The sequence below is a fragment of the Psychroserpens burtonensis DSM 12212 genome, assembly GCF_000425305.1.
GTDB lineage: Bacteria > Bacteroidota > Bacteroidia > Flavobacteriales > Flavobacteriaceae > Psychroserpens > Psychroserpens burtonensis.
The window spans coordinates 57,672-107,125 of sequence record NZ_AUDE01000021.1; the positions used below are offsets into that span (position 1 = coordinate 57,672).

Here is a 49,454-nt window from a genome sequence, read left to right on the forward strand (position 1 = left end):
GCACTCGTATAAATTTTATTTCCGCGTTTTACAACGTTAGAAATATTACTTGCACTTTCAACGATAACACCTTGGGTAGAACTGCTTTCTGCTTTTTGAAGTGTATCCACTTCTTTTTGTTCTTTAGAACTTTTACGATGACTTAAGTAATTCTTTATTAATAATACAGCAGCTAACACTAAAAGACCAGTAAGTGCGTAGCCTCTTCCGTAGAATAAAACGAGAGCCATAATCGCAGCTGCTACAAAAGCACTAAATGCTGTAAAAAACCATCCTCCAATCACATTCAAAACGCCAGCGACTCTATATACCGCACTTTCACTTCCCCATGCTCTATCTGCCAAAGAGGTTCCCATTGCCACCATAAATGTCACATAAGTGGTAGATAATGGTAGTTTCATAGACGTTGCTATAGATATCAACACACTTGCAACCATCAAATTAACAGCCGCTCGAACTAAATCAAACGCAGGTAAATCTTCATTTTTAGACCCAACTACAATCGGTTTCTCAAACTGGCTTTCTATGTAATCTTTAGACTTTTTTGGTAGTAATTGATTAAAGCCTTCCGAAGCAAGCATACTTACACGCACAATACCTCTTGATAAAAAATTAGGTTCAAAACGCTCTTTTACGTTGTCTTGTCTTGATAAATCAACAGATGTTTTAACGACCGCTTTAGCTTTACTTGAAAACCATAAAGTCATTACCATTATAAGACCTGCAATGAGTAATAAATAAGGTTGTGTTTGTACCGCTTCTGCTAAACTTGTCATACGAAATTCTGTGGCTAATTGCCCACTAGCAACCCAATCTGTAAATGCATTATAAGCTGCAATTGGCACACCAATAAAATTAACCAAATCATTGCCAGCAAAGGCCACAGCCAAAGCAAAGGTCCCTATAACAATGATAATCGTATAAATATTATTTTTGGTGAACCTTATGATCACGAACGAAAGCAGTGTAAATATTACAAAACTAACTCCTATAAGCTCCAAAGGACTAGTAGCAACAAACTCCTTAATCTCCGCACTCATAAATGATGCGTTTTTTACACCTTTTATTAAAATAAAATATAAAATTGAAGTCACAGCGAACCCGCTAAAGAGTGCGCCATACCAGGAAGGCTTCTCCTGAAATTTGAAACTTAGAAGTAATCGCGACACAAATTGAATTAGCGCTCCAACTGTAAATGCTACGACTACAGATAATAATATTCCTAAAATAATTTCTATGGCTTTTTCGTTATTTATGTATTGACCTAAATCTAAAAGACTTTGATTATCGTCAGCATATATTTTTAAAATAGCAATACAAACTGAAGCTCCAAGAAGTTCAAATACAATTGAAACTGTCGTTGATGTTGGTAATCCTAAGGTATTAAAAAAGTCCAGCAGTAAGATATCTGTAATCATAACAGCCATGAAAATAATCATGATCTCATCAAACATAAATTCACCTGGATTAAATATACCTTTCCTGGCGACTTCCATCATACCACTTGAGGACATGGCTCCAAGAGCAACACCTAAACTAGCAACTATAATAATGGTTTTGAAAGAGACTGCTTTAGAACCTATTGCAGAATTTAGAAAATTAACAGCGTCATTACTAACACCAACTACAAGATCTGCGACTGCTAAAAACGCAAGTGCAATAAGCATGTAGATATATAGGTTATCCATAGAGGAATTTAAAACAATTAGTGGCTACAAATTTGATATTTTAATTCGAACTCAATGTTATCTAAATGTTATGTTCTTTTTAATTATTGTGATAAAACAACCATTTAAACCATGTAAAGCACTTGTTCACCTGCACCAATTCTAAAAAAATCAATTAACTATATGTTTTTTAAAATTCTATAAATCAAATACTTACGCTTACAATGTTAATTTAATGTTACCTAAATGTTTGTTCTTTGTAAATTATACTGTATATTTGTTATGTAATCATTAACCCAAATTAAAAGATGAAAAAAATATTCGCAGTTATAGTAATGTTAAGTGTAGCGCTAACATTTGCTCAAGAAAAGTCAAAAGTAGATTTAAATAAAGATGGTGACTTGACAGTTGCGACTTATTATCACGATAATGGTGCTGTAGCACAACAAGGTGCTTTTAATAAAGAAGGTGAACTTCATGGTGTTTGGACAAGTTATACTGCTGAAGGTAATAAAGTGACCGTTGGCAACTATGTAAACGGGAATAAAGCTGGTAAGTGGTTATTTTGGTCCAATAATAAACTAAAGGAAGTAGATTACATAGATTCTAGAATAGCTAGCGTTAGCGAATGGACAGATAAAGTTCAATTAGCAATTAGTAATTAGTAATTAAAAAAACGATCATATATCAAAAAATCCCAACCTTAAGGCTGGGATTTTTTTTTGACTAATTCAAAACTATGTTTAGAATTTATAAGAGTACCCTAAAGAAAATGTTGTTCCAGGGTCTCTCAATGTGAAAATTTGGTTTTGAGCTCTAAAAGATTCGTACTCGCTTAGTCTAGAGCTATCCAAAATATTTGTGATTTTTAAATTAATTGAAGAATTTTCGTCCTCCCCGAAAGTCTTATTAAACGTGAAGTTCAAACTGTTAAATGGTATGGTGTAGACATCTGGAACCTCTCTAATACCGACTACTTCTAAAGTTTTTCCTTGTACATTATAGAATAAGCCTGTTTGCAACCCTAAGTCATCATTATTATAATCTAGACCAAAATTAACTAAGAAAGGGGCTTGACCTTGTAATTGTCTTTTTCTATCAATAGTTTCACCATCTCTTGCACTCGCCTGTCTTCCTTCAAACTCATCGTCAGACATGGTTAATTGAGACTGGATAATAGAAAAATTAAGATTAAATTTAAGGTCATTTAAGCTTTCTGCGATAAATCCTAAACGATGACGTAATTCAAACTCTGCTCCAATTACATTGGCATCTCCTAAATTACCTACTGTAAGTTGAGTTGGTGCGTTAATGAAGAATTGTTGCTCTATGGCGTCTCTAAACCCTTTATAAAATCCACTGATTGCAAACATTTGACCATTGTCTCCAAAATATTCATATCTCAAATCAAAATTATTAATATATGTTGGCACCAAGTCAATGTTACCAATAAATAACCTGTTCGTAATAGGGTCAAAAATTTGTGAAACAGAGGCCTCTTTAAATGACGGTCTTGCAGTAGTTCTTGAATAAGAAGCTCTTAAATTAGTGTCATCATTTACAGAATATATCACGTTAGCAGACGGAAAAAAATCAAATTCATCTAAGATTAAATCTCTGTCAAAAAAGATGTTATTATTATCTCTAGTGCCTGTGTAGTATGATTTAAAAAACTCTGTTCTTAGTCCCAAGACAGTTTTTATTTTTTCACCAACATTAAATTCTAGTGAGAAATAATTTGCTCCAATGTGTTGCTCACCTTCATAAGCATCAATAGGATTGAACGTATCGATATTTATTAAATACGTTCCACTGTCGCTTATTGGATTCCAAACGTTTTCTGTTGCTAATAAGTCGTCAACATTACCATCTGCAATAAATGATTGGTTTCCTCTAATATTAAAGGTGTAATCATCAATACTAAAATCTCTAAATTTATAAGTATAAGCACCACCAAATTTAATTTTTGCTGGTCTATTAAATAGATTGATAGTTTTATCAAAGTCTACTTTCCCTGCCCAAGATTCTTCTAGAAGGTTTCTCCATAATTGTATTGGAAACGTTGATGCCGAAGGTGACAAGAAAGAATTACCACTATCAGATTGTTGTAAGGGCGTAATTCTATGACCTTTATCCATTACTTTTGAAAAGGTTGGTGACAACTTCCATTCAAAATTAAACGCATTATCCTCTGAACTATTCAACCTATGTTTTCCTGTTAGAAGTAAATTAGTTATGGATCTCTCGGTATAAGTGATAGCGTTTTTAGTCAATGGCTCTAAAGCGCCACCAGTCCCATCTTGAGAGATGATTTGATCAAAAAAACCAGCTCCAGATTCTCCATTTTGAATGTGAAGTAAGTTGACCTTAAACTTAGACTTATTCGTTTTATAAGTAAGACCAGCCATTCCATTAAGAATAACGTTGTTTATACCTTCAGAACCTCTCGAATCTAATGCTGCAAGTAATTCATTTTTTGAAGTATCCTGCGGATCTTTAATATAGGCACCATCCACACGATTCTCATAAAAAATCGTTGTATTCTTGTATGAAAAGGATGTTTGATATCCTATTTTGTCATCTCCAATATCATATTGGTTACCTAATGTAAATCCCAAATCAAAATCCATACCGCTCATTTGTTGTTTTGCAGCAAGTTCTTTTTGAAATCGGTTTGTAAGTGTTGATAACAAGAGTCTATTTTCACTAGTAGAAGGAATTGGTTGATATCTATTGATTGGTAAGTTTCTTGTCCCATCATCATATCCTAAAAAATCAGTATCACTCCCTTGTGAGGTTAAATAACTATCATTTAAGTGCATGTCTGGATTATAACTCGTACCCATTGATAGTGAATATTCTGCTCTTGTAGGAAAGTCTTTAGTCACAATATCAACAATACCACCTGTGAAATCTGCTGGATACTCTGCTGCTGCTGACTTTATAATAATTACATTGTCTAAGATGCTCGTTGGAAATAAATCCATTTGAATTGTATTTCTATCAGGATCCAATCCAGGAATATCAATACCATTAAGAATTGACTTTGTGTAACGATCACCTAAACCACGAACATAAACATATTTTCCACCTTGAATAGAGACACCAGGAACACTTTTTATCGCTGATGCTACATTACCTGCTCCACTACTTTTAATTGCTTCAGCAGACAAACCATCAAGTAAAGTCACCGACTTTCTTTGTAAATTCAAAACTGAATTTTCTGTGTTTCGTTTTACACTTGTCGTAAGAATAATTGTGTCAAGAGAATTAGTTTCTAAAGTCACATCCAAATTAGTCACATTACCAGCCGAAATAACAATTCCGCTAATTTCTTGGGTATTATATCCAACAAATGAAAATATTATTGTGTAAGTACCTGGCTCTAATTCTAATTCGTACTTACCGTCAAAATCAGACGTTGTACCAGTAGTAGTACCCTTTACTAAAATATTACCAAAAGCAAGTGGTTCTACGAACTCACCATCAATAAGGTTACCTGCTACTGTTCCCGTTTGTGCATTGGCAAAGCCTAGGCAAATAAAGAAAAACATGAAGAGCGAGTATATTTTATTTTTCATAATTTAATAATTATATAAACTACTACCCAACTTTGTATTAATGAGTAGTAGCTTTTTTATTTTAGAGTTTTGTTGACTTCAAATACGATACTAATGATTTAGAGTTTTCTAATTAAAAACCTAATCCACCTGCAGTATTAGAATACGTCCAAGCGAACTCAGAAGTTGTAGCGCCAACTGTATTTTCTCCTTGTACTACTGCAGATGCAGTAGAACCAAATCCAGTAACTGTAACCGTCTCTGCTTTATTAACAAAAATATTGGTGACATCTGTAACACCTGTTGGTAATACAATTTCCCATGTCCCAAATGTCAAATCACCACTGTTGTAATTTGAAGCCACTCCATCATTGTCTAATTCCACATCAGAAGATGCTTTAAATCCATAAGCATAGATGTTATTTGTTGTACCAGCAGCATTACTTCTATAATCTGCATATTCCCCATTTTCAGTATCAGCGTTACCAATAATTGTAACGTTTTGTATTGTAAATAGCCCAGAACCTGTACCTTCTGGTCCATCAACTTCAAATGCGTGATCAGAGATATTTCCTAGAACCACAACTGCATTACTGATTGTACCAGAGTAAGCCTGGTCTATATCTAGAGCATCATCACCTTGTGACCAAACCAATAGATTGGAAGCGTTAACTGTCCCACCAAAAAATTCAAATCCGTCATCAACGTTTGCGACAATCTCAATATTACTAATGATTGTGCCTGAACCAACACCTCCAAGAGTTAAACCATTTATTTCGTTCCCTTCTCCAATCAACGCGCCACCATGACGTATAGATATATAGGACATCACTCCTGAGTTATCAGCAACATCTGTTCCTCCATATAAACCAAAAGTATCATCTGCGGGAATTCCTTCTATTTGGTTTTCAACAATATCACCAGAAAAAGAACATGGTGCATTACCCAACACAATTAATCCTCCCCAAAGCCCTCTATCATTTTCATCTAAATTAGAACCAGCAGTTTGTCCACAAGTAATATTATCTGTAATAGATGTAAATATAATTGGAGCAGTAGATGTACCAACAGCATTTATTTTTGAACCTTTAGCAATGATTAATGCAGACGCTAAAGAACCCGTTCCCGGAGACCCTTTAATTATAGTTCCCGCTTCAATTGTTAACGTAGCTCCATTATCAACAACAACCTTTTGGTTTAATTGATACACATTATCGTTTGTCCAAGTCGTATTTTCTAAAATAGCACCAGTTACAGCTACTATAGGACAAGCTTCACCTTGTTCACCACCATTATTATTGATGATAGTAATCTCCTCTAAAATAATAGGAGTATCGTCATCCTTAAAACATCCAGTGAATACTAGAGAAGAAGCGATTAAAGCAGATAGTACTAATTTTTTCATGATATTTTTTTTTAATAGTTTTTGTTTGGTTTTAATAATGATGCAAAGAAAAGTACATTGTGTAAAGTCAAGGTTAATTAGGTATTAAACCTAAATCATAAAACTGTTAATTGAATGTTATGTGATTTCAATATTTTTATAATATCGAACCATTAAATTAACATTGAAAAACTATATCTTGCCATAGCTAAACATCAGTTATGAATTGGGAACAATTACTATCCTTAAAGCGGGTTGGAGATACTCATAAGCGCTTACGAAAAGAACAAGACGAAACGCGGTTAGGTTTTGAAGTAGATTATGACCGCATTATTTTTTCTTCGGAATTTAGAAGTCTTCAAGATAAAACTCAGGTCGTACCATTATCTAAAACCGATTTTGTCCATACACGCTTAACACACAGTCTAGAAGTGAGTGTCGTTGGTCGTTCATTAGGTAGAAAAGTAGGTCAAAAACTATTAGAAAAACATCCACATTTGAGGGATGTTCACGGCTATCAAATGAACGATTTTGGAGCTATTGTCGCTGCTGCCGCTTTAGCACACGATATAGGAAACCCACCTTTTGGACATTCTGGAGAAAAAGCTATAGGAGAATTCTTTAAATCTGGCAGTGGCCGTTTTTTTGAAGATCAACTCACAAAAAAACAATATCAAGATTTATGTGATTTCGAAGGCAATGCTAACGGACTAAAAATCCTAACCGAAAGTCGCAAAGGGCGTTTAGGCGGTTTAAGACTAAGTTACGCAACTCTTGGAGCATTCACTAAATATCCTAAAGAATCGCTTCCGAAGAAACCTACAACACATATCGCAGATAAAAAGTATGGCTTTTTTCAGAACGAAAAAGAAACCTTTAAAGACATCGCACAAGAATTAGGGTTAGTGAAGAGAGGTGGTGAAGAGGATGTAAGTTATTGCAGGCATCCTCTCGTTTATCTTGTAGAGGCAGCAGATGATATTTGTTATACTATAATTGACTTTGAAGACGGAATTAACTTAGGGCTTATACAGGAAGAATATGCTTTAGAATATCTCATAAACTTAGTTCGAGATTCCATTCAAACAAAAACATATAATGCTTTGCAAAGCACACAAGATAGGCTTAGCTATTTACGCTCTTTAGCAATAAACACTTTAATAAGTGAAGCTGTAGAGATCTTTATGAATAATGAAGAGGCTATTCTTAAAGGTGAATTTTCAAAATCTATAATAGATTGTAGCGCTTATGAAGCTCAAATAAATGATATTATCAAATTAAGTATATCAAATATCTACCAGTCTAGAGACGTAATTGATAAAGAAATTGTCGGTTATAAGGTTATTAATGAACTTTTAAATATCTTTACAAAAGCGGTTTCAAATAACCTAAACGGTGAGTTATCAAATTTTGATGTATTAATTTTGAAAGTTTTAGAACCTTTCATTGACTTACAAAAAGACACTATTTACGACAGTCTGCTATCTGTCTGTTTTTATGTTTCTAAAATGTCTGACAGTAATGCCATGCTGACTTACCAAAAGTTGAAAGGGAACCATTTATAAAAAAAAATGAAAGATATGAAAAGAAAATTATTTATTGTCACAACTCTCTGTGCCTTATTTTTAATAACTGTAGTGGTTGTAAAATCAAATTTTGAGGAAGATAAAACCGTTGAAAACCTAAAAGATCAACACTTATCACATTTAGAAAAGAGTCCTTATAAAGAAAGTCAAAAATTATCCAAAAAAGAAAGAAAAGCTCTAGGGTTACCACCAAATGCTTATAATGAGCAAATATGGGAATTAACCATGGATCCATCAACTGGTAGACCAATGCCTGAGTTAGCAATAACCGTTCAGGAAGAATTAAGAGAACAAAGAACAGCACTGAGAGGTGTTGGAGGCGATAATTCAAACCCATGGGTTGATAGAGGCCCGAACAATCAAGGTGGTCGTACTAGAGGAATTATGTTTGACCCAAATGACATAAACAATGCTAATCCAGCAGATGATTATACACGAGTTTTTGCAGGTGGTGTTTCTGGAGGACTGTGGGTAAATGATAATATTATAGATCCAGAATCTTCTTGGACTTTAATTCCTGGTGTACAAAACAACATTGCTGTAACCGTTATCGTTTCAGATCCAAACGATAGTAATAAAATGTATGTAGGTTCTGGAGAACCTTATATTGGAGCAGATGGCGCTGTTATTGGACGAGGTGTGTATAGATCATTAGATGCAGGTGTTACCTGGGAAAATGTAATTGGTGGATTTACAGGTGTTAGTAACGGTGGACAAAACGTTGATGGAATCTTCTATGTTAGTGATATTGTTGCTAGAGATAATGGTGGTGTTACAGAGTTGTATGCTGCCTTTCCTAGTGGTAGATATGTTGAAGCTTCAGCTCCAAATAATTTTCTAGGCTCAAATAGCAGAGGCCTATATAAATCTATTGATGATGGAGACACATGGACACGTTTTGATATTCAATTCACTAATGGTACTTACAAAAACCCTAATGATATAGAAATTGATGTCAATAATAATATTTGGCTCACCACAACGTCTAACGAGTTTGGTCAAGGCGGAGGCGATCTCTGGAGATCAAATGATGGAATCACATTTAATTTTATACGCGGTTTTGGCGCTTCAAGAAGAACGGAATTAGAACCACACCCAACTAATCCAAATATATTTTGGTTGGTATGTAATATAGGTGGCCAGGCTGATATTTTTATGACTACCGATGCGTTTGCCACTGGTGGTAATATTTCAGTCGTAAATGAACCAAACGATGTTGACGCCGGGATTCCAGCAACAGATTATACAAGAAATCAGGCATTCTATAATTTACCTCTTGAAGCAGACGCAAATGGTAATTTATATGTAGGAGGAATAAATTTATTTGTCACTAATAACTCTGGTACCACGTGGTCACAAATTTCGAAATGGTCAAACAACAATAATTTAGCGAATTTACAAGTACCTTTAGTACACGCAGATCAACACGCTATCGTATTTAGACCTGGAACTAACGGAACTGAAGCTGTTCTTGGTAATGATGGCGGTATTTATTATTCTGCAGACTTAGCCAACTCTGTTGGTAATACAGACGGAATTGAAAGTAGAAATAAAGATTATAATACGATTCAATTTTATTCTGGCTCTATTGATGAAGCATCTGCTAATACTAATTTAGCCGGAGGGACACAAGATAACGGTACTCAATTTGTAAATAATGCTGTTCCAGGGGCAAATGGTTTTTTTGACCCTCTTGGTGGAGACGGAGGATTTACAGAATTTAGTGCTGATGGTGATTATGTGATTACTACATATCCTGGAAACACCTCTATATTTTTCAACTATCCTAGCTTTACAAATGGAGCAAATCTTTCCACATTTGGAGGAGGTAGTTTTATCAATCAAGTGACATTGGATAAAAACTTAGATATTTTATATACTGATGCCTCAAATAGTTCAAATGGTAATGCTATAGAACGAATTTCAGAATTCTTACCAGGTGGTCTGCCAACTGATAATACTTTAATTACATCGGGACAGTTTAATTCAACACCAAGCGCCTTAAAGGTGTCTCCTTTTACAACGACATCTTCAACATTATTTGTTGGATTAAGAAGTGGTAGGCTGTTACGTGGGAATTTTGCAGATTTAGACAATCCCACTTTTACAAGAATAAATAGTATAGATTTTGTAGGTAGCATCTCTGATATTGAATTTGGTCAAAGTGAACAAGAAATTTTTGTTACCATGTATAACTACGGTGTTCAAAGCATCTGGTTTACTGATGATGCAGGAATAACATGGACAGGTATTGAAGGAAACCTACCTGACTTACCAGTGCGTTGTATTCTCCAAAACCCATTAATTCCCCAAGAACTTATTATTGGTACAGAACTAGGTGTATGGGCAACTCCTGATTATACTGTAGCAAACCCTATATGGGTTCAAGCATTTAATGGCATGAGTGATGTGGTGGTTACTGATTTAGATGTAAAAGCATCAGATGATACAATTTTAGCAACTACATTTGGTCGCGGCTTTTTCACGAGTCAATTTACATCGCAAGCATTAAGTGTTTTGGAAAGCGAATTTAATACTAACGTAGTAACACTATTCCCTACGATCTCTAACGGACAGATTACAGTTAAATCTGAACGTGATTTAGGAAATGCTGATATCACAGTATTTAACATCAATGGACAAAAGGTTTATGACACTAAATCGCATATCTCAACGTCTAACACCAATGTTAATCTTAATTTAAACGCTGGTATGTACTTTATTACTATTAGCGTGAATAATTATTCTGAAACTAAGAAAATCATAATCAAATAAACAAAATAGCTATAAAATAACAAAGGAAGCCTTACGGTTCCCTTTTTTATTTTATGCATTTCGTCGAATAAATTTGTATTTAAGCGATATTTATATATATTTGATTAACCCAAATCTTTAAAACCTACTATTATGAAGAAACAAATTCTAGGAGCTACAGTTATATTTTTTGTAACACTGGCATTTTTATTGGTGCTAAATGATATTACAACGAATGGTAATCAAGAACCAAAACAAAACACCGTAGAGGTCTATGAAACCAACGAACAGCCGAGTATTGCTACTGTAGACGAAGCGCAATAGAACTCAACAACATAATTAAACTTTCAACATCAATCCCAATGGATTGATGTTGTTGTTTTACAGAGGCATGTTCTATAAATATATCTGGAACTCCTAACAACTTAATGGGCATTGTATACCCATTCAATGCCGCAAACTCTAGAACTGCACTTCCAAAACCTCCTGTAATAACACCATCTTCTATAGTTACGATTTCTTCATATGTTTTAAAGATCTCATGTAACAAGTTTTCATCTAACGGTTTCACAAAACGCATATCATAATGTGATATCGCATCACTAAACTCACATATTGAGATAGCCTCTTTTACTTGAGTTGCAATAGCACCTAAACTTAATACAGCAAGCTTATTTCCTTTTTTAAGCTGAATCCCCTTACCTATTTTAAGTTCTGAAAAAGGCTGTTTCCAATCAATAATAGTTCCGCGACCTCTGGGATAACGAATAGCAATAGGATGCTTTAAACCTAATTGAGCTGTATACATGATATTGCGTAGTTCAATTTCATTCCGAGGTGCACAAATAATTAAATTTGGAAGACATCTTAAATATGCTAAATCAAAAACACCATGATGCGTCGCACCATCTTCTCCAACCAAACCAGCACGATCTAGACAGAAAATCACAGGAAGATTTTGTATAGCCACATCATGAATTACCTGATCATAAGCACGCTGCAAAAATGTAGAATAGATATTACAAAACACGGTCAATCCTTGTGTTGCCATACCAGCAGATAAAGTCACAGCATGTTGCTCTGCAATACCAACATCAAAAGCGCGATCAGGAATTTGCTCCATCATATACTTCAAAGAACTCCCTGTAGGCATCGCAGGTGTTATCCCCACAATACTTGTATTCATTTTGGCAAGTTCTACAATGGTATGACCAAATACATCTTGAAATTTTGGTGGTTGTACTTCTGTTTTCTTCGGAAGGATATCACCTGTAAAAGCGTCAAATTTACCAGGTGCATGGTACCTAACCTGATCGTCCTCTGCTTGTCTTAAACCTTTTCCTTTAGTGGTAATTACATGAAGAAATTTAGGCCCTTTAACCGATTTCAATCGCTCTAATTCTGCAATTAACAATGGTAAATCATGACCGTCAACAGGTCCAGAGTAATTAAAGTTTAAAGCCTCAAAGATATTATCTTGCTTTTCTTTCCCTTTTTTAACATTAGTTAAATATTGTTTTAATGCGCCTACACTTGGATCAATACCAATTGCATTATCGTTTAATATTACTAATAAATTAGCAGTAGTCACTCCTGCATGATTAAGGCCTTCAAAAGCCATTCCACTAGCAATAGAAGCATCACCAATAACCGCAATATGCTGTTTATCTTCTCCTTTTAACTGCGACGCAATTGCCATTCCTAATGCTGCCGAAATTGATGTGGACGAATGTCCAACACCAAACGTATCATACGCACTCTCATCACGATTAGGGAAACCGCTTATACCATGCTTCTGTCTATTCGTATGAAAATCATCTTTTCTACCAGTGAGTATTTTATGACCATAAGCTTGATGACCAACATCCCAAATAAGTTGATCTTTGGGTGTATCAAAAACGTAGTGCAATGCCAGCGTTAATTCTACAACACCAAGGCTTGCACCAAGATGTCCCTCTTTAGTGGCCACGATATCTATAATAAACTCGCGTAACTCTTTAGCGAGTTGAGGCAGCTCATTAGGATTTAATTGTCTTAAATCTTTAGGGAAATTGATATGTTCTAAAATAGAAGAAGCCATTTAACAAAAATACGACAATTGACACTCATTTCTATGACTATAATTATTTGAATTTTTTTACATTTACAACTATGGAAAATCCTTTTGACGACACCTATTACATGAAAAAAGCCTTACAAGAGGCAGAAGAAGCTTTTGATAAAGGTGAAATTCCAGTAGGCGCAATCATCGTTATAAAAGACAGAATCATTGCGAGAACGCATAACCTCACTGAGCTTTTAAATGACGTCACTGCACATGCCGAAATGCAAGCCATCACAGCAGCAGCTAATTTTTTAGGTGGAAAGTATTTAACCAATTGCACACTTTACGTGACTTTAGAACCCTGTCAAATGTGTGCAGGTGCTTTGTATTGGAGTCAAGTTTCTAAAATTGTCTATGGTGCACGCGATGAAGAACGTGGTTGCATTGCTTTAGACACAAAATTACATCCCAAAACTAAAATGACTGGCGGTGTTTTAGCTGAAGAGGCTTCGGCTTTATTAAAACGCTTTTTTATTGAAAAGCGCAATTTGAATTGAAACTAAAAAAATAAGATTTCTTACAGGGTGAACCGATTTTAGAAACGCCTTGAATAAAGCAACAACTGAAATATTTATATCCAGGCATTCATCAAATAAAATCAATGATTACAGCCTAATCACATCGATGCTTGTTTAAACGCTTTGACAACTCAAAAACAATAGACAAAAAAAACGCCTAACTCTCGTTAGCCGCTAAAACTACAATAAAGTATGTCTCTTAGAGAACTTGCACATTAGCTGCAACCACTCCTTTTTTTCCTTCTTCTTCGTTGGTAATGAATCCAAACCCTTTTGAGTCATTAAAAAATTTAACTGTTCCAGTCATTCTAAAAAATGTATTAATTAAGATATAAAGGTAAAATTTAAAATAATTAGGCATGTTAATAAATTGTAATTTTTTTATCTCCATAGCTCGAAATTGAGCCTAACCGGTGTAATTAACTTCGGAAATTTTAAAGATCTAAAATTGTAACATTATATTAATGCTTTCCTCTTTTCTGATTATCTCTCATCTTATCAAGATTCTCTTGTGTGAGCATATAATCCTTAAGATTTTTACCTTTCCAGGTATGATATGCAAACAAAGGAAAAGCGACTAAAAAGAGACCTAAAACACCAAAACCAATTAGCTTTTGAGCATATTCAACCTCCAATATATAGCCACATAATATACTTCCCATAGACGCTAAAAAAGCAATAAGAATAAAGTACTTCATTATATTTAGATTTAGGATGTAAAATTAATCAATTCCCGTCTGTAAGCAGTCAATAACTTTGATTTTGAAACAAATCCGTAATAATTTCCTTTTTTAATAACGGGAAGATTCCAAGCACTACTATCTTGAAATTTACGCATCACCTCTTTCATAGAATCACTTTCATAATAAATATAATCTGGTGGATTATGCATAAATGTCTCAACGGAAGTCGTTTCATAAAGCGATTGATCAAACATGACTGTTCTTATATCATCCAATAAAATAATCCCAACGAGATATCCATTTTCATCTACTACAGGAAATAAATTTCTACTGGATTTTGAAACTCCTTTAAGCAACATCTCACCAAGCGACATATCAGGATTTAGAATTGTAAAATCCTGCTCAATAACACTATCAAGTTCCATTAATGTTAAAACCGATTGATCTTTATCATGCGTCAAGAGATCTCCTTTTTCGGCAAGTTCTTTAGTATAAATCGTGTGTTCTACTGCGCTTTTTGTGATAATAAACGACATAGAAACTGTAATCATTAAGGGCACAAATAATTGGTAACCACCAGTAATTTCGGCAATCAAGAAAATAGCAGTCAGTGGTGCATGAAGTACACCTGCAATTAATCCTGCCATCCCAAGGAGTGTAAAATTAGATTCCGACACCTGAAAACCTAAGCCAATATTATTAATGATTTTTGCCACTACATTGCCTAAGGCGCTCCCCATTACCATAGTTGGAATGATAATTCCTCCCGCTCCACCTGCTGCAAATGTTGTCGTCATCGCAATAGCTTTGAAAATAGTAATCCCAAACAGTAAGGCAATGACCACCCAGATATTATCAAGATAATCATCAAAAGGCGTTTTACCTAGTGCATGCAAATGATTTCCATCGAGTAAATCATTGATAAACCCGAAGCCTTCACCATACAGTGGCGGTATAAAATACAGCATCACACCGATGGCCAAACCGCCAACGATGAGTTTTTGTCCACTGGTTTTAAAGCGTTCAAAAAACTTATAAACTGCAAAATACATCTTAGAAAAATAGATGGATGCAATACCGGTTCCTATACCTAATACAATAAAAAACAAAGTATCTCTCAATACAAATGGAGTCGCTATATTGTAATTGAAAAGCACACCATTTCCGACGAAAAAATAAGACGTCAATACAGAAGATACCGAAGCGATTAATAATGGCAATAACGATGCAAAAGTTAAGTCTAGACTAAACACCTCTATCGCAAAAATAATCGCTGCTATTGGCGATTGAAAAATAGACGCAATTGCGCCAGCTGCCGCACAACCGATGAGCAAAGTTCTCGTCTTTCTGTCTACATGAAATAACTGACCTATATTAGAGCTCACCGCAGAAGCAGAAGCAATCGCAGGACCAAGTAACCCAACCGAACCTCCAAAACCAGCAGTTAAAGGTGCGGTAATTAATGGTAAATAAATTTTACTTCGTTTGAGCAAACCGTTCTTTTTTGACAATGAAAAAAGAATACTAGGGATTGCATGTTCAATCTTTTGTTTGGATACATATTTCACAAATAAATAGACTAGCCCAAGTCCAATTATGGGCAGAATAAAATAAATACTGTTACGAGATACAATAACGAGATGCTCAAGAATCCATTGAATCCCGTAGGTAATATTCTTTATCGTTACAGACACTAATCCAGACAATAACCCAACGAGCATCGCGAGTAAAAACACGAAGTTTTTTTGCGAAATATATTTATATCGCAAAATAAGTAAACGCTTTATGAATGGTTTGATTGGCATGGATTAAAACTACTAAAAAATCCTGCAAAACGCAGGATTTAGTAGTTATGATTTTAAGTTGAGTTTTAAACTCAACTCTGTTAGTTGTTGATCATCAATTGGTGCAGGTGCATCTATCATCACATCACGACCATTATTGTTTTTTGGGAAGGCGATAAAATCTCGAATGGTTTCTTGTCCGCCAAGAATGGCAACCAATCTATCCAATCCAAAAGCGAGTCCTCCATGAGGAGGCGCTCCATATTGAAATGCATCCATTAAGAATCCAAACTGTGCTTCTGCTTCTTCTGGTGTAAACCCTAAATATTCAAACATTAACGCTTGCGTTTCTTTATCATGAATACGAATAGAACCTCCACCAATCTCGTTTCCGTTAAGGACTAAATCGTAAGCATTGGCTTTCACATCTCCTGGGTTTGTTTTCAATAATTCTAACTGTCCCGGTTTAGGTGATGTAAATGGGTGGTGCATGGCATGAAAACGCTCTGAATCTTCATCCCATTCTAAAAGCGGGAAATCCATAACCCACAATGGCGCAAAAACTTTAGGATCTCTTAATCCTAAACGTTCTGCTAATTCCATACGTAAAGCACTTAATTGCGCTCTCACTTTATTGGCATTTCCTGAAAGCACACAAACTAAATCTCCAGCTTTTGCTCCGGTAACTTCTGCCCATTTTGCTAAATCATCTTGGTCGTAAAATTTATCTACAGAGGATTTGAAACTTCCATCATCGTTACATCTAGAGTATATCATGCCTAAAGCACCAACTTGTGGACGCCTTACCCAATCAATTAATTTATCGATTTCTTTTCTAGTATAGCTATTCCCACCAGGTACTGCGATACCGACAACTAATTCTGCAGCATTAAATACGCCGAATTCTTTATGTTGCGCAACAGCGTTCAATTCTCCAAAGGCCATTCCAAAACGGATGTCTGGTTTATCATTTCCGTAGAGACGCATCGCATCGTCATACAACATTCTTGGGAACTTTTCAAACTCAACGCCATTCACTTCTTTAAGTAAATGGCGTGTCAACCCTTCAAATGTATTTAAAATATCTTCTTGATCAATGAATGCCATTTCGCAGTCAATCTGAGTAAACTCAGGCTGTCTATCAGCTCGTAAATCTTCATCTCTAAAGCATTTTACAATCTGAAAATACTTATCCATACCACCAACCATAAGCAATTGCTTAAACGTTTGAGGCGATTGTGGCAAGGCATAAAACTGACCAGCATTCATTCTTGAAGGCACTACAAAATCACGCGCACCTTCTGGTGTTGACTTTATTAAATACGGTGTTTCTACCTCTATAAACCCATCCTGAGACAAATAATTCCGCACTTCTTGAGTCACTTTATGTCTAAAAATCAAGTTCTCTCTTACTGGATTGCGACGAATATCGAGATAACGATATTTCATACGTAATTCTTCACCACCATCTGTATCATCTTCAATCGTAAACGGTGGTAATTTTGATTTGTTTAGAATCGTTAATTCAGATACTAGAATCTCAATATCACCAGTTGGCATATTAGGATTTTTAGAGGCACGCTCAATGACTTTTCCTTTGACTTGGACAACGAATTCTCGACCTAAATCTTCGGCACGTTTCATCATTTCTTTTGGTGTGCGCTCTTCATCAAAAACAAGTTGCGTCATCCCGTAACGATCACGAAGATCGACCCAAATGATAAAACCCTTATTTCTAGATTTTTGAACCCAACCAGAAAGGGTAACTTCTGTATTGATATGTGATGCTCTTAACTCACCACAATTGTGACTTCTGTACATAATAAAATAATTAGGACACCTCTATTAAAATGCGTTGGTGTTTACCGGTTGCAAATTTAATAAGTTAATGGGTTTAATTGAATGAAATAAGAAGTTTTATATTCAATGTCAGGTTGAGCGCAGTCGAAACCTCTTAAAATTCGTATTTCCAAAGACATTTCGTTTTACTACATAAGCTACTTTCAAAGACAATATATTCCCATTTCAGTAACGTTCTAGGTAACAATAAAACAAACAAAATAATTATGAAACATTATTAATTCCAAAACAATTTACTAAATATTAAAAAAAGCACAACGCTATGTTATGCTTTTTGAACTTATAATTAGCCTAATACTCTTATTTTATGTTAATTTCTATTTCACCAAAACCTGATGCGTTTCGATATTTTCACCTACATAAATTTTGAGCACATAAACACCTGGATGTAATCTAGACACATTAAATTGAGCACCATTACGCTGCATATCAACTTTAAGTTTTGATTTACCAAGCACATCAAATAATTCTCCAGAGACTTTAGTGTTTTCTTGGGTTTGTTCTTTCTCGTTTGTTACCAAATCTATATGTACGATGTCTTTGGATGGATTGGGATATACACTATAATTAGTTGCCATTCGAGGATAAAATTGTGGGTCTCCAGCTTCATTAACATAAAACGTTTTATTAACTGGATAAAAGCCACAACTATTGGTCACTCTACTTTGAATCGTGTAATTACCCTCTGGTGTGGACGAATTTGCAGTAACCACAACGGTATTACCACTACCACCAGTGGATTGGATATTAAAATTAATTGAAGCATTAGGATAGGAGTTACTAAAGATTACCCAATCTATAGAGTTCCATACTCGTACATTAGAAGTATTTACTGTAAAAACAGCAGAATCAGTTGGGCCAGGATATAAATCACTATCACCTGTTACCAGCACTGAACCATTAACTGTAAGCCGACCAAAATGTATTGTTTTATTGAAAGATATATTATTACCACAACGATTCGTATCTACTGAGGCATTTAAAGTAACAGTACCATTGTAACCTCCAGCTCTAGTTATTGTAATCTGCGTTACATCAAACATATTCTCGGTAATGGTAGCTGCATTTGCGGGAGTAATGGTCCAATCTATATCGGTTGCTGCAGGAATATCAACTGAGTAATTAGCGGTATTGCAAAGTAATCCTGGACCTGAGATTGTACCATTATTATCACAAATAAACGTACAATCAAAATTGTAATTTGGAATTACAGCACTTAACTCTGCTGCTAGCCAATCTCCATTTCTAGGGTTAAAGGATATATGTGCTTCATTAGTATTACCATTGTTTAAAGATGTGGTAAAATTATCAAAAGGTATAGCTTTACTTCCAGTTGGTGGGTTTTCTGCATTATATCTTATTAAATAATCAGCATTATTAAGCGTTGTATTTCCTCCTCCAACATCTAGAGCTGTTGGTGTGGATATAAAGTTAAAACTATTTGCCGATCTACCAGTTAAATTAAGATTGACCAACCAATTATTTATCGATTCGTCATTTATGCTGGCAAGGTCAAAAGAAACTGGATAGAAACCTCCGGGATAAGAATCAAACGGGAGTTGTACTGTACTTGGATTGTCTTCCTCCCGATTAGTAATATTAATATTATAAGCTAAGGTAAAAAGCAGAAAATTTATTTTTTTTGTGATACGAATACGTCCTTTATAGATATTTGCTGTCTGTCCGTTATTTGGTAATGTCTTTGCCTCAAACCTTGCATTGAGATTAGTTCTACCGGGTAGCAATCCTGCTAAATATGCTGGATCATCTAGTATAATAGCTAAAGCAGCATATCCAATATTTTCTCCAAATATTAATAAAGGGAAATAGTTGATTATTATATCTAGTAAAATAGTTGGTTCTATATCACCACTTAAAAATAGTAGTTCTTGTTGTACTCCTAATTCCTGAAAATTAGCGCAATGGCTCCCATTACTAATTGCAATGTTTCTAGTTTGTGTAGGATAACCGAGTAGTTGTAAGTCTGCTTGCCATGTATCAAAAGCTGCATTATCTATATTAAAATTACCATTTATAGTATTACTCAAAAGTTGACGTGTACCAGGACTATTGAATACATCTTGAATATCGCTAATAGTTACTGAACCACCACCTGCAGCAGGCAGATCAAAGTCCCCTACCGGTGTACTTACAAACTGATCTGATAAATGTCTTGCTAAAAATTGTATCCCCAAAGGGATATTAGCACCTTGGTGTGGTGCATCATGGCTAATGTAGAGACTTGTATCGTGATCTAGGTTTTGGTTGTCTTCCATATCTGCCAAAGCATAACGCGCAATAACACCACCCATACTTTGACCGAGAACTACGTTTTGTATGTTTGGGTCTGTTTTGGTATCATTGACCCACTCTATAATATCTTCTAATAATAAGGCATTGCGCCTCAAATCATCTCTACCTTGATCCCAGTTTACATAAATAATGTCATAGTTGGCTATTTCTGCGCCTAGATTTCCTGCTTGAAAAGATGCTTCAGTAATAAAGTTTCCAATATCATTTTCACCCAAAGGATTTTCATTTCCCAATAGACCGCTTTCAAAACCTTCGGCAACAATAAGTGGGTTTGTAATATCGTCACAAAAGTTTCCGCTATTATAAGCAATTTGTATGGTTGCGGAGTTCGCAACGCCATCAAATGTTTGCGTGCCTTGAAATTCAAATTGGTCGTACAACAAACCTAGAGGGTTTGATGGGTCACAAGATTCAGTAACGAGGCGTTTCAGTCCTCCAGAGTTTCCGATACCTATCGGAGCAGTTTGATCACCAACAATAAGTTTACTATGGCTATATAATGTTTGATTACCTGCTATAGTTATTTTATAATCCCAATCATAGGTACCTGCATTGGCGTAACTCACATTTACACTCTGTCCTATAGTAAGTGTTTGGTAACCGTTACCGTCATTAAAATCTACAGCGATACTTTGTACTTGTGTGCTTTGGTTGGTGTACCACAAATTTGCAGGCAATTTGACCTCCATGTTTTTGTAGTTGTAATAAAGTATTGGAGCAGTCATCATAAATACATCAGCAGTCTCATAAGGGTTTTGCCATACGCCTTTATCATATTTATCATAAAGCCTATTTCTACTTACTCTAATTGCATTTGGGTGCGCATTCTCACGTATTCTTGAGTATTTGTAATATAAACCAGAAAGTGCGATGGTATAAGGTGTACGTTCTGCATTCCAGTTATTTTCAAACTGATTAGGGTTCACCAAACCTGCAACGTTTGTTTTAGTACGAGCCATTAACAAGGTATTATAACCTGAGGTATAGATTCCTTTATGTACATAATTAGTATCATTTGCCACACCTTTATAGGAGCGGATATCTACAAACTCCATAGCATAATCTAGTAATAAATCATGAGGAACTTTGTCAAGATCTACTCCTGCAAAGACATTATTAATGGTGTTTTTAAAATTGTGGGATACGGTTTGCGCATTGAGACTTAAGCTTAGTCCTAATAGTACACACAGAAAAAATCTGCGTAAATAAGTAAAAATTTTCATAAATTTGATTTTTGTTTATAGATTAATAATGTAGTGAGTCTGTATTCAAGTTAAGCCCAGTTACAGCTGGGCTTTTTCATTTTAATTTGTGAATGGCATATCGAAACGACCTTCTCTGATTTGTCTTAAATTTCCATTTTGATCAATTATATCAAACCAAAAAGTGCCAGAAACAGTGTAAGCATTCAAATCAAGATGGGTTATTGATAATTGTCCTGCATTTATTGTATTTGTTTCTGAAAATGTTCCTCCTAATGCATATGTACCAAATGCATTAGCAGGAACATTTCCTGCTAATGCATATGTAATGTTTTCATCAATCTCTAAGTTATTAGTACCTAATCCTATTAAGATTAAGTTATTATTATCATTTCTTTTATTCCCTTGTAATCCAAAATAATACTCTCCGTTAACGGATTGATAGACGCAATCTAAAGGATTAATACCACCCCTTGGTATAAACGGTTCTCCATCTAGTAAAGCACCAAATGTACGTTCTCCCGTTTGTGTTGCAGGCGGTAATTGGCTTATAGGATCTTGTGGTTGGTCGTCATCGTTGTTACAACTTGTTACAATGGTGAGACATAATAAGCATAGATATAATATTGTCTTTTTCATTAGTATTAGATTTAGTTTTAAATTTCTATAAATGTAGGAAATTGCCTAGACTTTTGATTACGGTTTTTCCGTACTTTTTATTAATAAATTGTTAAATATTAATTACTAAGCACACAAAAAAAGCACAACATAACGTTGTGCTCTTATCTTTTCAACTCATTCGCTACTCAAAGTGAAAATGAGTCAGGTTCTTCTCTTTTGGAGGAGCTAGAGGAGGCTTTAATCCAAATTAGGAATACGTAAAACCTGTCCTACATAAATCTTATCAGGATCTGATAGCATTGGTTTGTTAGCTTCAAAAATTTCTGGGTATTTCATGGCGTTACCGTAGTAATACTTTGCTATTTTACCTAAAGTATCTCCACTTACAACGGCATGAAATTGAGCTTCTGGCGCTACATGCTCAACAGTCATCTGATCATCTACTGAAGAAATACCTGCTGTATTACCAATTACTAAGATTATTTTCTCTTTGGTTGCTTGGTCATACGCTAATCCTGATACTTTAGCCATATCGTCATCAACAAACACACTTAAATTTTCTACTTGTAATTCTAGATCAGTAATAGTCTCCTCCATATTTCTTGCTGCAGCTTCTTCTAGTCGTAATTCTGTTGCATCTACTTCTTTACTAGTTTCTATAGTTTCTTCGTCGGCTGCTCTTCCTATTCCAAAGACCATAGCGCCTGCATTTTTAATAAATGAAAATAATCCCATAATTATTTGACTTTAGTTAATGTTAATAGATGTAAAGTTGGCGAATTTCTTTATGAATTCCAATTATACGTCCAACGCGCTGTTTTGGATACGATTTTAATAATGAAGTTACATTTCCGTAGAAAAGAAGATCTTAGTCAAAAGAAAACGTCCAACTCAAATTAATGAGTTGGACGTCTTTGGAGACTAAATAACCAACCAAATCTAGCTCCTTGTATTGACCCTTGGGTTCTCTTTTTTAGCAGTTTTCTGCTTACGTTTTTTTAATTCTTTTTTACCTTCAATACGCTTTCCTGTCGTATCTGTTTGTCTTAAGAATTGAATATATCCTCGTCCAGTAAACTCATACACAGTTTCAGATGACGGATGAAATAATTCTATCCTTTGATCATTGATAACGCTCAACTCGAAGTATTCATTGTCAAAGAAATCATAATCTAGTGTTAATGTTTTTAAGTACATATTACCACTCACATCTCCTACGCCGTAAACCCCTGTATAATCCCAGTAAATAGCATCTGGATTACCAATATTAGTATCTTGAGAACTCCTAAACTCTGAGTCATTACCACCAGCTAAAAACTGAAGGTAGTTCTCATTGTCAAATTCATTGATGGCTCCCATTTGACTTGTATACGTTTTCTCCCAAGCTTCATATTCTTTTAAAAAATAATGAATGTTATCATAGAATACAAAGTCATAATCAAAATTATTTCTTTGGTATCCATTTAAAAAATATGAGGTATCATTAAAAGGGTTATACAATTCTATAGTATTGTTATCAATTTGAAAGACATCAAAGCTTTGGAATCCATCAATATCATGATTAATATCTAAAATATTATTATAGGCATCGTAAACACCTAAATCAATCCCAAAACCGTTACCTTGATTACCAAAACCCACTAAGTTGTTATTCGCATATAAAACACCATTTCTAAATGATATGGTGAACGCTATATTTAAGAAAGGTGTTTCATCGTTTCCTAAGGTTTGATTGATATCAACATACCACAACTCGTGGGAGTCCAATAATTGATTCAAAGTAATTCCTGCATTGTTGTTAAAGTCGTTTACGATGAATTCGTCAGTATAACAGGACGTAAACAATGTTGCTGTTAAAGCAAAACCTAAAAGTAGTTTTATCATCTTCATAATCTTTCGTTTTGTGATTTCTATGAGATAAGATTCAAAACACGTGCCAAAATAAAAGTCTATGCGTTTTCTCTTCGGAAAAAGGACATAAAATGCTTATTTTTGGATGAACATAAGATGAGTTATACTACTCACAATTGATACACTATATATGAGTCAGTCATTAAATTACGCAGTATTTGGAGCAGGAAGTTGGGCAACAGCCATTGTAAAAATGCTTTGCGAAAACTTAGATGAAGTGGGTTGGTATATGCGAAGTGTTTATACAAAAGAACACTTGCTAAAAGAACAGCACAATCCTAGTTATTTAAGCTCTGTAGAATTTAAAACCGAACAGCTCAAATTAAGTAATGACATCAACGAAATTGCGGAATGGGCAGATATTTTAATTTTTGTGATTCCATCGGCATTTATTCATACCGAATTACAAAAACTCACTGTAGATATCTCAAATAAGACCATCGTTTCAGCAGTAAAAGGGATTATGCCCGAAACCGGAAAATTAGTAGGTGAACAATTTCATGATGTGTATAATATTCCCTTTGAGAATATTGCAGTTATTGCTGGACCTTGCCATGCAGAGGAAGTCGCTCTAGAACGTTTATCGTATTTAACAATTTCATGCGATGATGCTAAAAAAGCGCAAACTATAGCCGATGCACTGTCTAGTGACTATATCAAAACAAAAATTAGCGATGATGTTATTGGAACAGAATATGCTGTAATGCTTAAAAACATTTATGCTATTGCTGCTGGTATGGCCCATGGTTTGGGTTATGGTGATAATTTCCAAAGTGTATTGATGAGTAATGCCATTCGTGAAATGAAGCGTTTCATTAAAAAAATGCATAAAATGAAACGCAATATAAATAACTCAGCGTATTTAGGTGACTTACTAGTAACCGGTTACTCTACATTTTCACGTAATCGCATGTTTGGAAACATGATTGGTAAAGGCTATACCGTTAAATCGGCACAAATGGAAATGAGTATGGTTGCTGAGGGTTATTATGCTACAAAAAGTGCTCATGACCTTAATCAAAAGAATAAGTCAAAAACACAAACACCTATTATTGACGCTGTTTATGAGATTCTTTATGAGAATAAAAATCCAAAAAAGGTGTTTACTAAATTGACTGATAAGTTGGATTGATCAATTGCTGCATAGGCAGGAGTCTCGTGGGTCCATGTTAAGAACAGTAATTATTCAGTGCTTTTGGTTGGAAACCAAAGGCAATAAGATTTCAAAATGATTTTACAGCGTTACCTAAAGGTCGCGCTTTACGCTATATCTTTTGCAAAAAGCAAAAGGACGCTACTTCAATCCCTAACGCACTAATCAATTTACTTCAGTCAAATATAAAATATAGGTTCACTTACTACGAGATTCCTGCCTTCGCAGGAATTGGTTACTTCACCAAAACACCTTTCAACTGCATTAAAGGAATCGTCTGTAAAGCTTTTACATTAATAGTATTCTTTCTAAACAAATAGATTTTGTCTAACATTTGATTGCCTTCAAAAAATGTGATTTTAAACTCATTATTTAATTTGAGCACATCATTTTGCATAAACTCAATCTTTGAATAGCTTCTCGCTGGTAGATGTTTGATGGTATGACGCATTACAGGCGTTACTTTTTCTTCGGAATAGCCTTTTGACACAATCAAAATGGTATCTAAATCTACATCTTTATTGTTGATGATGTAAGCGTTCCAGTCATCTGTCTTATATTCCGGATGCTGTTCTTGAACTACTGCAACGAACACGTCTTCTACTTTTGGAATATGGATGTCTTTTTTCATCTTAGTTTAAGGTTTCATTTTACTTTGGCACAAAATTAAAGCTTAATGTTAAGTTTTTGATAGTGTTGTTAAAATAATCGAACTTCGTTAATGGATACCTCCAAACTTAAATGTATTACATGAGACTCACTATAGTGTTTTTATTCCTTTCGCAGTTAATAGCAGCTCAAAACTTCAGTGGGATTGTTCTTGATATTGAAACTAATAAACCCATTGAAGATGTAACGGTCTATTTTGAAAAGGAATCTAAAGGAACAATTACTGATGCTTTTGGCACATTCAAATTAACAATAGAATCTATAACTTCTAAAGCAGATAGTTTACAATTTTCTCTAATTGGCTATCATACTAAGAACATCGCCCTAACCAAATTCACAAATACTAAAACCGTAGTTTATCTCTCTAAAAAATTGGAAAGTCTAGATGTAATAGTAATCAAGACCTCTAAGAACTTAAAGACAAACATTAATTATAAGACATTAGCAGCACTAAAAATTGGAGTTTATGCCTTTGGATCTCAAATTATAAACAATTACATCTATGTGATATCAGGAAATTCATCCTATGTAGAGGATTCTGGAAAAAGAGCGCTTGAAGTGGTAAATGACTTACCTGAAGCCTCGTTTGGCAATCTGCTTAAAGAATTACAGCGCGGCTTTAATCATGAAGCCTATACTAATAAATTACAGATTTATAATATTGATAATGATACGTGGTCTGTCTCTGAAACCAAATTTAGAAAACGCGCCTTTCAAAATCTAAATCGTTTTGATAATAGCCTTTATAGCTTAGGTGGAAAACGACTATCTGCTAGCCAGAAATACGAGTATTTAGATGATAAAATTGAAGTTTTTGATTTAGGTTCAAAAGCGATTACAATTGATGATACTAATCCCCATCAAGCGATTAATTTTGCATCGTTTACCTATCAAGATAATATTATCGTCATGGGTGGATCTACTAAATTAAAAAGAAATGGAGAAAAAGTCTTTACAGATGAAGCGCACATATACAATATAACTTCTGGAATGTGGTATGAGCTCGCCAAAATGACATTTGCAAAAGAAACTCAAGGGGTCCTTATCGATAATAAAATATATCTTATTGGAGGAAATGACGGACGCCCACTAAAAACTATTGAATCTTATAATATCAACACTGGAGCTTGGACAAATGAGGGTGATTTATTTGATGAGATGGAACAACCAGGATTAACAACTCATGACAATATCATATATATCTTTAACGATGAAAAATTACTCACTTATGATACAATTACTAAAACTTTAGAGGAATATAATATTAATTTGAAGCTCAAAAATTCTAAATTACATTACTATCAAAATAAGCTTTATATCGTTGGCGGTTTTACCGAAAATAGTAATACCATAGCAGCGTCATCAAAGTCGTATGTCATAGATCTGAATGAATTTTATAAGACGAAACCTAATAACTCTAAAGGGTTCTAATTCAAAATTATTAAACTATAGATTATACAATTAGTACACCCTTATTTTTTATTATAAATATAGTACAAGCATTAATTTTAAATTCTGGCTGTTATTGTGGAACTACTGCGAGGAACACGTCTTCTACTTTTGGAATGTCGATGTCTGTTTTAGTTGTTCAAAACTAATAAACGATTCAAAATAAGAATTAGAATAATTGTTCCTCATGAGACTTTTGATGTTAAAAGAACAAGGTGCCTAGATAAGTCTTCTTTAATAGTATCTTAATTTGTTTTATCTCCACCCACCACCAAGTGCTTCGTACAAATCTACAATAGCTACTAATTGCTGTAGTTGACTATCTATAATATTAAGTTCTGCTATTAAAGCACTCTCTCTTGCTGTTAATAAATCTAAGTAGTTTGCATAACCGTTTTTAAGTAACTCTTCAGAATTGGCTTCGGCTGCGCGTAATGCTTCTACTTCATTCTTTCTAAACTTGAATTTTTTAGTTTCAGATTCATAAGAAAATAATGCGTTAGAAACTTCACTTCCTGCAACTAACAACGTTTTCTTAAATAGAAGTAAGGATTGCTCTTGTTGTGCTAAAGTAACTTCTTTTTGTGTTTTTAACCTTCTCTGATTAAAAAGTGGCTGTGTTAAGCCCCCAAGAATATTTGCGAATAATGAGTTTACAGTCAGTAGATTATCCAATTCTAAACTTTGAAAACCTCCAGAAGCTGTTAATGTTAACGACGGATAAAAGTTGCTTCTAGCCACATTAGTGAGCTCAAAAGACTGAATTAAACCATACTCCGCAGCCATAACATCTGGTCTGTTACTAAGTAACTTTGCTGGCACTCCAAGTGTTATATCTTGTTCTATTTTTTGGATATCCAAACGACTTCTTTCGAAATGTTGCGGTACTGTTCCTAATAAAATACTAAGTGTGTTTTCTGTTTTAAAAATAGCGATTTCAATATCTACTTGTAAAGCTTTAGCATTATTATATTGTGCTATGTTTTGGTCTACTGCAACCAGCGTCACTTGACCTGCATCTTTTAGAGCCTTAATAGTTTCTACGCTACTTTCTCTGGTTGTAATGGTTTGCTTAGTGACTTCTAATTGTGCGTCTAAGGCTAATAAATTGTAATAGGTGTTTGCAATACTGGAAATTAACTGTGTTTTTACAGCTTGATGTCCTGAGACACTTTGTAAATAAGCGGCTTGTGTTGCCCTTTTATTACTTCTTATTTTTTCCCAAATATCGGCTTCCCAAGAGAGATTTGCAGTAACATCATACTGATCTATGGCTTCTTCAAATAAAGACCCAAATTGACTATTTTTAGAGAGTTCTTGATGTGTCGCATTTGCCCCGATACCAACCGATGGTAAATAACCTGCTTTTCCTTGTTTTGCATAGGCTTCCGCAGCGATCATTTGCTGAATTGCAATCCGAACATCCATATTATTTTGCAAACCTTCTTCAACATAATGTTGAAGGAGTTGGTCTGTAAATAATGTTTTCCAAGATACATCTGCAATAGATACACTATCTGTTGGCAAATTATCTGTTCTGAACAAGTTTTCTGTTTCTACTAATTCTGGTCTCACATAATCTTTTGTTACAAAACAACTTTGTAGTGTTAACACGACTAATAAAACGAGAATAGCTTTGCTGAAAAATTTATATTTGTTTGTTGATTTCATAGTTTTTATTCTTCAATAGTTTGTGTTGCTGGTTGACGCGATACTTTTTCTTGTAACCACTGAAATAAGATAAATAATATAGGTATTACAAAGACTCCTAAAATCGTGCCTATCAACATTCCTCCTGCGGCACCTGTGCCAATAGAGTTGTTTCCTTCGGCACCAACACCTGTGGCTAACACCAATGGCATTAATCCTAAAATAAAGGCAAAGGAGGTCATTAAAATCGGACGTAAACGTGCTTTTGCACCATTTATAGCGGCTTCAACAATAGGTTCTCCATTTTTACGTCTTTGTATGGCAAACTCCACTATTAAAATGGCATTTTTTGCGAGTAATCCAATCAGCATTATTAAGGCAATTTGGAAATAGATATTATTTTCCAATCCAAAAAATTTCGTGCTTATATAGGCGCCAAAAACCCCGAATGGCAGGGATAATATAACTGCAAATGGCAACAAGTAACTTTCGTACTGAGCACTTAATAAAAAGTAAACAAACAGAATACTTAAGACAAAGATAAACGTCGTTTGGTTTCCTGCATTTACCTCCTCACGTGTTAATCCCGAATACGCAATAGTGTAATTACTCGGAAGATTTTTAACCTCTTCTTCAATAACTCTAATGGCATCACCAGTACTGAACCCTGGGTTGGTTGCCCCTGTAATTGTTGTTGAGTTGAATAAGTTAAATCGTGTTACTGATTGTGGGCCATACACGCGCTTAAGACTTAAAAACTGTGTAATTGGCGCCATTTCACCCGAATCGGTTCTAACATACATACTATTTAAATCATCAACATCTGCTCTATCTTCAGGTAAGGATTGAATATAGACTCTGAATTGCTTTCCAAATCTTGAGAAATCTGATGCATAAACCCCTCCAATATAGCCCTGCAGCGTTGAGAAAATGCTGTTAATCGGTACGCCTTTTTCTTTTGCTAAAGGGACATTTATATCCATTTCATATTGTGGATACTTCGTGTTAAAAGAGGATTGTGCATATTGTATTTCTGGATGCTTCATTAACCCCATACTAAACTCTTGATTTGCTTTATCCAAATCACTAAATTCCCCTCCAAACTTATCCAATAAGTTGACTTCGAAACCAGCAGAGTTCCCAAACCCTCTAATACTCGGTGGTGCAAAGAAAATAATATTTGCTTCTGGTAGGGTTGAAGCAATACCAAATAGTTGGCCAACGATCGCTTTTGACGATAATGAGGGGTCTTTACGGTCACTCCAATCTTCAAGTTTTAAAAATCCCATGGCATAGTTACTACCAGCTCCACTGATTAAACTCCTTCCTTTTATGAAAGAGACACCTACGACTCCTGGGATTTCGCTCGTTTTTGCGTATAAATCTTTAGTTACAGCATCCGTTCTATCTAAAGTAGCCCCCGGTGGCAATTCTATATTTGCAAATATAATTCCTCTATCTTCATTGGGAACAAAACCAGTAGGTATCGTTTTTGAAGCCCAAAAAATTCCTACTATAACTATTAGTAATAATACTGCTGATATCCATTTTCTTTTGTATAAAATATGAAGAGATTGGCCATATCTTTTTAAAGTAGCATTAAATCCTCTATTAAATAATGCATAAAACCGTTGTAATGGATTTTTCCCTTTTAGCGCCTCATCATTTTTGTGTGCTTTTAACAACAAAGCACACAATGCTGGACTTAATGTTAAGGCATTTACAGCCGAAATAAGAATTGCAATAATTAACGTAACTCCAAACTGCTCATAAAAGACCCCAGTTGGACCTGTTATAAAAGTGACGGGAATAAATACCGCAGCCATAACCAATGTAATAGATATAATGGCTCCAGAAATCTCGTTCATTGCTTTTAGCGTTGCTTTTTTTGGATTTTTTTCACCTTCATCTAATTTTGCATGGACGGCTTCAACAACGACTATGGCATCATCTACTACAATACCAATGGCAAGAACTAATGCAAATAGCGTTAATAAGTTAATAGAATACCCAAAAACACTAAGAAAAAAGAACGTTCCAATAATAGAAACGGGTACTGCAATTGCAGGAATTAAGGTTGAACGGAAATCTTGTAAGAAGATAAATACGACTAGGAATACTAGTAAAAAGGCTTCAAGTAAGGTTGTAACTACTTTATCAATCGAAGCGTTTAAAAATAAACTAGTATCATAAGGCACAAAAATATGTAATCCTTCTGGTAAATTTTTTTTAACCGTTTCTAAAGTGGCTTTAATATCTTCAATAATTTCTTGCGCGTTAGAACCTTTGGTTTGAAAAATACCCATAAACACAGCGGGTTTTCCTAAACTTTCTGCATTTGAAGAATAAGACTGCGCATCGAGTTCTATAGTCGCCACGTCATTTAGACGCAAAAACTCTCCGTCACCTAAAGCTTTGATGACAATATCTCCGTACTGTTTTGCTTCTTTAAAACGACCACTATAGGTTAAAATATACGAAAACGCTTCACCATTATTTTGTCCTAAAGAACCTGCCGCTGCCTCTAAATTCTGTTCTTGCAAAGCAGCTGTAATATCTGATGGGATTAAACTGTATGCTGCTAGTTTTTCTGGCTTTAACCACACACGCATGGCGTAATCTTGTTGTGAAAAGACACTTACGTCACCAACACCTTTCACACGTTGCATAGCAGGTATAACATTTATTTTTAAATAGTTTTGAATAAAAGTTGCGTCATAATCTTCACTATCTGTATACATAGATAAGAACATTAATGCACTTGTTTCCTGCTTTTGAGTAGTAACACCAGTTTGTTTTACCTCTTGTGGCAACAATGGATTTGCTCTACCAACACGGTTTTGAACATTAACTGCAGCAATATCTGCATCGGTATTTTGATCAAAGTAAACAGTAATTTCAGCGGTACCATTGTTAGATGCTGTTGATGTAATATAGGTCATGCCTTCTACACCATTAATCTGTTCCTCAATGGGGATAATTACACTCTCTAATACGGTTTCTGCATTGGCTCCTGGGTAAGAAGCTAATACCTTAATAGTCGGCGGTGCGATATCTGGGTATTCCTCTATTGGTAAATTTGTGATACTTAAAACCCCAAGCATCACTATTATAATAGATATTACGGTTGAAAGAACAGGTCTCTCAATAAATGTTTTTAACATGACAAATAGATTTTGAGTTACTAATTTTTAAAAGAGGTGGCTATTGGTTTAATAGCGTCATCAAAAGATGTTTCTTGCGGTATAATTGGTGTTCCTGTTCTTAATTTACCAACTCCAGAAATAATAATCTTATCTCCCTCTATAAGTCCAGATTCTATTACGTATAAATTACCAACCCTATCTTTTACTTTTATTAAAGTAGATTTAGCCTTATTATCTTTATCTAATGTGTAAATTAAGATGTCTTTTTGTTGCTCAAACGTTGCTGATTGAGGCACAACAATAGCGTTTTTATATTCTATAGGAATTCTAATTTTACCACTATTTCCATTCGTTAAAAGTTCGTTTGGATTGTTAAAAGCTGCTCTTATTGTTATGGTTCCTGTATTTTGATTGATTTGACCTGTACTTGTTTGAATACGTCCAGTTTCAGAATACATCTTTCCATTAGGTAAAACTAAGCTTACATCTGGCGCGTTTTCAATGCGTTCTGCTTTGCTTTTTCCTTCAGATCTTTGTAAATGGTCTATATATTGTGCTTCGTTAAAACTAAAAAAGGCATATACTTTACTAATCTCACTCACTTCTGTTAGAGGTGTGGCATCGCTTGGACTAATTAAAGCACCTTCTCTGAAATTAATAGCTCCAACATAACCATCTATGGGACTTTTAATAGTTGCGTAATCTATATTTGCAACAACACCACTATAATTAGCTTTTGCTTGCGCTAAATTAGCTTTGGCCGTTTCTAATTGAATAGAACTAATAATGTTTTTTTCTACAAGCGGGATTAATTTTTCTACCTCTACTTGTGCTACATTAATTCGTGCTTTTGCTGCACCAGCATCTTGACTTAAAGATTGTGTTTCTAATTCAAATAATATTTGACCTTTACGTACTTTTTGACCTTCATCTACTAATACTTTTTGAATGTATCCAGAGGTTTTAGCTCTTACATCACTATTGACGACGCCTTCTATACTTGTTGGGTATTCTTGATATCCTGTCACTGTTTTAAGTTGTATCTGTGTTACAGGAAAAGTTGCAGGTGGCGCTTCTTGTGCTGTCGCAGAATTTTCTTCTTTGTTACCACAACTTAAAATGATTAGAAATACACTTAGAGCGAGTAACCTTACTATTTTTTTATGTCTCATTTTTTTCTTAGTTTAAATATCGAATTGATTGTCTGTTATTTTTAGTCTTAATTCCTCGATAGAAGCAGAAGCCCCATCGATAAATTTTATATAATCATTATGAAAATTTAAATCGAATTTTTCTTTTTCATTTTCGATTTTTTGTTTGTTTTGGTCCTCTTTATAGTTTTTTATTTCCGAGTGTAATTCACGTAATTCTTTCCAAACATTTATCATTTTATCGACATGTTGAATGATGGTGTCCTTATTTAAAATAAAATATTTTTTACGATCCCCCGTTTTTGTGTAGTACTGAATTTCTTTTAAATCCTGTAAATGATTAAGGTGATTAGAAATAGTACTTTTACTAGCACGAAGAGTGGATACCATATCTTCAAAAGTGGTTCCTTTTTTACCAGTAAGAATAATATAGGATAGTATACGAGCTGCAACGGGTGCCAGCTGTTCTGTGTTTTCTAAATGCACGCCTAGTTTTTCAACTAACGCCATTTTTTCATTGCAAATATTATCTTCCATTTTATAGTATTTTTTTACTGATATTTAAAAACGCGTCGTGCACCAACAGCGTAACTCGTGCAAATATACCTTTAGGTTCTGAACAAACCGAACTAAACGAAGTTAAACTGCTGTTAAATAAAAAAGCCGACTATTAACAGTCGGCTTTTTATTTATTTTATCGTTGTTTATAAGGCAGATTTAAACTGCTCTAAAAACCGAACATCATTCTCACTTAATAATCGAATATCGCTAATTTGATGCAAGAGTAAGGCAATACGATCTATTCCCATACCAAAAGCAAAACCTGAATATTCTTTAGAATCAATACCGCAGTTTTCTAAGACGTTAGGATCTACCATACCACAGCCCATAATTTCTAACCAACCGGTTCCTTTGGTCATTTTATAATCAGTTTCGGTTTCTAATCCCCAATATACATCCACCTCAGCACTTGGCTCAGTAAATGGAAAATAGGATGGACGTAATCTAATTTTAGACTTCCCAAACATTTCGGTTGTGAAATATTGTAACGTTTGTTTTAAATCTGCAAAACTCACATCTTTGTCAATATACAAGCCTTCTACTTGGTGAAAGAAACAATGTGAACGTGCCGAAATAGCTTCGTTACGAAACACACGACCAGGAGAGATGGTACGTATTGGTGGTTTATTGTTTTCCATATATCGTACTTGTACAGAACTTGTATGCGTACGCAATAAAATATCTGGATCTGTTTGAATAAAAAAGGTGTCCTGCATATCCCGAGCAGGATGATATTCAGGTAAATTTAATGCTGTGAAATTATGCCAGTCATCTTCAATTTCTGGACCTTCACTGACATTAAATCCTATGCGAGAAAAGATATCGATGATTTGATTTTTCACTAACGATATTGGATGACGTGCACCAATCTCGATAGGTTCTCCAGGACGTGATAAATCTCCGTAAAGACCATTTATTTCTTCTTTACTTTCTAACTCTTCTTTTAAAGCACTTACTTTCTCTTCGGCAGTTTGCTTGAGTTTATTAATAGTTTGACCAAACTCTTTTTTTTGCTCGCTCGCAACATTTTTAAACTCGGCAAAATAGTCATTAAGTAATCCTTTTTTACCTAAATATTTTATACGAAATGCCTCAACCTCCTCTTTAGATTGCGCTTTAAATGCTTCGGCTTCTGCTATGAGTTCTTTTATCTTATCTATCATGCTTGTGCTGAATTTAGTTCAGTAACTTAAAAATGAATGGCAAATTTAATGAATTTATCGGGATTTGCGTTAAGGATTGTAACGACATCCTTTTTACTTTTTTGTAAAAAAATATAGTGTAAAGCCTGACGAATACAATACTTTTTTCAGTATTGTATTGGTAACGCCCACTTCGATACTCATACGACGCTCAGCACAAGGAAGGTCTATAACTATAGACTAATCTATAAATTTAGACTCTATAAAATAATTTACAATAGCGTCTTTCATTAAAACACTTTGTTCTCCTGCCCTTAATGGCGGTAATTCTTCCTTTACCTTATAATGGGGCCAACCGTCTTCATCTGCAAAATCAAATTCGTAATATCCGTAAGGTGCGAGTAATTTACAGATAGCAATATGCATCAGATCAAGTTTGTGGTCTTTTTTAAATTTTCTATCTAATTGACCCAACTCTTGTACTCCAATTAAATAAATTATAGCATCCAAATCTAATGGATCACCATCTGCAAATGTTGCTGAAAGTTTCTTTACCACTAAGTCCCAACGCTGTTTTAATTGCTCATCTCTTGCCATAACCATCTGTCCACAACTGCGGAAATTATTTATAATTAATTAAGAGTGTAAAGTTAATAAACTATAAGGTCTCTAAAGACGTTATTATTTTAAAATGAGAAAAATTATGTACGTTTGTTAAAACTCACGATACCCATGGCAGTCATTGATATTATATTAGGCGCACTTTTACTTTTTGGACTTATACGAGGCGTTATGAAAGGACTTTTTGTAGAGGTCGCATCTCTTGTGGCACTTATAGCTGGTGTTTATGGAGCCATTCACTTTAGTGATTTTGCTGCAAAATTTTTAGATAGCAAACTTGATTGGGAAGAAAAATATATTAATATTGTTGCTTTTGCTGTTACTTTTACCATCATTGTTTTAATCATAGCTCTCGCAGGAAAAGCCTTAACTAAACTTGCAGATTTTGCTGCTTTAGGGATTCTAAATAAACTTGCAGGTGGTGTTTTTGGAGCACTTAAATTTGGGTTAATATTGAGTATTCTTTTTATTGTTTTTGACAACATGAATAATACCATACCATTTACTGATAAACAGGAATTAGAAGATTCTATTCTATATACACCAGTTAAAGGTTTAGCACCTTTGATTTTTCCAAGTCTATTAAATAAAGGGAAAGAGGAGAACGAAGAGAAGGATCTGTAACACCTCTTTTATTAAAGAAGACAACTAGACGTGTCTAAACCTAGCATTCATAACGAATAATTTTTATGCTAAAAAAGCTAAAATCTGTCAAATCCAGTTTTTAGCTTCTAAAACATATTTATTATCAATTTGATTAGTCAAAGTCAAATCTAAAGATCTGATCCAAATGTTCTGTGCTTTGCATAGACACTTTTAAATCTTTAATAATCCCGTTTTTTAGACCATAAACCCAACCATGAATTTGCAAGTCCCACTCATTTTTCCAAGCATACTGTACTATAGATGTCTTAGCTAAATCATAAACATTTTGCTTCACATTGAGTTCTACCAAACGATCAAAACGATCTTGCTTATCATTAATTTGATCTAATTCAGACTTGTGAGTTTTGTATACTTCTTTTATATTTCTTACCCATTTATTGATAAGTCCGAGTGATTTATTACTTATAGCAGCCTCAACACCTCCACAACCGTAGTGCCCACATACAATAATATGCTTAACTTTTAGGTGATTCACTGCATAGTCCAAAACAGACAGCATATTCATATCTGTATGCACTACCATGTTAGCAATATTTCTATGAACAAAAATCTCACCAGAGTTCGTCCCTGTAATTTCATTTGCTGGCACTCTACTATCGGCACAACCTATCCAAAGTACTGGTGGTTTTTGAAGATCTGCCAGATTTTTGAAATAATTTTCGTCGCTTTCTAATTGTTTATCCACCCATTCTTTATTGTTTTTGAGTAGACTATTATAGTATGTATTTGGCATCTTTTTATAATTTTAATGGGTGTTTTTTATATTTTGTTTAATCCAAGATAGGCATTCTTTAAATGATTTAAAAATATGTTCTTCTGAAATAAAGTCTGGAATAATATCAATACGTTCCATCATATATCGTGGTTGCTTCAATAAGTTCACAAACAACACATCAACTCCTTTCGCCTTTAATTCTTGAAGCATATCTTCCATAGCGTACAATCCAGATTGATCCATATATTGCATTCTACCTAGTCTTAATATCACAGTGGATGCTGTATCCGGAATTTGTAATGTAAGGTTTTGGAAATCTGAGGTAGACCCAAAAAATAAGGGTCCTTTTAGATGCTTAATAAATACTTCTTCTTGTAATTTCTTCGGAAAATCTGCTTCATCATCCCAAGATTCCTCCTTTAATGGTTTTACACCTGATCGTTCTCCAGTAAGATCTCCAATTTTTTTCATGAACATTAACGAAGCAATTATTAGACCTATACCTACTGCATATATTAAATCCCAAAATGTTGATAGTAATAATACAACTATCATAATTACTACTTCAGAGCTAAATTTAATAGGGCCAAATTTAATATCCCTTGGTAAACTAGGTATTGCTTTTAAGCCTTTATAATCCATTACTCCTATACCTACTGTAATTAAGATTCCAGCTAAAACTGCTGCAGGAATTCTAGAGGCAATTGGACCCAATCCTAACAAGATGATAAGCAACATTACTCCTGCAATCATTCCTGATAGTTTCGTTTTACCTCCAGCATTTATATTAACTACGGTTCTAATAGTTGCACCAGCTCCTGGAAGCCCTCCAAACACAGCCGCTATACTATTACCAATACCTTGACCTACTAATTCCTTGTTAGGATTATGCTTAGTTTTAGTCATATTATCTGCAACTACACTAGTCAAAAGTGAATCAATTGCTCCAAGTAGTGCTAACGTAAGTGCTGTAAATATGTAAGGAGTAACGCTCCCAAGACTAAAATTAGAGAACATATCTAATTGTGGCATTGGTATTCCAGATGGAATTTCTTCAATAGGTTGATAATTTAATCCGAAACCCACCGCTATACCAGACATCACGACCAACGCAACGAGGGAGCTCGGGATTTTAGTTGTAATTTTTTTGAATCCGAAGACTATAAAAATGGTTCCAAGAGCGAGACCTAACTCTAACCAATTAACATTTTTAATAGCTCTAGGTATCACCTTTAAAGCCCCTAAAGCTCCTGAAGCATTTTTACCTGCTAATGTTTTAGATTCTTGTAAAATATCTTCTGGCATTATTTTGACAGCTCTATCAATAGTTACCTTAAAATCTTCAAGCACCAAAATACCTTCTCCCGCTTCTTCTTTTAAGATATTTTCTAACATAAGCTCTTCTGCTTCTGGCTTAAATGTATCCACATATGTCATATCCTCTTTAGGATAGTATCCTAATGATGGTAGAACTTGTGTTATGATAATAATAAGTCCAATGGCAGTCATAAAACCAGAGACAACAGGATAAGGAATATATCTAATATACTTACCTAAGCCAATGGCACCAAGACCTATTTGCATGATTCCCGCTAATAAAAACACCGTTAAAATGGCAGGTAATGCTTTTTCTACGCTACCATCATTAGTAGCAATAATTCCAGCAATGACAATCATACTTACTGCGGTCATTGGTGCAGTAGGACCAGAAATTTGAGTTGGTGTACCTCCAAATAATGCTGCAAAAAAGCTTATAAAAATTGCACCGTACAATCCTGCTTGAGGTCCCAAGCCTGAAGACACACCAAAAGCTAATGCTAATGGCAGCGCAACAACTCCTGCTGTAATACCTCCAAAAGCGTCGCCTTTGATGTTTGAGAACAAATTTTTCATGACCTTGTTATTTATAAACTTTGAGCAAAAGAAATATTTTTTTTCGCATATTTCATTTATTCCAATTAAGATTAATTTTGGAAGTTAACTTAATTTTTAAAATATACAGAATTGACTCTTTAACTTTATTCATTAATTAACAAAATTCTTTGTGTTCAACATATTGTAAAAACAATTTAAAACAAGATAACCCATACCCTATAATACCAAAAACCTCCATCACATAATTACTATGTCAATGGTGGTTTTTATATTAATAGGTACGTTGTACGACTTAAGTACTGTCTCGTTGTTCTTGAATTATAATAAATCTAAGTCGTTTTTTCATTTTTAGTTTGAGAACTAATTGTGTTGCTTTTCATCACTAGGTTGTCTATAGACAGTTTGCCCTTAGAATCTAAAAAATCATTTTCTGTTGCTACCAAAACAACGCCGTTGTAATTTTTATAAACAAAATCCGTAATATTATCCCCAAGGAAATTAAATCTTTTTTGTTTTCTTTCTCCTAAAACAATTATGTCTGGCTGCGAACTATTAATGCGGTTTTCAATTTCATTTTTAATATTTCCAAATGCAAAAGTGGTCTTTATATCAACATCATTTTCTTTTGAAATTGGAGACACCAAGTCTTTAATTTTTTTCTCCGTTTGGCGACATACCTCACTAATTATTCGGATTGCTGATAAAGGACTTTCTGTTTCAATAACTTCTGTTGCCTTTTTTACATAAAAAACCTCAACATCTGCGTCAATTTCTTGAGACACATTCGCGGCATAACCTAAAGCCAGACTTGCTGTTTGTTTTAAATCTGAAAGTACGAGTATTTTGTATTTATTACTTTTCATAACGCTACTATTTTATATTAATTAATAATCGCTTCAACAGCTTTCATTTCTTTGATTTTTTGATTAGATGTTTCTTCTTTCCAAATAAAATTATAGGTGTATGTTTTAAATACATTTGAATCCTTAGGGTCTATAACTTTTAAATACATCCATTCATTATCTAGCAAGGTTTGTAGATGCTTGTTTTGTCTCAAAAGAGTTTCAACGCGCTCCAATGGTGCATGAATAATTGTTGTTAATCGTAAAGGTTGATGATACATTTCTGTATCTGATGCTTTAAGTGATTGTAATGGTAATCCCATTTTTAAATCACCTCCATTTCCTTGAACAACCCCAAATTGACCAGTGATGTTGTGAGTGATTTTTGAACCACCTCCAAACTTTTCATTATCTACCGTACTAAAATAATAATGATTGTTAATCCATTGCGTGACTACCATAGGTCCTCCCATAATACCTGCTAGCGCATCGCCTTGAGGGTCAGATTTCCAATCGTAGGAGTGCATAAAACAGCGTCCGTCTAAATTCATTGAAGCAGTAAGATCTCTAGATCCAACAATAAAAGCTGCGTTTTTTGCTAAGCCCCATTCAGGTCTTGTATCTCCCCAATTAACAGATTTCTTCTTGGCTAACTCAACACTACCAGAGGTTACGTTTAGTCGCTCCTTAGTTGCTGTTTGCTGAGCTTTTTCAAGATTTTTCTTCAAAATATCTAAACGTTCTTTGTGAGTTTCTGGTAATTGTGCGTCAAACAATACAATCTCATCTGTTGTTGTATTATGTTCACCTCCAATAAATACAGTGTCGTTTGGAATTTCAATGTGATGATCCACCATTAATGCGTTTTTCACATCTTTGTCATTTGCTAAAGATGCTAAAAGCCTAGCGTTATGTCGTCCTGGACTCGCAGCACATGCACCACAATCTAAACTAGAGCCAAAAGGATTATTAGCAGTGTGACTTCCGTGACCTACAAAAAGCACTAGTGGAGCAAAACCTTTCCAACCCATTAAGTCAAACCCAGATTTTACAATCGCTACTTTTTCTTCAAGTGCAATAACTTCGGTGTTTTTATCTCCGCCATTATATGCAATACGTGGCTCACAAAAAGACTCATAGTTTGTGTTATTTATCTGTTTCAGCTTAAAAAAAGATTTTGGAGCAAATGATTGTGCTACTAATGACAGCCCATAAAAAGCTCCTGCTCCTTCGACAAAACCAAAAGACGAAGGCAACATGTTTTTAAGACGTTTTAAAATCTGTAATTTAGATTTTAAAACTGCTTTTTTACTAATAAAGTCATTGTCTTGATTAGAAAGTTCTTGTTGAGGAGTTTCTGTAATCTTATAAGGAGAACCAACTATTGGCGGACAAGACTTAATACTAATATCTTCTTTATAATGTTGATAATCTGCTGCGATACCAAAAAAACCAGCGTACCCAAAAGTCTCAATATTTCCCGACGCTTCAACGTGTCGTCTAATCATTTCAGATCGTGTGTCAATACAAAATACCATCTGCGCATCTCGTGTCTTATTTTTCTCTTTGGAAGCCTTAACGCCTAGCGCATTACTTTTTAAATCTGAAACTAATTTGTTTTGAAACGTTGCCTCCCAAGCTTTAAGCCAAACGTGTCTCAATTGATTGTCAATGTCTTCACCATTCACATCAGTTTCAATTTCTAAAGGCATCCCCAAATGATTAGCGATTATTAACCTCACGGCTAAATAATCTTGTATATCAATAGGGAATTTTTGTTGCCAAATCGAGTTTATATCCTTTCTATGTTTAATATAACCAGTCCATCCCGATAGTGCTCCTATGTGTGCACTAAATATTTTATTATAATTTACAACTTCATGAGCACTCAACACCAATTCTAAAGCCTCAATACTCGTTTTTGGCAACTGCTTTAAGCTGGACGAACCAAAAGTTTTATCGTGTACCGCTAAAGCTTTCCAAGCATTATAAAATCCTTTGTCTTTATAAGGCATTTGCCATTCTGCAATACCTTCGTCCATAAATGCTGCTAACCATTTCGACATGATGACATCTAATTCTGATGTAGTCGTTTTTAAAGATTGACCATCTTCAATCTCCATAGCTCTTAAATAGTCTTTAGGTGCATCATGGAAATCTTTCTGCTTTAGCATTTTGACTAAAACAATGGTATCAATATCCTTTTTTTCTAAAGCTTGTCTATAAATATATGCTTCTGGGTAAGATTTTGACTTTAAGAAGCGTCCTGCCTCTTTTACTGCATCTTCAAAGGCTAGTTTCTCATAACCTGATAACGGGTTTGAAGTCACAAAAGAATATAATGGCCATGTTGTACCAATACGTTTAGAAGCAGCCTCTACACTTAATAAAATTTGTTCTTGCTTAGTCATAACTTATTTAGTTTTAAAAGAAACAATAGATTTGCTTACTGGCTGAGACATATTCATAAGCTTTACATAAAGCCACGGTATTTTCCTATACATACCTGATAACATAATGTAGAATGCTGCTAAAAACACAACTCCGAAAACGATGTGTGTAATAGTTAATGGTATAGCAACATGTGACATTGGCATATCGTGCATTAATACCGTTACCCCATTAAATACCAGAGCATATATTCCAATTCCCACAACGATTAAAAGAGGGGTTACCACCAGTTTTTGAGTTGCAGAAAGCGCTTTTTGGTTTAAGACGTTATACACAACCTGTCCCACGGTTATTGCAACTATGAATGTTAAGAAAAGTCCGCTATCAAAAGAAACTCCTTTTCCTGTAATATATCCAAAAAGAAGACCTCCCAATATTGCTGCGATAAGGATAACCAAAGTTTGCAACGGTTTAATTACCATAGTATCAGGTTTTTTAGGAAGCGTATTTTGAATCCCTTCTCCTGCTGAAAGAAACAAATAGGCTTTATAAAACCCATGGAGTATAAGGTGTGTGATTGCAGCTGTAAAAAAACCAAGTCCACATTGCATCACCATAAAACTCATTTGAGCAATGGTTGAGCAGGCCAGTTTTTGCTTAATGTTAACCTGAAGTAGTTTACTAAACTGCGCCATAATAGCAGTTAAACCTCCAATGATGAAGATTAACAGGAGCACATTTGTTGTAAAAAGTAGTGGTGCAAATATGGTCAACAATATACCTGCACCATTTACAAAACCTGCGTGCATAAGTGCTGAAGCAGGTGTTGGTGAAGTCATCGCAGACAATAACCATCTGTGAAAAGGAAAAATTGCCGACTGTATAATTGCTGCAATAATAATGCAAAGGGCTGCCGAAGTAGTCATCCATTGTGGTATTGAGTCTAAGCTAGCTAAAATCCCATCGATGGTATATGACCCTGAACTATAAGCTAAAATCCATACGGCTAGTGCTAGAAAAAATGTACCTCCTAAATAATTATATCTTGCGAATTTTGAAGCGTGTTGTGCTTCTTTCCATTCTGAGTCTATACCAATTAAACCCGCCATGGTTAAGCCCATTAAGAGCCAGAAGACAACTAAAATAATGACATTATTAGCGATTACAAAAAGCATAACCGACAATGAAAAAGCTAAGCAGAGTATTAAAAATTTAGGCTTCTTCTTAAATCCTTTCATGTAGTTGGACGCATACATCTGAACAACACTACTAAAAAATGTAACAACCGTCCAAATAACAATACTAAAACCATTAATTTGAAATATTTCTCCAAAATTCCAACTAGGGAAATCTGAATAATAATAGATTATCAGCGCTACATTAGTAAAAAACATTAGCCATGTTAACAGAATAAGAATACGCGATAAAAGTGTTTTCGTATGTAATTCTTCTAAATGATTAGTTGATGTCATGAATAAAAATCGTTGATGTTAGTTTTTTAGTTTATTAGCTAAAGATGCCAAACTCTTAGCATGGTGCAAAGTTGTAAAAACTATTTCATTAATTTTTATTTATATATTAAATAGACATCATAAGTAATATTTATGATTACATAAAGAATCTAGAATACACAAAAATAGGTAGATAAAAAAAAGAGCATCCAATGGATGCTTTTTTGTGTTTGTCTTTTTATATTGTTCTCTTAAAATGTTTTTAACATTTTTATATCGTTGCTAACAACCCAGCCTGTCTTGCCGTCACTTAGCTTAATTTTACTCCAATTAGATACTGTATCTATCACTTGTACTTTTGTGCCTTCATGAAGTTTAAAGGCTTCTGCACTTCGCAAATTAGGTTCGCTTTTGATTTGACTTTCCTGAGCAAAAACTATTGCTGGTTGATTTTTTTGTTCAAGACCATAGCTATTAAACGCAAAAGCGAGCGCAACAAAAGCCAATACTAAGGATGATAAACTTGTTACAAATGCCAAACGTTTTTTTCCAGTACTTTGAGAAAAGTAATACCTCAAAAATAGAAGTACAAAAAGCACAACTAATACAATAGATAATTTAGCCCAATTATCAAAAACCATAGTATTAGTAGCTTTATTTATAAGCCTAGAAAAACCAACCTCTGGAATTATCTCAATAGCATCAATAGTCATATTTTTAGCATACGCTATATTATTTAAGATCTCCTTATCATTAGGTTTTAATAATAAAGCCTTCTCGTAATAGTAAATACTTGGTGCTACGTTATTTAATTTATAATGGGCATTTGCGATATTGTAATACAACTCAGCAGAGTGTTCCTCTTGTTCCAAGATAGATTTATACCTACTTAAGGCTTCCGTATAATTACCATCATTATACAATACATTAGCTTGATTAAATGCGGCTGTGTTTTGAGCAAATGATGCTGTCCCAAATAGAAATACGAGTATGTATAATATAAGTTTCATCTCTATTGTATCTCTTTATCTATTATTGAAATTGTTGACGCCGCTTTTTCGTAATCTTGTTGCATTTCTACATTGGTAATTGGTGTATATCTTGCCAATTCACAATGCTCTAAAATGCTAATAAATTCTTTAACTGTCGGTTCGTTAACCTCTCGCTCAATAAGAATTTCTTCAATTTTTTCTTTACTAAAATCACTCGTTTCAATCTGTAGCTTAGCTTTTAAATAATTATGTAGTGCTTTTTCAAGAGCGATATAAAATGTGTCTTTATGACCTAATGCTTTTTTAGCTTCACCTAAATATCGTTTCGCTAGCTTATCTGCTTTTCTTATTTTATTTCCGAAAATATCTGCATTCCGTTTTTCCTTTTCTTTTCGGTATACAAGCGCTAAAGGAATCAATAAAAATGGAGATAATAGTGCGCTCCAAAAGGCAGTAGATTTAAAGAAATTATTAGCTGCTATTGGTTTCAAATTCGCCTTTGTTTTAATAAATGCAAATTGCGCATTATTAAGAGTCACTTCCTTTTTATTACTATTAGCAGCAGCCAAATTATCATCACCAGAAGAGGTGTTAACTGGACCTTCAATCACGTCAATAATAATTTCTCCAGACGACACATGCTTGTATGTTTCGGACTCTAAATCAAAATAAGAGAATGATATACTTGGTATTGGATATTTTCCTTTATACTGCGGAACAATAGTGTAACCATCTGCAATTGAGCCTTGCATACCACCTAAGTACGTTCTTATAGATTCGTTATGTTCTGGCTCGTAAACCTCTAAAGAACTTGGTAAGGTTAATTTTGGTAATTGAAATAACTTCAAGTTTCCTTTACCTGTAACTTCTACCGTAACTCTTAAAGACTCTGAAGCGTTTAACTCAGATTTAGAGGTCATCACATTAAACTTAAAATCACCAACTGCTCCAGTAAAATCATCTGGCTTCCCTTCTTCAGGCAGCGGCTTTACATTGATTGTTCTACTTCCTGCAGAGACTGTTCGGTTGGTTTGAGCCATATGCATACCACCAAAAATATCTCTTCGGTTTGTTGGTACCTCAACGGTAATGTCTAGTTTTAGGGGTTCTATCTCTAATTTGCCTGTTTTTTGCGGATAGAGAACCGTTTTCCGAAGTACAACATAGCGATAATCTTCTCCTTTATATTTTCCATTCTGGATTCTTAAACCTTTGGTATCAATTTTCTGACTCCAGAAATCATTATATCTAGGATTTTCCAATTCTCTCCAATTACTAACACCCGTATTTGGCGACACATAGAGTTTATAGACCACAGTAATCGCTTCGTTAAGATAAGGGTCTCCTTTAGAAATTTCAGCCACTAAATGGATGTTCTCAGACGCCACACTTTCTACATTATAAGGATCATTTGGTCGCTTTACAGCATTGGTAACTTGAACCGTTACGGCCTTTGTCTTGTAGATTACACCCTGAATTTCTATACTCGCACTTTTAATAATAAACCGTCCTTGCTTTTGAGGTGCTAGAAAATAACTATACGTTTTTGCATAAGAATGTGCACCATTGAGCCAAGAATTACTAACCGATGTGTTTGGTCCTCCTATGACCTGGAAATTCTCAAAATCTGGAGATTCAAAATTATCACCATCCTTATTCATCACAAAGTCAATACGCAAACGCTCATTTTGGCCTAACTTTGTTTTGCTCACTTTAGCTTCAAATTTAACTTGCGCAAAAACCATACTCGATGTGAGTACTAGTAATAATATCGATATGTGTTTTATGAGTTTCATCTCAATTTTTTATTCTGAAATGTTAAGACTTAACATTAACTTTTAATGCATTAGATACTATAGTCGTTGTCACTTGTTTCATTGAAAAGTTTGATCCATCTTTTTTGTTAGATGCATCTGCAATCTCTGCTGTTATTAGTAATTGTGAAGGTTGCACACTATAGTCACCACTTTTTATAGCTTTTAAAACATCTCTTTTCAAGACCACCATGCGATATGATTTCCCTTTAAAAGTTACATTTTCTACTTTGAGGTTTTCTAGTTTAATAGTCTCAAAATTAAAACCTGTATAACTTGGCTCTTCTAATAATTCCCAACCTGAAATCCCTATATTTTGAGATATATAAAGTCGGTATTCAATATTTAATTCACCCTTTACGGGCACTTGATTTATTGAAGCTTCGGCAATTAAATGAATATCGTCTCTTAAGTCTTTTGCTACAGATTCACTTTTTGCATTTTTCTTTAATTCTTTCTGTTCTTGAGCAAACCCAATACCACAAGTTAGACAGGTGGTCAACAACCAAATGTGTGTTAAATTTTTCATACTTAATTATATATCCATCAAAATCTTAATAGTGTTTGACTACTAAAACTTAGACTGTAAACTAAAAGCTACCAATCCTTTTCTGTTTTTATCTTAGCTCCTTTTTGCTTTTCGGCATTCATTTTTTCTTGAACCTTTTGTTCTTGATTATTCATAGCCTCTAACAAATTTTTAATTTGTTGAGGTGATAATTGACCAGGTTGTGGTTTAGGTTGTCCTTCTTGCCTCTTATCCTCTTTCTTATCGCCTTTACCTTGATCTTTTTCATCTTTAGGCTTCCCATCTTCATCTTTTTGGTCTTCACCATCCTTTTTGTCTTGGTCTCCTTTGTCTTTAGGGTCTTCTTTTTTCTTGTCTTCCTTTTTATCCTCTTTCTTGTCTTCGTTTTCTTTATCCTCGTCCTTATTCTCTTCTTCTTTATCTTGCTCTTGCTTCTGTTGTGCTGCGCATTCTTTTGCTATAGCAAGATTATAACGTGTTTCATCATCATTTGGATCGTTACGCAACGCGTTTTTATATGCTTCAACAGCTTCTTTACATAACTCTTCTTTCATTAGCACATTACCAATATTATGGTAAGCATTATGCTTTTCTATTTTTGAAGTTGCATTTTTTGCAGCTTCTGTATGACGATATAGAGCTTCTTCATAATTGCCTTTATCGTAATAGGTGTTTCCTAAATTATAAGATCCTGCAACGACAGATGGTGCTTGAGAAATCGCTTTTCTATATTCCATCTCCGCGTTGATGTAATTATCTGCATCTATCAGTTCATTACCTTCGTAGACATAATTTTTAGCACTTTCTAATGCTAATTGCCTCTCCCTTTCTTTGTCTTTGTCTTGCGCAAAAGACAATCCTGAGATTAACATAAATATATAGGTGATGTATAATTTCATGTATTCTTATTTATTGTTTTTCAATGGTCACATGCGTTCGCTATTGATAATTCTCTGTTATGATCACTCTTTTGATACGCTCGATTCATAAGCAATTGGTGTTTACTTTAATGTCAATTAAACAGGAGTAATACGTTTGGCAATATAGGAAACTCGGCAACTCGATATAGTTAAAGATTTTATAAAATATTGGATGGCTTGGTGTTGGATGGAATTGTTAGTTTTCAATGTTAGGTTTTTAGTTATAATTTAGGTGATATTTTACACACCTAACACAGACGATCGCTAGCATTAGAATAATTATAATCCTTAAGTCTATTTTGAGCACACGCCTTTGCTAGCGCTCGTCCAATGTCATTAAGTTAAGTAATTAAAATATTGATAATCAGTAAATTACACTTGTTTTTTATCTATAAAAAGCGTATATTTAAGTAGTAATCAATGACTTAACTATGAAAAAAAACTGCTAACTTTATCTTCGAAAAGATTAGAACTGAGATTTTTAGTGATGCATTAAAAACTGAGTTTAAAGTTTCAAAAGAGCATTTTACTAGAAACAGAAAACAGCGTTTTCCTTTACTTTTATTATTTATGATGAACTTTCTGAGAAAAAGTCTATTCCTAGAAATCGAGAACTTTACAAACCTTTTTAAAACGGGTTCTAACTTAAAGTTTTCTAAGAGTGCTTTTGTACAAGCAAGAAAGAAAATCAAACCAGAAGTGTTCGATAAACTTTCTCAAATATTATTAAGTGAATTTTATGCAAATAATGATGCCGCAATAAAATTGTGGAAGGGTTTTAGGTTGCTAGCTGTAGATGGCTCTAGAATCACGTTACCTATTACTGACGAACTTAAAACAATTTATGGCAAGACAAAGAACCAAAGTGAAACTATCATAATTCAAGCGAGATGTTCTGTTATTTATGATGTTCTTAATAATTATGTTCTTGATGGTGCTTTAGCAGCTTTGAAGCGAGGAGAAAGAGATCTAGCACTTAGTCATCTTGAGTGTTGTAATACTAATGATTTGATAGTTTACGACAGAGGTTATCCTTCGTATGATTTCATAGATCAGCATCTCAATAGAGGATTAAATTACCTAATGAGGGTTAAGCTTAGTTTTAGTAATCTTATCAAAGATTTTGAAAAGAGCGGTAAAAAATCCCTTATAGCAGAAATGTATCCTGGTAAAAATGCAAATCTTTCTGATAAGAAATACACTAAAAAAACACCTATTAAAGTAAGACTCATAAGAGTAGAATTAGGGAAAGGGCAAGTTGAGATTTTAGTGACTTCGTTATTGGATAGTAAGCTATATCCAGTAAATCAGTTCAAAAAGCTATATTTTAAACGGTGGCGAGTAGAGACTTTTTACGATGAGCTTAAAAACAAATTAAGAATTGAACATTTTTCAGGTTATTCAAACCAAAGTATTCTTCAGGATTTTAAAGCAGCATTGTTTGTTAGCAACGTACAAACACTTATTGTTAGCGAACTAGAAGATGACATTAAAGAAAGCAACCAAGTTAAAAAATATGATTATAAGATAAATGTTAATGTGTCATATGGTCTACTAAAAAATAGAGTTGTATCGTTATTTTTAAATAAGCAGTCACCTGAAATAGATATTGTAGAAGAGCTTAAATTATTGTTTAAATCAAATTTAGTACCTATCCGACCCAATCGGAAATTTGAACGAAATTCAGGAAAATATCGAACTCGCACAAAACCTAAAATAACTAAAAACCAGAGAGATGGTGTTTGAAAAAACCTTAACTTAATGACATTG

General features: G+C 34.3%; 37 protein-coding genes (1 of these 37 only partly in view). 9 read left to right on the plus strand and 28 right to left on the minus strand.

The annotated features are described in order from the left end of the window. Positions 1-1,688, minus strand: partial view of an inorganic phosphate transporter gene (locus tag H593_RS0110140; RefSeq protein ID WP_037052021.1) — the 5' portion only. It extends 598 nt beyond the left edge of the window; the window shows 1,688 of its 2,286 coding nt (coding positions 1-1,688); the start codon lies at positions 1,686-1,688; its stop codon lies beyond the left edge, outside the window. 287 nt (positions 1,689-1,975) lie between these two features. Here H593_RS0110140 and H593_RS0110145 point away from each other — a divergent pair, with 287 nt between their 5' ends. Next, positions 1,976-2,332: a toxin-antitoxin system YwqK family antitoxin gene (locus tag H593_RS0110145; protein ID WP_028872349.1), complete on the plus strand. Its 357-nt coding sequence runs from the start codon at positions 1,976-1,978 to the stop codon at positions 2,330-2,332. Positions 2,333-2,410: 78 nt separating this feature from the next. Here the strand turns inward: H593_RS0110145 and H593_RS0110150 are convergent, their stop codons facing one another. Next, on the minus strand, positions 2,411-5,248 hold the full coding sequence (locus H593_RS0110150) for a TonB-dependent receptor (protein WP_028872350.1): 2,838 nt from the start codon (positions 5,246-5,248) through the stop codon (positions 2,411-2,413). Positions 5,249-5,360: 112 nt separating this feature from the next. Next, positions 5,361-6,632: an autotransporter outer membrane beta-barrel domain-containing protein gene (locus tag H593_RS0110155; protein WP_028872351.1), complete on the minus strand. Its 1,272-nt coding sequence runs from the start codon at positions 6,630-6,632 to the stop codon at positions 5,361-5,363. 200 nt (positions 6,633-6,832) lie between these two features. Here H593_RS0110155 and H593_RS0110160 point away from each other — a divergent pair, with 200 nt between their 5' ends. From H593_RS0110160 to H593_RS20820, 3 genes are all read left to right on the plus strand, one after another. Further along, complete coding sequence (locus tag H593_RS0110160) at positions 6,833-8,176, plus strand: deoxyguanosinetriphosphate triphosphohydrolase (protein ID WP_028872352.1); 1,344 nt, start codon at positions 6,833-6,835, stop codon at positions 8,174-8,176. Between the two features lie 15 nt (positions 8,177-8,191). After that, entirely contained in the window at positions 8,192-10,972 is a 2,781-nt protein-coding gene (locus H593_RS0110165) for a T9SS type A sorting domain-containing protein (RefSeq protein WP_028872353.1), read from the plus strand. Positions 10,973-11,104: 132 nt separating this feature from the next. After that, on the plus strand, positions 11,105-11,275 hold the full coding sequence (locus H593_RS20820; protein WP_157588821.1) for a hypothetical protein: 171 nt from the start codon (positions 11,105-11,107) through the stop codon (positions 11,273-11,275). Here H593_RS20820 and H593_RS0110175 read toward each other — a convergent pair. Beyond that, the gene (locus H593_RS0110175) at positions 11,253-13,031 is read right to left on the minus strand and encodes a 1-deoxy-D-xylulose-5-phosphate synthase (RefSeq protein ID WP_028872354.1); all 1,779 of its coding nucleotides are present in this window, start codon (positions 13,029-13,031) and stop codon (positions 11,253-11,255) included. The genes H593_RS20820 and H593_RS0110175 overlap by 23 nt on opposite strands. A gap of 71 nt (positions 13,032-13,102) precedes the next feature. On the opposite strand from H593_RS0110175, the gene H593_RS0110180 reads away from it, so the two are divergent. Continuing rightward, positions 13,103-13,552, plus strand: a complete 450-nt coding sequence (locus H593_RS0110180; RefSeq protein ID WP_028872355.1) for a nucleoside deaminase — start codon at positions 13,103-13,105, stop codon at positions 13,550-13,552. A gap of 220 nt (positions 13,553-13,772) precedes the next feature. On the opposite strand, the gene H593_RS20490 is transcribed toward H593_RS0110180, so the two are convergent. From H593_RS20490 to H593_RS0110220, 8 genes are all read right to left on the minus strand, one after another. Next, the gene (locus H593_RS20490) at positions 13,773-13,880 is read right to left on the minus strand and encodes a cold-shock protein (RefSeq protein ID WP_084142306.1); all 108 of its coding nucleotides are present in this window, start codon (positions 13,878-13,880) and stop codon (positions 13,773-13,775) included. A gap of 154 nt (positions 13,881-14,034) precedes the next feature. Further along, positions 14,035-14,271, minus strand: a complete 237-nt coding sequence (locus H593_RS0110190) for a hypothetical protein (protein ID WP_028872356.1) — start codon at positions 14,269-14,271, stop codon at positions 14,035-14,037. A gap of 11 nt (positions 14,272-14,282) precedes the next feature. Beyond that, positions 14,283-16,061, minus strand: coding sequence for a chloride channel protein (locus H593_RS0110195; RefSeq protein WP_028872357.1), 1,779 nt, complete (start codon positions 16,059-16,061; stop codon positions 14,283-14,285). Between the two features lie 45 nt (positions 16,062-16,106). Continuing rightward, the gene (gene aspS, locus H593_RS0110200; protein WP_028872358.1) at positions 16,107-17,861 is read right to left on the minus strand and encodes an aspartate--tRNA ligase; all 1,755 of its coding nucleotides are present in this window, start codon (positions 17,859-17,861) and stop codon (positions 16,107-16,109) included. A 356-nt stretch (positions 17,862-18,217) separates the two neighbouring features. Further along, a complete protein-coding gene (locus H593_RS21250; RefSeq protein WP_028872359.1) occupies positions 18,218-21,436 on the minus strand; it encodes a T9SS type A sorting domain-containing protein in 3,219 nt (1,072 codons plus the stop codon). An 81-nt stretch (positions 21,437-21,517) separates the two neighbouring features. Further along, complete coding sequence (locus H593_RS0110210; RefSeq protein ID WP_028872360.1) at positions 21,518-22,054, minus strand: Riean_0653 family protein; 537 nt, start codon at positions 22,052-22,054, stop codon at positions 21,518-21,520. 219 nt (positions 22,055-22,273) lie between these two features. Beyond that, positions 22,274-22,771, minus strand: a complete 498-nt coding sequence (gene lysM / locus H593_RS0110215; protein WP_028872361.1) for a peptidoglycan-binding protein LysM — start codon at positions 22,769-22,771, stop codon at positions 22,274-22,276. A gap of 204 nt (positions 22,772-22,975) precedes the next feature. After that, positions 22,976-23,926: a hypothetical protein gene (locus H593_RS0110220; protein WP_028872362.1), complete on the minus strand. Its 951-nt coding sequence runs from the start codon at positions 23,924-23,926 to the stop codon at positions 22,976-22,978. A gap of 151 nt (positions 23,927-24,077) precedes the next feature. Between H593_RS0110220 and H593_RS0110225 the strand changes: the two genes are divergently transcribed. Then, a complete protein-coding gene (locus H593_RS0110225; RefSeq protein ID WP_028872363.1) occupies positions 24,078-25,079 on the plus strand; it encodes an NAD(P)H-dependent glycerol-3-phosphate dehydrogenase in 1,002 nt (333 codons plus the stop codon). A 256-nt stretch (positions 25,080-25,335) separates the two neighbouring features. Here the strand turns inward: H593_RS0110225 and H593_RS0110230 are convergent, their stop codons facing one another. Further along, positions 25,336-25,731 (minus strand): hypothetical protein, encoded by a 396-nt coding sequence (locus tag H593_RS0110230; protein ID WP_028872364.1) that lies wholly within the window; start codon positions 25,729-25,731, stop codon positions 25,336-25,338. Positions 25,732-25,850: 119 nt separating this feature from the next. Between H593_RS0110230 and H593_RS0110235 the strand changes: the two genes are divergently transcribed. After that, positions 25,851-27,200: a carboxypeptidase-like regulatory domain-containing protein gene (locus tag H593_RS0110235; RefSeq protein WP_037052028.1), complete on the plus strand. Its 1,350-nt coding sequence runs from the start codon at positions 25,851-25,853 to the stop codon at positions 27,198-27,200. Between the two features lie 273 nt (positions 27,201-27,473). Here the strand turns inward: H593_RS0110235 and H593_RS0110240 are convergent, their stop codons facing one another. From H593_RS0110240 to H593_RS0110265, 6 genes are all read right to left on the minus strand, one after another. Further along, the gene (locus tag H593_RS0110240; RefSeq protein WP_028872366.1) at positions 27,474-28,889 is read right to left on the minus strand and encodes an efflux transporter outer membrane subunit; all 1,416 of its coding nucleotides are present in this window, start codon (positions 28,887-28,889) and stop codon (positions 27,474-27,476) included. Positions 28,890-28,894: 5 nt separating this feature from the next. Beyond that, positions 28,895-32,032, minus strand: a complete 3,138-nt coding sequence (locus H593_RS0110245) for an efflux RND transporter permease subunit (RefSeq protein WP_028872367.1) — start codon at positions 32,030-32,032, stop codon at positions 28,895-28,897. 20 nt (positions 32,033-32,052) lie between these two features. Then, the gene (locus tag H593_RS0110250) at positions 32,053-33,186 is read right to left on the minus strand and encodes an efflux RND transporter periplasmic adaptor subunit (RefSeq protein WP_028872368.1); all 1,134 of its coding nucleotides are present in this window, start codon (positions 33,184-33,186) and stop codon (positions 32,053-32,055) included. A 12-nt stretch (positions 33,187-33,198) separates the two neighbouring features. After that, positions 33,199-33,702 (minus strand): GbsR/MarR family transcriptional regulator, encoded by a 504-nt coding sequence (locus H593_RS0110255; RefSeq protein WP_028872369.1) that lies wholly within the window; start codon positions 33,700-33,702, stop codon positions 33,199-33,201. A 167-nt stretch (positions 33,703-33,869) separates the two neighbouring features. Then, positions 33,870-34,889, minus strand: a complete 1,020-nt coding sequence (gene pheS, locus H593_RS0110260; protein WP_028872370.1) for a phenylalanine--tRNA ligase subunit alpha — start codon at positions 34,887-34,889, stop codon at positions 33,870-33,872. A 219-nt stretch (positions 34,890-35,108) separates the two neighbouring features. Continuing rightward, a complete protein-coding gene (locus H593_RS0110265; RefSeq protein ID WP_028872371.1) occupies positions 35,109-35,465 on the minus strand; it encodes a hypothetical protein in 357 nt (118 codons plus the stop codon). A 135-nt stretch (positions 35,466-35,600) separates the two neighbouring features. On the opposite strand from H593_RS0110265, the gene H593_RS0110270 reads away from it, so the two are divergent. Then, on the plus strand, positions 35,601-36,113 hold the full coding sequence (locus tag H593_RS0110270; RefSeq protein ID WP_028872372.1) for a CvpA family protein: 513 nt from the start codon (positions 35,601-35,603) through the stop codon (positions 36,111-36,113). Positions 36,114-36,246: 133 nt separating this feature from the next. Here H593_RS0110270 and can read toward each other — a convergent pair whose 3' ends face one another. From can to H593_RS0110315, 9 genes are all read right to left on the minus strand, one after another. Next, the gene (can, locus tag H593_RS0110275) at positions 36,247-36,888 is read right to left on the minus strand and encodes a carbonate dehydratase (protein ID WP_028872373.1); all 642 of its coding nucleotides are present in this window, start codon (positions 36,886-36,888) and stop codon (positions 36,247-36,249) included. A gap of 12 nt (positions 36,889-36,900) precedes the next feature. After that, positions 36,901-38,763 (minus strand): SulP family inorganic anion transporter, encoded by a 1,863-nt coding sequence (locus H593_RS0110280; RefSeq protein WP_028872374.1) that lies wholly within the window; start codon positions 38,761-38,763, stop codon positions 36,901-36,903. Positions 38,764-39,074: 311 nt separating this feature from the next. Beyond that, positions 39,075-39,608, minus strand: coding sequence for a universal stress protein (locus H593_RS18935; RefSeq protein ID WP_051229697.1), 534 nt, complete (start codon positions 39,606-39,608; stop codon positions 39,075-39,077). A gap of 17 nt (positions 39,609-39,625) precedes the next feature. Beyond that, positions 39,626-41,998 (minus strand): DUF2309 domain-containing protein, encoded by a 2,373-nt coding sequence (locus H593_RS0110290; protein WP_028872375.1) that lies wholly within the window; start codon positions 41,996-41,998, stop codon positions 39,626-39,628. Positions 41,999-42,001: 3 nt separating this feature from the next. Then, positions 42,002-43,450, minus strand: a complete 1,449-nt coding sequence (locus tag H593_RS0110295; protein WP_028872376.1) for a proton-conducting transporter transmembrane domain-containing protein — start codon at positions 43,448-43,450, stop codon at positions 42,002-42,004. Between the two features lie 230 nt (positions 43,451-43,680). Beyond that, positions 43,681-44,439 carry a tetratricopeptide repeat protein gene (locus H593_RS0110300; RefSeq protein ID WP_028872377.1) on the minus strand — a complete coding sequence of 253 codons (759 nt, stop codon included), beginning with the start codon at positions 44,437-44,439 and terminating at the stop codon, positions 43,681-43,683. 2 nt (positions 44,440-44,441) lie between these two features. Then, positions 44,442-46,217 (minus strand): BatD family protein, encoded by a 1,776-nt coding sequence (locus H593_RS0110305; protein ID WP_028872378.1) that lies wholly within the window; start codon positions 46,215-46,217, stop codon positions 44,442-44,444. 22 nt (positions 46,218-46,239) lie between these two features. Beyond that, positions 46,240-46,764: a BatD family protein gene (locus H593_RS0110310; RefSeq protein ID WP_028872379.1), complete on the minus strand. Its 525-nt coding sequence runs from the start codon at positions 46,762-46,764 to the stop codon at positions 46,240-46,242. A 68-nt stretch (positions 46,765-46,832) separates the two neighbouring features. Next, the gene (locus H593_RS0110315; RefSeq protein ID WP_028872380.1) at positions 46,833-47,663 is read right to left on the minus strand and encodes a tetratricopeptide repeat protein; all 831 of its coding nucleotides are present in this window, start codon (positions 47,661-47,663) and stop codon (positions 46,833-46,835) included. Between the two features lie 498 nt (positions 47,664-48,161). Here H593_RS0110315 and H593_RS0110320 point away from each other — a divergent pair, with 498 nt between their 5' ends. Continuing rightward, a complete protein-coding gene (locus H593_RS0110320) occupies positions 48,162-49,430 on the plus strand; it encodes an IS4 family transposase (RefSeq protein ID WP_245585035.1) in 1,269 nt (422 codons plus the stop codon). The last annotated feature ends 24 nt before the right edge of the window (positions 49,431-49,454 follow it).

What these genes read in the sequence shown, in the direction of transcription:
- H593_RS0110180 (WP_028872355.1), top strand. Translation starts at nt 13,103, where the DNA reads ATGGAAAATCCTTTTGACGACACCTATTACATGAAAAAAGCCTTACAA.
- H593_RS0110270 (WP_028872372.1), top strand. Translation starts at nt 35,601, where the DNA reads ATGGCAGTCATTGATATTATATTAGGCGCACTTTTACTTTTTGGACTT.
- pheS (WP_028872370.1), bottom strand. Translation starts at nt 34,889, where the DNA reads ATGATAGATAAGATAAAAGAACTCATAGCAGAAGCCGAAGCATTTAAA.
- H593_RS0110230 (WP_028872364.1), bottom strand. Translation starts at nt 25,731, where the DNA reads ATGAAAAAAGACATCCATATTCCAAAAGTAGAAGACGTGTTCGTTGCA.
- H593_RS0110190 (WP_028872356.1), bottom strand. Translation starts at nt 14,271, where the DNA reads ATGAAGTACTTTATTCTTATTGCTTTTTTAGCGTCTATGGGAAGTATA.
- H593_RS0110290 (WP_028872375.1), bottom strand. Translation starts at nt 41,998, where the DNA reads ATGACTAAGCAAGAACAAATTTTATTAAGTGTAGAGGCTGCTTCTAAA.
- H593_RS0110280 (WP_028872374.1), bottom strand. Translation starts at nt 38,763, where the DNA reads ATGAAAAATTTGTTCTCAAACATCAAAGGCGACGCTTTTGGAGGTATT.
- H593_RS0110155 (WP_028872351.1), bottom strand. Translation starts at nt 6,632, where the DNA reads ATGAAAAAATTAGTACTATCTGCTTTAATCGCTTCTTCTCTAGTATTC.
- H593_RS0110310 (WP_028872379.1), bottom strand. Translation starts at nt 46,764, where the DNA reads ATGAAAAATTTAACACACATTTGGTTGTTGACCACCTGTCTAACTTGT.
- H593_RS0110240 (WP_028872366.1), bottom strand. Translation starts at nt 28,889, where the DNA reads ATGAAATCAACAAACAAATATAAATTTTTCAGCAAAGCTATTCTCGTT.
- H593_RS0110250 (WP_028872368.1), bottom strand. Translation starts at nt 33,186, where the DNA reads ATGAGACATAAAAAAATAGTAAGGTTACTCGCTCTAAGTGTATTTCTA.
- H593_RS0110235 (WP_037052028.1), top strand. Translation starts at nt 25,851, where the DNA reads ATGAGACTCACTATAGTGTTTTTATTCCTTTCGCAGTTAATAGCAGCT.
- H593_RS18935 (WP_051229697.1), bottom strand. Translation starts at nt 39,608, where the DNA reads ATGAAAAGTAATAAATACAAAATACTCGTACTTTCAGATTTAAAACAA.
- H593_RS0110300 (WP_028872377.1), bottom strand. Translation starts at nt 44,439, where the DNA reads ATGAAACTTATATTATACATACTCGTATTTCTATTTGGGACAGCATCA.
- H593_RS21250 (WP_028872359.1), bottom strand. Translation starts at nt 21,436, where the DNA reads ATGAAAATTTTTACTTATTTACGCAGATTTTTTCTGTGTGTACTATTA.
- H593_RS0110225 (WP_028872363.1), top strand. Translation starts at nt 24,078, where the DNA reads ATGAGTCAGTCATTAAATTACGCAGTATTTGGAGCAGGAAGTTGGGCA.
- H593_RS20820 (WP_157588821.1), top strand. Translation starts at nt 11,105, where the DNA reads ATGAAGAAACAAATTCTAGGAGCTACAGTTATATTTTTTGTAACACTG.
- H593_RS0110145 (WP_028872349.1), top strand. Translation starts at nt 1,976, where the DNA reads ATGAAAAAAATATTCGCAGTTATAGTAATGTTAAGTGTAGCGCTAACA.
- H593_RS0110220 (WP_028872362.1), bottom strand. Translation starts at nt 23,926, where the DNA reads ATGAAGATGATAAAACTACTTTTAGGTTTTGCTTTAACAGCAACATTG.
- lysM (WP_028872361.1), bottom strand. Translation starts at nt 22,771, where the DNA reads ATGGGATTATTTTCATTTATTAAAAATGCAGGCGCTATGGTCTTTGGA.
- H593_RS0110315 (WP_028872380.1), bottom strand. Translation starts at nt 47,663, where the DNA reads ATGAAATTATACATCACCTATATATTTATGTTAATCTCAGGATTGTCT.
- H593_RS0110245 (WP_028872367.1), bottom strand. Translation starts at nt 32,032, where the DNA reads ATGTTAAAAACATTTATTGAGAGACCTGTTCTTTCAACCGTAATATCT.
- aspS (WP_028872358.1), bottom strand. Translation starts at nt 17,861, where the DNA reads ATGTACAGAAGTCACAATTGTGGTGAGTTAAGAGCATCACATATCAAT.
- H593_RS20490 (WP_084142306.1), bottom strand. Translation starts at nt 13,880, where the DNA reads ATGACTGGAACAGTTAAATTTTTTAATGACTCAAAAGGGTTTGGATTC.
- H593_RS0110175 (WP_028872354.1), bottom strand. Translation starts at nt 13,031, where the DNA reads ATGGCTTCTTCTATTTTAGAACATATCAATTTCCCTAAAGATTTAAGA.
- H593_RS0110160 (WP_028872352.1), top strand. Translation starts at nt 6,833, where the DNA reads ATGAATTGGGAACAATTACTATCCTTAAAGCGGGTTGGAGATACTCAT.
- H593_RS0110255 (WP_028872369.1), bottom strand. Translation starts at nt 33,702, where the DNA reads ATGGAAGATAATATTTGCAATGAAAAAATGGCGTTAGTTGAAAAACTA.
- can (WP_028872373.1), bottom strand. Translation starts at nt 36,888, where the DNA reads ATGCCAAATACATACTATAATAGTCTACTCAAAAACAATAAAGAATGG.
- H593_RS0110150 (WP_028872350.1), bottom strand. Translation starts at nt 5,248, where the DNA reads ATGAAAAATAAAATATACTCGCTCTTCATGTTTTTCTTTATTTGCCTA.
- H593_RS0110195 (WP_028872357.1), bottom strand. Translation starts at nt 16,061, where the DNA reads ATGCCAATCAAACCATTCATAAAGCGTTTACTTATTTTGCGATATAAA.
- H593_RS0110165 (WP_028872353.1), top strand. Translation starts at nt 8,192, where the DNA reads ATGAAAAGAAAATTATTTATTGTCACAACTCTCTGTGCCTTATTTTTA.
- H593_RS0110305 (WP_028872378.1), bottom strand. Translation starts at nt 46,217, where the DNA reads ATGAAACTCATAAAACACATATCGATATTATTACTAGTACTCACATCG.
- H593_RS0110265 (WP_028872371.1), bottom strand. Translation starts at nt 35,465, where the DNA reads ATGGCAAGAGATGAGCAATTAAAACAGCGTTGGGACTTAGTGGTAAAG.
- H593_RS0110210 (WP_028872360.1), bottom strand. Translation starts at nt 22,054, where the DNA reads ATGAAAAAGACAATATTATATCTATGCTTATTATGTCTCACCATTGTA.
- H593_RS0110295 (WP_028872376.1), bottom strand. Translation starts at nt 43,450, where the DNA reads ATGACATCAACTAATCATTTAGAAGAATTACATACGAAAACACTTTTA.